Origin of the sequence: Kitasatospora brasiliensis, from assembly GCF_032654805.1 — a bacterium.
Classification (GTDB): Bacteria; Actinomycetota; Actinomycetes; order Streptomycetales; family Streptomycetaceae; genus Kitasatospora; species Kitasatospora brasiliensis.
In genome coordinates this window covers 113,131-167,053 of record NZ_JAUOOW010000006.1, presented here as the reverse complement: position 1 = coordinate 167,053, position 53,923 = coordinate 113,131, and the positions used below count along the sequence as shown (strand labels likewise).

At 73.5% G+C, this 53,923-nt stretch carries 57 protein-coding genes and 1 riboswitch (2 of these 58 running past the window's edge); of the genes, 32 read left to right on the top strand and 25 right to left on the bottom strand.

The genetic code is table 11. The annotated features are described in order from the left end of the window. Positions 1-281: the final stretch of a GTP cyclohydrolase I FolE gene (gene folE / locus QWJ13_RS23545; protein WP_316526885.1), read on the top strand. The gene continues 325 nt to the left of window position 1, outside the view; only the last 281 of its 606 coding nucleotides appear in the window; the start codon falls outside the window, past its left edge; the stop codon is at positions 279-281. A gap of 8 nt (positions 282-289) precedes the next feature. Here the strand turns inward: folE and QWJ13_RS23540 are convergent, their stop codons facing one another. Beyond that, positions 290-1,078 carry a ferritin-like domain-containing protein gene (locus QWJ13_RS23540; protein ID WP_316526884.1) on the bottom strand — a complete coding sequence of 263 codons (789 nt, stop codon included), beginning with the start codon at positions 1,076-1,078 and terminating at the stop codon, positions 290-292. A 115-nt stretch (positions 1,079-1,193) separates the two neighbouring features. Next, on the bottom strand, positions 1,194-2,345 hold the full coding sequence (locus QWJ13_RS23535; protein ID WP_316526883.1) for an alpha/beta hydrolase: 1,152 nt from the start codon (positions 2,343-2,345) through the stop codon (positions 1,194-1,196). Between the two features lie 378 nt (positions 2,346-2,723). On the opposite strand from QWJ13_RS23535, the gene QWJ13_RS23530 reads away from it, so the two are divergent. The 7 genes from QWJ13_RS23530 to QWJ13_RS23500 all read left to right on the top strand — a co-directional run bounded on the left by QWJ13_RS23530 (position 2,724) and on the right by QWJ13_RS23500 (position 9,204). Continuing rightward, positions 2,724-4,565, top strand: coding sequence for a phosphatidylglycerol lysyltransferase domain-containing protein (locus QWJ13_RS23530; RefSeq protein WP_316526882.1), 1,842 nt, complete (start codon positions 2,724-2,726; stop codon positions 4,563-4,565). A 62-nt stretch (positions 4,566-4,627) separates the two neighbouring features. Next, positions 4,628-5,509: a dihydropteroate synthase gene (folP, locus tag QWJ13_RS23525; RefSeq protein ID WP_316526881.1), complete on the top strand. Its 882-nt coding sequence runs from the start codon at positions 4,628-4,630 to the stop codon at positions 5,507-5,509. A 10-nt stretch (positions 5,510-5,519) separates the two neighbouring features. Continuing rightward, on the top strand, positions 5,520-6,017 hold the full coding sequence (locus QWJ13_RS23520; RefSeq protein WP_316526880.1) for a nuclear transport factor 2 family protein: 498 nt from the start codon (positions 5,520-5,522) through the stop codon (positions 6,015-6,017). A gap of 246 nt (positions 6,018-6,263) precedes the next feature. Next, positions 6,264-6,623: a dihydroneopterin aldolase gene (gene folB, locus QWJ13_RS23515; protein ID WP_316527377.1), complete on the top strand. Its 360-nt coding sequence runs from the start codon at positions 6,264-6,266 to the stop codon at positions 6,621-6,623. A gap of 43 nt (positions 6,624-6,666) precedes the next feature. After that, the gene (gene folK, locus QWJ13_RS23510; protein ID WP_316526879.1) at positions 6,667-7,266 is read left to right on the top strand and encodes a 2-amino-4-hydroxy-6-hydroxymethyldihydropteridine diphosphokinase; all 600 of its coding nucleotides are present in this window, start codon (positions 6,667-6,669) and stop codon (positions 7,264-7,266) included. Positions 7,267-7,461: 195 nt separating this feature from the next. Beyond that, positions 7,462-7,950, top strand: a complete 489-nt coding sequence (locus tag QWJ13_RS23505; RefSeq protein ID WP_316526878.1) for a DUF3180 domain-containing protein — start codon at positions 7,462-7,464, stop codon at positions 7,948-7,950. Between the two features lie 123 nt (positions 7,951-8,073). Beyond that, the gene (locus QWJ13_RS23500; RefSeq protein WP_316526876.1) at positions 8,074-9,204 is read left to right on the top strand and encodes a hypothetical protein; all 1,131 of its coding nucleotides are present in this window, start codon (positions 8,074-8,076) and stop codon (positions 9,202-9,204) included. A 73-nt stretch (positions 9,205-9,277) separates the two neighbouring features. On the opposite strand, the gene QWJ13_RS23495 is transcribed toward QWJ13_RS23500, so the two are convergent. Next, positions 9,278-9,853 (bottom strand): TerD family protein, encoded by a 576-nt coding sequence (locus tag QWJ13_RS23495; RefSeq protein ID WP_316526875.1) that lies wholly within the window; start codon positions 9,851-9,853, stop codon positions 9,278-9,280. A gap of 158 nt (positions 9,854-10,011) precedes the next feature. Then, complete coding sequence (locus tag QWJ13_RS23490) at positions 10,012-10,509, bottom strand: hypothetical protein (RefSeq protein WP_432277587.1); 498 nt, start codon at positions 10,507-10,509, stop codon at positions 10,012-10,014. A gap of 99 nt (positions 10,510-10,608) precedes the next feature. On the opposite strand from QWJ13_RS23490, the gene arfB reads away from it, so the two are divergent. After that, positions 10,609-11,043, top strand: coding sequence for an alternative ribosome rescue aminoacyl-tRNA hydrolase ArfB (gene arfB / locus QWJ13_RS23485; protein ID WP_316526873.1), 435 nt, complete (start codon positions 10,609-10,611; stop codon positions 11,041-11,043). Between the two features lie 3 nt (positions 11,044-11,046). Here arfB and QWJ13_RS23480 read toward each other — a convergent pair whose 3' ends face one another. After that, positions 11,047-11,574, bottom strand: coding sequence for a flavin reductase family protein (locus tag QWJ13_RS23480; RefSeq protein WP_316526872.1), 528 nt, complete (start codon positions 11,572-11,574; stop codon positions 11,047-11,049). Positions 11,575-11,945: 371 nt separating this feature from the next. On the opposite strand from QWJ13_RS23480, the gene QWJ13_RS23475 reads away from it, so the two are divergent. Together QWJ13_RS23475 and QWJ13_RS23470 are read left to right on the top strand one after the other, a co-directional pair. Continuing rightward, positions 11,946-13,721: a GGDEF domain-containing protein gene (locus tag QWJ13_RS23475; RefSeq protein ID WP_316526871.1), complete on the top strand. Its 1,776-nt coding sequence runs from the start codon at positions 11,946-11,948 to the stop codon at positions 13,719-13,721. A gap of 178 nt (positions 13,722-13,899) precedes the next feature. Further along, entirely contained in the window at positions 13,900-14,925 is a 1,026-nt protein-coding gene (locus QWJ13_RS23470; protein ID WP_316526869.1) for a carbohydrate-binding protein, read from the top strand. 61 nt (positions 14,926-14,986) lie between these two features. On the opposite strand, the gene nagA is transcribed toward QWJ13_RS23470, so the two are convergent. Together nagA and QWJ13_RS23460 are read right to left on the bottom strand one after the other, a co-directional pair. After that, positions 14,987-16,168, bottom strand: a complete 1,182-nt coding sequence (nagA, locus tag QWJ13_RS23465) for an N-acetylglucosamine-6-phosphate deacetylase (protein ID WP_316526868.1) — start codon at positions 16,166-16,168, stop codon at positions 14,987-14,989. Continuing rightward, positions 16,165-17,112, bottom strand: coding sequence for an ROK family protein (locus tag QWJ13_RS23460; protein ID WP_316526867.1), 948 nt, complete (start codon positions 17,110-17,112; stop codon positions 16,165-16,167). The genes nagA and QWJ13_RS23460 overlap by 4 nt, the downstream gene beginning before the upstream one ends. 334 nt (positions 17,113-17,446) lie before the next feature. On the opposite strand from QWJ13_RS23460, the gene QWJ13_RS23455 reads away from it, so the two are divergent. Continuing rightward, positions 17,447-18,727, top strand: a complete 1,281-nt coding sequence (locus QWJ13_RS23455; RefSeq protein WP_316526866.1) for an extracellular solute-binding protein — start codon at positions 17,447-17,449, stop codon at positions 18,725-18,727. A gap of 35 nt (positions 18,728-18,762) precedes the next feature. On the opposite strand, the gene QWJ13_RS23450 is transcribed toward QWJ13_RS23455, so the two are convergent. Then, positions 18,763-19,113 (bottom strand): cupin domain-containing protein, encoded by a 351-nt coding sequence (locus QWJ13_RS23450; RefSeq protein ID WP_316526865.1) that lies wholly within the window; start codon positions 19,111-19,113, stop codon positions 18,763-18,765. Positions 19,114-19,285: 172 nt separating this feature from the next. Between QWJ13_RS23450 and QWJ13_RS23445 the strand changes: the two genes are divergently transcribed. Together QWJ13_RS23445 and otsB are read left to right on the top strand one after the other, a co-directional pair. Then, on the top strand, positions 19,286-19,522 hold the full coding sequence (locus tag QWJ13_RS23445; RefSeq protein ID WP_316526864.1) for a DUF3263 domain-containing protein: 237 nt from the start codon (positions 19,286-19,288) through the stop codon (positions 19,520-19,522). A 48-nt stretch (positions 19,523-19,570) separates the two neighbouring features. Next, positions 19,571-20,410 (top strand): trehalose-phosphatase, encoded by an 840-nt coding sequence (otsB, locus tag QWJ13_RS23440; RefSeq protein ID WP_316526863.1) that lies wholly within the window; start codon positions 19,571-19,573, stop codon positions 20,408-20,410. Between the two features lie 3 nt (positions 20,411-20,413). Here otsB and QWJ13_RS23435 read toward each other — a convergent pair whose 3' ends face one another. Beyond that, positions 20,414-21,880 (bottom strand): alpha,alpha-trehalose-phosphate synthase (UDP-forming), encoded by a 1,467-nt coding sequence (locus QWJ13_RS23435; RefSeq protein WP_316526862.1) that lies wholly within the window; start codon positions 21,878-21,880, stop codon positions 20,414-20,416. A 38-nt stretch (positions 21,881-21,918) separates the two neighbouring features. Then, positions 21,919-22,920, bottom strand: a complete 1,002-nt coding sequence (locus tag QWJ13_RS23430) for a glucosyl-3-phosphoglycerate synthase (protein WP_316526861.1) — start codon at positions 22,918-22,920, stop codon at positions 21,919-21,921. A gap of 148 nt (positions 22,921-23,068) precedes the next feature. After that, positions 23,069-23,203, top strand: a riboswitch (SAM riboswitch). 16 nt (positions 23,204-23,219) lie between these two features. On the opposite strand from QWJ13_RS23430, the gene thrC reads away from it, so the two are divergent. From thrC to QWJ13_RS23400, 6 genes are all read left to right on the top strand, one after another. Beyond that, positions 23,220-24,500 (top strand): threonine synthase, encoded by a 1,281-nt coding sequence (gene thrC / locus QWJ13_RS23425; RefSeq protein WP_316526860.1) that lies wholly within the window; start codon positions 23,220-23,222, stop codon positions 24,498-24,500. 31 nt (positions 24,501-24,531) lie between these two features. Beyond that, positions 24,532-24,810 (top strand): ubiquitin-like small modifier protein 1, encoded by a 279-nt coding sequence (locus QWJ13_RS23420; RefSeq protein WP_316526859.1) that lies wholly within the window; start codon positions 24,532-24,534, stop codon positions 24,808-24,810. A gap of 560 nt (positions 24,811-25,370) precedes the next feature. After that, positions 25,371-25,574 carry a cold-shock protein gene (locus QWJ13_RS23415; RefSeq protein ID WP_030289665.1) on the top strand — a complete coding sequence of 68 codons (204 nt, stop codon included), beginning with the start codon at positions 25,371-25,373 and terminating at the stop codon, positions 25,572-25,574. 345 nt (positions 25,575-25,919) lie between these two features. Continuing rightward, a complete protein-coding gene (gene groL / locus QWJ13_RS23410) occupies positions 25,920-27,542 on the top strand; it encodes a chaperonin GroEL (RefSeq protein WP_316526858.1) in 1,623 nt (540 codons plus the stop codon). Positions 27,543-27,637: 95 nt separating this feature from the next. Then, positions 27,638-27,994 (top strand): DUF8819 family protein, encoded by a 357-nt coding sequence (locus tag QWJ13_RS23405; protein ID WP_316526857.1) that lies wholly within the window; start codon positions 27,638-27,640, stop codon positions 27,992-27,994. A gap of 21 nt (positions 27,995-28,015) precedes the next feature. Continuing rightward, positions 28,016-28,237, top strand: coding sequence for a hypothetical protein (locus QWJ13_RS23400; protein ID WP_316526856.1), 222 nt, complete (start codon positions 28,016-28,018; stop codon positions 28,235-28,237). A 15-nt stretch (positions 28,238-28,252) separates the two neighbouring features. Here the strand turns inward: QWJ13_RS23400 and QWJ13_RS23395 are convergent, their stop codons facing one another. Then, positions 28,253-28,885, bottom strand: a complete 633-nt coding sequence (locus QWJ13_RS23395) for an HD domain-containing protein (protein ID WP_316526855.1) — start codon at positions 28,883-28,885, stop codon at positions 28,253-28,255. Between the two features lie 101 nt (positions 28,886-28,986). On the opposite strand from QWJ13_RS23395, the gene QWJ13_RS23390 reads away from it, so the two are divergent. The 3 genes from QWJ13_RS23390 (at position 28,987) to QWJ13_RS23380 (ending at position 31,097) form a co-directional block, all read left to right on the top strand. Beyond that, positions 28,987-29,340 (top strand): PadR family transcriptional regulator, encoded by a 354-nt coding sequence (locus tag QWJ13_RS23390; protein WP_316526854.1) that lies wholly within the window; start codon positions 28,987-28,989, stop codon positions 29,338-29,340. Then, positions 29,337-30,263: a hypothetical protein gene (locus QWJ13_RS23385; RefSeq protein ID WP_316526853.1), complete on the top strand. Its 927-nt coding sequence runs from the start codon at positions 29,337-29,339 to the stop codon at positions 30,261-30,263. The genes QWJ13_RS23390 and QWJ13_RS23385 overlap by 4 nt, the downstream gene beginning before the upstream one ends. A 147-nt stretch (positions 30,264-30,410) precedes the next feature. Next, the gene (locus QWJ13_RS23380; RefSeq protein ID WP_316526852.1) at positions 30,411-31,097 is read left to right on the top strand and encodes a copper homeostasis protein CutC; all 687 of its coding nucleotides are present in this window, start codon (positions 30,411-30,413) and stop codon (positions 31,095-31,097) included. A gap of 46 nt (positions 31,098-31,143) precedes the next feature. Here the strand turns inward: QWJ13_RS23380 and QWJ13_RS23375 are convergent, their stop codons facing one another. Continuing rightward, positions 31,144-33,195 carry a HelD family protein gene (locus QWJ13_RS23375; RefSeq protein WP_316526851.1) on the bottom strand — a complete coding sequence of 684 codons (2,052 nt, stop codon included), beginning with the start codon at positions 33,193-33,195 and terminating at the stop codon, positions 31,144-31,146. A 311-nt stretch (positions 33,196-33,506) separates the two neighbouring features. On the opposite strand from QWJ13_RS23375, the gene QWJ13_RS23370 reads away from it, so the two are divergent. After that, on the top strand, positions 33,507-33,668 hold the full coding sequence (locus tag QWJ13_RS23370) for a hypothetical protein (protein ID WP_316526849.1): 162 nt from the start codon (positions 33,507-33,509) through the stop codon (positions 33,666-33,668). 81 nt (positions 33,669-33,749) lie between these two features. Here the strand turns inward: QWJ13_RS23370 and QWJ13_RS23365 are convergent, their stop codons facing one another. Beyond that, complete coding sequence (locus QWJ13_RS23365; protein ID WP_316526848.1) at positions 33,750-35,387, bottom strand: DNA repair helicase XPB; 1,638 nt, start codon at positions 35,385-35,387, stop codon at positions 33,750-33,752. A gap of 135 nt (positions 35,388-35,522) precedes the next feature. Between QWJ13_RS23365 and QWJ13_RS23360 the strand changes: the two genes are divergently transcribed. Beyond that, positions 35,523-35,783 (top strand): hypothetical protein, encoded by a 261-nt coding sequence (locus QWJ13_RS23360; RefSeq protein WP_316526847.1) that lies wholly within the window; start codon positions 35,523-35,525, stop codon positions 35,781-35,783. Between the two features lie 13 nt (positions 35,784-35,796). Here the strand turns inward: QWJ13_RS23360 and QWJ13_RS23355 are convergent, their stop codons facing one another. Next, on the bottom strand, positions 35,797-38,298 hold the full coding sequence (locus QWJ13_RS23355; protein ID WP_316526846.1) for a helicase-associated domain-containing protein: 2,502 nt from the start codon (positions 38,296-38,298) through the stop codon (positions 35,797-35,799). A gap of 183 nt (positions 38,299-38,481) precedes the next feature. Here QWJ13_RS23355 and QWJ13_RS23350 point away from each other — a divergent pair, with 183 nt between their 5' ends. Both QWJ13_RS23350 and QWJ13_RS23345 read left to right on the top strand, forming a co-directional pair. Beyond that, complete coding sequence (locus QWJ13_RS23350) at positions 38,482-39,375, top strand: hypothetical protein (protein ID WP_316526845.1); 894 nt, start codon at positions 38,482-38,484, stop codon at positions 39,373-39,375. A 220-nt stretch (positions 39,376-39,595) separates the two neighbouring features. Continuing rightward, a complete protein-coding gene (locus tag QWJ13_RS23345) occupies positions 39,596-40,654 on the top strand; it encodes a fatty acid desaturase family protein (RefSeq protein WP_316526844.1) in 1,059 nt (352 codons plus the stop codon). Positions 40,655-40,683: 29 nt separating this feature from the next. Here QWJ13_RS23345 and QWJ13_RS23340 read toward each other — a convergent pair whose 3' ends face one another. Further along, a complete protein-coding gene (locus tag QWJ13_RS23340; protein ID WP_316526843.1) occupies positions 40,684-41,052 on the bottom strand; it encodes a nuclear transport factor 2 family protein in 369 nt (122 codons plus the stop codon). A gap of 198 nt (positions 41,053-41,250) precedes the next feature. Here QWJ13_RS23340 and QWJ13_RS23335 point away from each other — a divergent pair, with 198 nt between their 5' ends. Together QWJ13_RS23335 and QWJ13_RS23330 are read left to right on the top strand one after the other, a co-directional pair. Next, positions 41,251-42,186, top strand: coding sequence for a PRC and DUF2382 domain-containing protein (locus tag QWJ13_RS23335; RefSeq protein WP_316526842.1), 936 nt, complete (start codon positions 41,251-41,253; stop codon positions 42,184-42,186). Positions 42,187-42,286: 100 nt separating this feature from the next. Then, on the top strand, positions 42,287-43,183 hold the full coding sequence (locus tag QWJ13_RS23330) for a LysR family transcriptional regulator (RefSeq protein WP_316526841.1): 897 nt from the start codon (positions 42,287-42,289) through the stop codon (positions 43,181-43,183). Between the two features lie 19 nt (positions 43,184-43,202). Here QWJ13_RS23330 and QWJ13_RS23325 read toward each other — a convergent pair whose 3' ends face one another. The 5 genes from QWJ13_RS23325 to QWJ13_RS23305 all read right to left on the bottom strand — a co-directional run bounded on the left by QWJ13_RS23325 (position 43,203) and on the right by QWJ13_RS23305 (position 47,477). After that, the gene (locus QWJ13_RS23325; protein WP_432277586.1) at positions 43,203-43,391 is read right to left on the bottom strand and encodes a DinB family protein; all 189 of its coding nucleotides are present in this window, start codon (positions 43,389-43,391) and stop codon (positions 43,203-43,205) included. 72 nt (positions 43,392-43,463) lie between these two features. After that, on the bottom strand, positions 43,464-44,450 hold the full coding sequence (locus QWJ13_RS23320; protein WP_316526840.1) for an ABC transporter substrate-binding protein: 987 nt from the start codon (positions 44,448-44,450) through the stop codon (positions 43,464-43,466). A gap of 101 nt (positions 44,451-44,551) precedes the next feature. Next, positions 44,552-45,373 carry an ABC transporter ATP-binding protein gene (locus QWJ13_RS23315; protein ID WP_316526839.1) on the bottom strand — a complete coding sequence of 274 codons (822 nt, stop codon included), beginning with the start codon at positions 45,371-45,373 and terminating at the stop codon, positions 44,552-44,554. Further along, on the bottom strand, positions 45,373-46,437 hold the full coding sequence (locus tag QWJ13_RS23310) for a FecCD family ABC transporter permease (RefSeq protein ID WP_316526838.1): 1,065 nt from the start codon (positions 46,435-46,437) through the stop codon (positions 45,373-45,375). Before QWJ13_RS23310 ends, QWJ13_RS23315 begins: the two co-directional genes overlap by 1 nt. After that, entirely contained in the window at positions 46,434-47,477 is a 1,044-nt protein-coding gene (locus QWJ13_RS23305) for a FecCD family ABC transporter permease (protein ID WP_316526837.1), read from the bottom strand. Before QWJ13_RS23305 ends, QWJ13_RS23310 begins: the two co-directional genes overlap by 4 nt. A gap of 99 nt (positions 47,478-47,576) precedes the next feature. On the opposite strand from QWJ13_RS23305, the gene QWJ13_RS23300 reads away from it, so the two are divergent. Further along, positions 47,577-48,206, top strand: coding sequence for an HAD family hydrolase (locus tag QWJ13_RS23300; protein ID WP_316526836.1), 630 nt, complete (start codon positions 47,577-47,579; stop codon positions 48,204-48,206). Here the strand turns inward: QWJ13_RS23300 and QWJ13_RS23295 are convergent. Next, the gene (locus QWJ13_RS23295; RefSeq protein WP_316526835.1) at positions 48,203-48,430 is read right to left on the bottom strand and encodes a hypothetical protein; all 228 of its coding nucleotides are present in this window, start codon (positions 48,428-48,430) and stop codon (positions 48,203-48,205) included. The genes QWJ13_RS23300 and QWJ13_RS23295 overlap by 4 nt on opposite strands. Positions 48,431-48,901: 471 nt before the next feature. Between QWJ13_RS23295 and QWJ13_RS23290 the strand changes: the two genes are divergently transcribed. Further along, a complete protein-coding gene (locus QWJ13_RS23290) occupies positions 48,902-49,285 on the top strand; it encodes a cold-shock protein (protein ID WP_030289703.1) in 384 nt (127 codons plus the stop codon). Between the two features lie 7 nt (positions 49,286-49,292). Here QWJ13_RS23290 and QWJ13_RS23285 read toward each other — a convergent pair whose 3' ends face one another. The 4 genes from QWJ13_RS23285 to QWJ13_RS23270 all read right to left on the bottom strand — a co-directional run bounded on the left by QWJ13_RS23285 (position 49,293) and on the right by QWJ13_RS23270 (position 52,906). Next, positions 49,293-50,144, bottom strand: coding sequence for a 1,4-dihydroxy-6-naphtoate synthase (locus QWJ13_RS23285; RefSeq protein ID WP_316526834.1), 852 nt, complete (start codon positions 50,142-50,144; stop codon positions 49,293-49,295). Then, positions 50,137-50,913, bottom strand: coding sequence for a futalosine hydrolase (locus QWJ13_RS23280; protein WP_316526833.1), 777 nt, complete (start codon positions 50,911-50,913; stop codon positions 50,137-50,139). Before QWJ13_RS23280 ends, QWJ13_RS23285 begins: the two co-directional genes overlap by 8 nt. A 10-nt stretch (positions 50,914-50,923) precedes the next feature. Next, positions 50,924-51,466: a hypothetical protein gene (locus QWJ13_RS23275; RefSeq protein ID WP_316526832.1), complete on the bottom strand. Its 543-nt coding sequence runs from the start codon at positions 51,464-51,466 to the stop codon at positions 50,924-50,926. A gap of 72 nt (positions 51,467-51,538) precedes the next feature. Continuing rightward, on the bottom strand, positions 51,539-52,906 hold the full coding sequence (locus QWJ13_RS23270) for an MFS transporter (RefSeq protein WP_432277602.1): 1,368 nt from the start codon (positions 52,904-52,906) through the stop codon (positions 51,539-51,541). A gap of 632 nt (positions 52,907-53,538) precedes the next feature. Here QWJ13_RS23270 and QWJ13_RS23265 point away from each other — a divergent pair. Then, positions 53,539-53,923, top strand: the beginning of a protein-coding gene (locus QWJ13_RS23265) for a DUF3027 domain-containing protein (RefSeq protein WP_316527374.1). The gene runs 497 nt beyond the window's last position; only the first 385 of its 882 coding nucleotides appear in the window; its start codon is at positions 53,539-53,541; its stop codon lies beyond the right edge, outside the window.

The following is a 53,923-nucleotide window of genomic DNA, read 5'->3' as shown; positions in this document are numbered from 1 at the left end:
CCGACGGCAAGATCACCGGGCTGTCCAAGCTCGCCCGGCTGGTCGACGTCTACGCCCGCCGGCCGCAGGTGCAGGAGCGGCTGACCAGCCAGGTGGCCGACGCGCTGATGCGGATCCTGGAGCCTCGCGGGGCGATCGTCGTGGTCGAGTGCGAGCACATGTGCATGTCGATGCGCGGCATCCGCAAGCCCGGCGCCAAGACCATCACCTCCTGCGTGCGCGGCCAGCTGCGCGACCCGGCCACCCGGGCCGAGGCGATGAGCCTCATCATCGGTCGCTGAGGACGTCCTCAGAGCACCTCGCGCTCCGCGTGCGGCGGAGCCGGGGTGCCCAGGGCGTTGCGGCGCTCCGGCATCCGCAGGGCGACCATCCGGCGCCAGCCGTAGGCGCGGTCGTACAGGTAGAGCGCGTGGACCCCGAGGGTGACCAGGGCGAGCTGCCAGCGCGGCCAGCGCAGGATCCGGGCCATCCGGGAGGCGACCGCCAGGCCGACGTCCCGGTGGGTGCGGATCTCGCCGCGGGCGCTGGTCTCCAGGGCGTGCCGGATGTACGGGCCGTGCCCGGCGGCGTGCAGCCGCAGCAGCTCCTCGTGGCAGTAGGCGAGGTGGTTGTCCTCGTCGGCGGAGATCATCCGCATCGCCCGGCCCAGCTCGGGGTTGTCCCCGTAGACCCGGACCAGCTGGCGCATCTGCTCGGCGGCGCGCTGCTCGGTGACCCGGCTGTGCGCCAGGTAGGTGATGATCTCGCGGTCGCTCAGCGGGACGTCGCTGTTCAGCCGCTCGTGCGAGAGGCCGACGCCCTGGCGCTCCAGCAGCATGCAGTAGTCGGCCTCGCCCGGCACCGGCAGCTTGGGCAGGCCGCGCTTGTGCAGCAGCTGGGTGAAGATCCGGCCGTGCTTGCGCTCGTCGGCACCGTGCCGGGCGACTTTGGGGGCGAGGACCGGGTCCCGGGTGAGCGTGGTGATCCGCTCGTTCTCCCAGCCGCCCTGGTCCTCGCCGCCGGCCGCGATGCTACAGAACAGCTGGTACGCCTGGTCGTTCCGGTAGATCTCGTTGAAGAGCGAGCGGGTGCTCAGCACGGTGCCTCCTGCACGGATCCGGGGCGGCGCCCGTCGGGGGCCGAGGGGCGGTCGCGATACGTTCCCCCGGGCCGCCGGCCGTCCGGAGCGACCGGCGGGTAATCACCCGCTCTACCTAGCCGAGGTGCGAGCCCAGCCATTCGAGCGAGGCCGGCAGCTCCCTGGTCCAGCTGTCGAAGTTGTGCCCGCCGTCGTCCAGGTAGAGCGAGTCGATCCTGAACTGCGGGTTGGCCGCCGCGACCTGGGTGGCCTGCTCGACGAACTGGACGGTCTGCGGGTAGTCGCTCTCGGTGCGGGTGGAGACCGCCAGCAGGTTGAGCGTCGGGACCGGCAGGTTCTGGAGCCGCCAGCCGAGGTCGTGCTGCTGGGTCAGCGCCTTGTCGCCGTTGAAGAGGTCGCCGCCGGTGTAGTTGTCCTGGCGGACGTTGAAGTCGCCGTGCAGGCTCGCCGCGCTGCCGAAGACGTCCGGGAAGCGCATCGCCAGGCGCAGCGCGCAGCTGCCGCCGGTGGAGTAGCCGATGGTCGCCCAGGAGCCGGCCGTACGGCCGACCCGGTAGCTGCCGCGGATGGCCTCGGGGACGTCCTTGACGAACCAGGTCTCGGTGCGCGGCCCGCCGGGGACGTCCACGCACTCGGTGTCCCGGGACGGCACGACGGCCGGGCGGGCCATCACCACGACGGTCGGCGGCATCTTGCCGGTGCGCTGGAGCTCGATCGCGGTCTGGGCGAGGGGGAGCTCGTGGAGCAGGTTCAGCGTGGTGCCCGGGTAGCCGGCGATGGCCAGCAGGACGGGGAAGCGGACCAGGGCGAGCTTCTGGTCGAAGTACGCGGGCGGCAGGTAGACGAACATCTGGTCGGAGAAGCCCGTCGCCTTGCCGCTGACCCGGACCGACTCGACCTTGCCGACCTCCTCGGGCGTGCCCTTCGGCAGGTTGGTGATGGTCTCCAGGCCGCCCTCGGTGGTGGGCTGGACCAGCGCGTCGCCGACCGGGGCGCCCTTGTGGTTCTCGTTGCTCGTCAGCGCGAGCTTGGCGCCGCCCGGATCGAGCAGGTCGTGCCAGGAGGTGTAGAACCCGAAGGAGTTGTTCACCGACAGCGCGAGCACCGCCAGGACCGAGACTTGAACGGCCGTCAGCAGCCCGATCCGGCCGAGCACCGGCAGCGGGCGCTGCGGTGCCAGCCGGGGCCAGACCCAGAGGGTCGTCAGGAGTGCCGCAGCGCCGAGTGCGAGCAGCGAGACCACCAGCGCTTCGCTGGTCAGTTCCATACCGTGTGCCTTCCGGTGGGACACTGTCGGTGTGAGCTTCATCGTCTGGCGGGCCGTCGGGCCTGGCCACCGCGGCTAGGCTGTCCGGACGCCCGGGTGGGCCGGTAGGGGCGGGGAAATTCGCAGGCAACCGGCGCCCTAGAATGCGGCGTCCACCGTACGTAACGCGTCCCGGAGGGTCCTGCCGCGCCACGCGGCGGCGGACCTCCGGCTCCCACCGCCGGCTCAACCCGCAGCGCCACCACGGCCCCGGTTTACCCACGGTTTCCCGGTCCTTGGTATGCGCATTGCCTGATGAAGGAATAGGCATGAAGGTCCATCACGCGTCCTCCCCCGGAGTGACCGGACACCGCACCGCAGCCCCTACGCTGAGCTTCCATGAGTGTTCCCGTGTCCGTTGAGCCGAGCCCCGAGCAGCCGCCGCGCCGTCGTCGCGGCCTCCAGACGCTGCGCAACCAGGCGGCGGCCGTACCGAGGGCCTGGCTCCCGGGCGCGGTCGGCTACGCCTGTCTGCTGATCGGGCTCGTGGACATCGCCAGCGCGGTGTTCCCCAAGCTCAGGCACACCAAGGTGCACACCGTCGCCGGGCAGCTGCCGGGGGGCACCACGAGCCTGGCGGCGGTCGGCACGCTGATGGTCGGCATCCTGCTGGTGCCGCTGGCGCACGCGCTGCGCCGGCGCAAGCGGCGGGCCTGGCGGGCGGTCTGCGTGCTGCTGCCGGTCAGCATCGCCCTGCACGTGGTGCGCTGGCACCAGATCGGCCCGGCGGTCGTCTCGCTGGTGGTCCTGGTCGTGATGCTGCTCCACCAGCGCGAGTTCTACGCCAAGGCGGACCCGCGCACCCGGTGGCGGGCGGTGGCCAACCTGGTCGTCATGGGCCTGCTCAGCGTGCTGCTCGGCCTGCTGATCGTGAGCACCCGGACCAAGTACGAGATCGGCCACCCGGGCCTGACCGGGCGCCTGGAGCACGTCGCGTACGGGCTGTTCGGCTTCGAGGGTCCGGTCCGGTACGACAACGACCGGGTGTCCGACCTGGTCGCCTACCTGCTCGGCGGGCTCGGCCTGCTGACCGCCTTCACCACCGCCTACCTGGCGCTGCGTCCGGGCAAGCCGAAGCCCGAGCTGACCGCGGAGGACGAGGACAAGGTCCGCGAGCTGCTCAAGCGGCACGGCGAGCGCGACTCGCTCGGCTACTTCGCGCTGCGCCGCGACAAGAGCGTGCTGTTCTCGCCCACCGGCAAGGCCGCGATCTCCTACCGGGTGGTCTCCGGCGTGATGCTGGCCTCCGGCGACCCGGTCGGCGACGTCGAGGCCTGGCCGGGCGCGATCAAGGTGTTCATGGCCGAGGCCCGCGAGCACGCCTGGGTGCCGGCCGTGATGGGGTGCAGCGAGGTCGGCGGCGAGGTCTGGACCCGTGAGGCGGGCCTGGACGCGCTGGAGCTGGGCGACGAGGCGATCGTCGACACCGCGGCCTTCTCGCTCGCCGGCCGGGCCATGCGCAACGTGCGCCAGATGGTCAAGCGGATCGAGCGCAACGGCTACTCCTGCAAGGTGCGCCGGGTCTCCGAGCTCACCGCGGAGGAGAAGTACCGGATCGCCGACGCCGCCGCCCGCTGGCGCGGCACCGACACCGAGCGCGGCTTCTCGATGGCCCTCGGCCGGTTCGGCGACCCGCTGGACGACGAGTGCGTGGTGGTCACCGCCCACAAGGCCCCGGAGGAGGGCGAGGAGGGCGACGACCTGAAGGCCGTGCTGCACTTCGTGCCCTGGGGGCCGGACGGCATCTCGCTGGAGCTGATGCGCCGCGACCGCGCCGCCGACCCGGGCCTGAACGAGCTGCTGATCGTCGCCGCGCTCCAGGCGGTGCCGGCGATGGGCGTGCGCCGGGTGTCGCTCAACTTCGCGATGTTCCGCTCGGCGCTGGCCCGCGGCGAGCGGATCGGCGCCGGCCCGGTGCTGCGCGCCTGGCGCGGGCTGCTGGTGTTCCTGTCGCGCTGGTTCCAGATCGAGTCGCTGTACAAGTTCAACGCCAAGTTCCAGCCCGAGTGGGAGCCGCGCTTCCTGGTCTTCCCGAACACCCGGGACCTGCCGCGGATCGGCTTCGCCGCGATGCAGGCGGAGGCCTTCATCACCCTCGGGATGCCGCGCTTCGGCCGCAAGCGCCAGCGTGAGGGGCTGATGCCCGTCCCCTCGACCCGCGAGGTCACCGAGGCCGCCTGAGGCCCGTCCGCGCAGCCCACGGGGCCCCCGCCGATCTTCTTCGGCGGGGGCCCCGTCCGATAATGGGAGACATGAACGATTCGCCGTCCTTCTCCCTGCCGGCCGGTCTGCCGCGGCTGGGCCGCTGCGCCGTGATGGGCGTGGTCAACGTCACGCCGGACTCCTTCTCGGACGGCGGGATGTGGCACGACCCAGCCAAGGCGATCGCGCACGGTCTCGCGCTGCGCGCCCGCGGCGCGGACCTGGTGGACGTCGGCGGCGAGTCCACCCGGCCGGGCTCCCAGCGGGTGCCCGAGGAGGAGGAGCTGCGCCGGGTGATCCCGGTGGTGCGGGAGCTCGCCGACGCCGGGGTGCTGGTCTCGGTGGACACCATGCGCGCCTCGGTCGCCGAGCGGGCCGTCGAGGCCGGCGCCGCGATCGTCAACGACGTCTCCGGCGGGCTGGCCGACCCGGCGATGGCCCGGGTGGTCGCCGAGACCGGCGCGCCCTTCGTGGTGATGCACTGGCGCGGGCAGTCCGTCGACATGGACCGGATGGCCGTCTACGGCGACGTGGTGCGCGACGTGGTCGCCGAGCTGGCCGAGCGGGTGGACGCGCTGCTGGCGGCCGGGGTGAAGGAGGACCAGCTGATCCTCGACCCGGGGCTCGGCTTCGCCAAGACGGCCGAGCACAACTGGGCGCTGCTCGGCCGGCTGGACGCGCTCATCGCGCTCGGCCGTCCCGTGCTCGTGGCGGCTTCGCGCAAGCGGTTCCTGGGTACGCTGCTCGCCGACCCGGCAACCGGGGAACTGCGCCCGGCCCGGGAGCGCGACGACGCGACGGCCGCGGTGTCGGTGCTGTCGGCCCGGGCCGGGGCCTGGGCGGTGCGGGTGCACGATGTGTCCGGCACGGCGGATGCCGTCCGGGTGGTCGCGGCCTGGCAGCACGCGGCGCGGCTGGGGTGAGGGAGGGTTCGTGACAGGTGACGGCAGGTTGAGCGGCGGTACGGCCGGAAAGGCCCGCGAGGCGGATCTGGAGGCGGTGCTCGCGGCGAACCGGGCGTTCTACGAGGCGCTGGAGCGGGGGGACGTCGAGGCGGTCGAGGAGGCCTGGCTGGGCGCCGAGTACGCCGACGACAAGGGCGGCGTGGTCTGCGTGCACCCGGGCTGGCCGGTGCTGCGCGGCCGGGCCCAGGTGACCCGCTCGTACATGCTGATCATGATGAACACGGAGTACATCCAGTTCTTCCTGACCGATGTCGAGGCCGAGGTGCACGGCGATGTGGCCCTTGTCACGTGTACCGAGAACATCCTGTCCGGCGGCGAGGCGGAGGAGGAGGGAGAACTCGGCCCACTGGTCGGCGGAAAGGTCGTGTCGACGAATCTGTTCCGTCGTACTCCCGCCGGGTGGAAGCTCTGGTCGCATCACGGCTCACCCGTTCTGACCAGCGGGGACGACGACGAGGAGAGCTGATTCCGGCGGTCTCGGAAATTCCGTGACGAGAAGTCATCCGGAATTTCCGAGTGGTCACCGAACGTTCACGTCAATTGCCATTTCGGCGCGCGTGGCGTCGGTTCGTGCCGGGTAGGACGGTCAGGCGTTGTCCGTGCTCGCGGGTAGATTCGAAACGGAGTGGCGGGCGTGCTGCCCGCCTTCGCCCTGCCCGTCCATGCCTTTCTCCGGGTGGGGCCCGTCCGACTGGGAGCAGTGATTCGTTTGCTGGACCGCGTCACCCTGCGGGGTCTGCGAGCCCGGGGCCACCACGGCGTCTTCGAGCGCGAGCGCATCGAGGGGCAGACCTTCGTGGTCGACCTTGTGCTGTTCCTGGACACCCGCCCCGCCGCGGCCGGAGACGATCTCACCCGCACCGCGCACTACGGTCTGGTGGCCGAGGAGGTCACCGCGATCATCGCCGGGGACCCGGTCGACCTGATCGAGACCCTGGCCCAGCGCATTGCCGACCAGTGCCTGAAGCACGAAGCGGTCGAGGAGGTCGAGGTCACCGTGCACAAGCCGGACGCCCCGATCACCGTGCCGTTCGACGACGTGACCGTGACCATCCACCGGGGCCGCGCATGACCGCCACCGCGCGCCCGGCATCCGATGCAGAGGGATTTCTTCGATGAACAGCAGTGACCCGACCGCCACGCCGAACGCGTTCGACCTGGAGAGCCGGGTGGACTCCGCGGACACCACGCTGCACAGCCAGCACCTCGCGGTGATCGCGCTCGGCAGCAACCTGGGCAACCGGCTGGACACCCTCCAGGGTGCCGTCGACGCGCTCGCCGACACGCCCGGGTTGAAGATCAAGGCCGTCTCCGCGGTGTACGAGACCGAGGCCGTCGGCGGCCCCGAGGAGCAGCCGAACTACTACAACGCGGTCGTGCTGCTGCGCACCTCGCTGCCCCCGCGGGACCTGCTGGAGCGCGGCAACGCCATCGAGGACGCCTTCGGGCGGGTGCGCACCGTCCACTGGGGCCCGCGCACCCTGGACGTCGACATCCTGGCCTACGAGGGGGTGCTGAGCGACGACCCGCAGCTGCTGCTGCCGCACCCGCGCTCGCACGAGCGGGCCTTCGTGCTCGCCCCGTGGCTGGACGCCGAGCCGGAGGCCGAGGTGCCCGGACACGGGCGGGTCGACGCGCTGCTGGCCGCGCTGGGCGGCCCGGACGCCCAGGGCGTGAAGCGCCGTGAGGACATCCGGCTGACGCTGCCGGAGTAGCCCTCGCTCCTCGGCCGGGGGCCGTCGGCCGGGGCCGTTGATCAGGGAACTCGGCCGGGGGCCCGGCCGTACGAGTAGGTGCCCGCCGTTCGCGCGGGTGCCCGCCCGGCCGGGCCCGGTACGGTGGCTTGGCGTCGACGTGCCGGGCCGCCGGGCGGCCGGCCGGTTCTGGTACCCGGGAAGGACCTCCTCCGAGTGAAGCTGCTTCGCCTGCGCCTGCTGATCGGCATCACCGCCGCCACGACGGCGCTGTCCTGGGCCGGCTCCAAGCTGTGGGCCTCGGTGGACACGCTGCCGGCGGTGCCGGCCGCGGCGCCGGTGGTGCTGGCGGCGGTGGCGGTGATCCTGCTGGCGACCGCGCTGTCGCTGCGGGCCCGGCTGAAGGCGGTGCGCGAGCGCCAGCCGGGCGCGAAGGGGGTCGACCCGCTGCTGGCGGCCCGGGCGGTGGTGCTGGGGCAGGCCAGCGCGCTGGTCTCCTCGGTGGTCACCGGCATCTACGCGGGGGCCGGGATCCACCTGCTGGGCGAGCTGGACGTGTCGGCCCGCAAGGACCAGGCCGTGACGGCCGGGCTCTCGGTGCTGGCGGGGGCCGCGGTGATCGCGGCGGCGCTCTGGATCCAGCACGTGTGCAAGTTGCCGGAGAACCACGACGATCCGGGCGGTCCGGCGGCGTCACACCGCTGAACTGGGCTTTTCCGGTGATCTTGGGTGAGATTCCGGGCACGGGCGGTAAAGCCGGCGCGCTGTCAAGGGCTGAAGGGGACCCTGGGCTGACACGCCCCCAATTCGCACGCTAGTTTCTTGGGCATGTCTCGCGGACGCCACCGTCATTCCTCCGTCCTCGGCCGGGCTTTTCCCCCCACCGCCGCCGGCGTGCTGCTGGTCGCCGCACTGGCCGCTCTGCTTTTCAGTCAGGACACCGTCCTGGTGCGCTCGGTGGGCGTCGCGGCGGTGATCGCGGTGCTCGGCACCGCGCTGCTGCTGCGCCAGCGGGACAAGGCGGCCAGGGCGGCCGCCGAGACGTCCGCGGCCCAGCGGCTGCGCGCCGAGGAGCGGTTCGAGGAGCAGCTGGCCGAGGCCGAGTACGCGGCGGAGGTCGCCGAGGAGCGGGCCACCCGGTTCGGGCGGCGGCTGACGGCGGAGAAGTCCCGGCTGGCGAAGGCCGAGACCGAGATCGCCCGGCTGCTGCGCGAGCGGGCCGTCGCGGTGGCCGAGCAGGCGCTCAAGGAGGCCGAGGCGACCCAGCGGGCCCTCGCCGCGAGCCGTCCGAAGTACCCGGCCAGCCCGGCCGCGTTCGTGCGGGCGGCGTCCGTGCTGCGGATGCTGGAGCGCCGCGCGGCGGAGCAGGAGGAGCGGCGGGCGCGTACGGCGGGCGCGGAGGTCGCGCTGCGGGCGCCCGCGAGGGAGCCGCAGGCGGCCCCGGCGGCCCCGGTGGCTCCGGCGCCCGTGCCGGTGGCCGTACCGGCTCCGGTGGCGCCTTCGGTGCCCACCCCGGGGCAGGCTCCGGCGGGTCAGGCTCCGGCGCGGTCCGAGGCGGCGCGTCCGGCGCTGACGGCGACGGTCGGTCAGCTGGGCGGGGCGCCGGCCGCTTCGGCCGCCGCCGGCGCGGCGCCCGCGCCGGTGGAGCGGCAGCGGCCGCGGCTGGCCCAGTCCGGGCAGGCGCGCGGGCAGGGCTTCAGCTTCTTCGGTCGCGGCACGGCCGCCGCGGTGCGCCCGGCGGCCCCGGCGGCGGCCGTGGGCAGCGTCGCCGAGCTGGGCGAGCGCGCCGACCTGGCCGACGTGGTGGGTGACGAGGCGGTGGCCGCGAAGGCCGAGGCCGAGGCCCGGGCGGCGGAGCCGGCCGAGCGGGCGGAGCAGGGCGAGCCGACCGTGGTGGACCTGACGCCGGAGGACGAGACCGAGCTGATCCAGCTGCCGGAGCTGCGCGCCTCGCGCTGAGGCCCGGGAGACGTGTGAAACGCCGCGGCGCGGGAAGTCGGTCCGACTTCCCGCGCCGTTCTTCGGCGCCGCGTCAGAGCTGGACGCCGAAGTCCTGGGCGATGCCGGCCAGGCCGGAGGCGTAGCCCTGGCCGACGGCGCGGAACTTCCACTCGCCGTTGCTGCGGTAGAGCTCGCCGAAGATCATCGCCGTCTCGGTGGCGGCGTCCTCGGAGAGGTCGTAGCGGGCGATCTCGGCGCCGCCGGCGGCGTTCACCACGCGGATGTAGGCGTTGCGGACCTGGCCGAAGTTCTGGCCGCGGGCGAGGCCGTCGTAGATGGTGACCGGGAAGGCGATCTTGGCGGCCTCGGCCGGCAGGCCGGCCAGGTTGACGTTGATCGACTCGTCGTCTCCCGCGCCCTCGCCGGTGCGGTTGTCGCCGGTGTGCACGACGGTGTTGTCCGGCGTGCTGGTGTTGTTGAAGAAGATGAAGTGCGCGTTCGACAGAACCTTGCCGCCCGCGTCCAGGACGAGCGCGCTGGCGTCGAGGTCGAATTCGGCACCGGTCGTGGTGCGGACGTCCCAGCCCAGGCCGACGGTGACCGCGGACAGGCCCGGGGCCTCCTTGGTCAGCGAGACGTTGCCACCCTTGGAGAGGCTCACTGGCATGGCGATTGCTGTCCCTTCGTTCGCTTCGTTCGCTTTTCCCCGGGACAACGCGGTTCTCCGGCGGCTTGGTTCCGCGCCGGCCGGTGAATTCTTCGCGGACGCGGTTCGGGCGTCGGCCGCGGCGTCAATGGGAGGGCAAAGCGCGGGCAAAGCCGGGGTCAGATCCTCCGGAACCGGCCCTGGAGCGACCAGATGGTCGGATTGTCGGCCAGGTCGGGGTGCATGTCGAAGAGATCGGCCAGGGTGTCCTGGAGGAAGTCCCGGGCCTCGCGCCGCAGGTCGCTGTGCCGGACCACCACCGGCGGCTCGTCCGGCAGCCAGGTCGCGGTGACCTCCACCCAGTTGAAGCGTCGGGCGAAGCGCAGCAGCTCGGTGTTCTGGGTGAAGTCGAGGTCGGCGGTCTGCACCCGGGCGGCGCGGCTGCCGTCCGGGTCGCGGTCCAGCTGCTCGGCGATGTCGCACAGCGCCCAGGCGAAGTCGAGCACCGGCACCCAGCCCCAGGCGGTGGACACCCCCGCGTCGTCGCCGTCCAGGTAGACGTCGCCGCAGAACAGGTCGTACCGCAGGGTCTTCACCGACGCGGTGCGGTAGTCCGTCTGCGGGGGGTCGGGGAAGCGGTTGGAGAGGGAGTAGCCGAGCTCGATCACGTAGGCCATTGTCGGGGCTCGCGGCGCGCCGGACGAACCGGGGCCGGGGAGCGGGCGGGCCGCCGATAAACGGGTGACCGCGAGGGGGCGGCGCGCGATGATGGGGGCATGTCCGAGCCCATCCGCGTACGGGGGTCGGTGGTCGTCCCCGACGCCGAGCTCGTCTGGCGCTTCTCGCGTTCCTCCGGTCCCGGCGGCCAGCACGTCAACACCTCCGACTCCAAGGCCGAGCTGCGCTTCGACCTGGCCGCGACCAGGGCGCTGCCCGAGGTGTGGCGCGAGCGCGCGCTGGAGCGGCTGGCCGGGCGGCTGGTGGACGGCCGGGTGCTGGTGGTCCACGCCTCGGAGTTCCGCTCGCAGTGGCGCAACCGGGAGGCGGCCGCGGCCCGGCTGTCGGCGATGCTCACGGAGGCGTGCGCGCCGCCGCCGAAGGCCCGGCGGGCGACCAGGCCGAGCCGGGGGATGGTCCAGCGGCGGCTGGACAACAAGCGGCGCCGCTCCGAGCTGAAGCAGGGCCGCCGGTCGCCGCGCGGTGGCGAGTAGGGCTCAGCCCAGGGCGCGGTAGCCGCCGCGGAAGTAGAGCAGCGGGCGGCCGCCGGGGTCGGGCACCACGGCCTCCAGGACGCGGCCGAGCAGCAGGGTGTGGTCGCCCGCGGGTATCCGCTGCTCGGTGCGGCACTCGACGGTGGCCAGCGCGCCGTCGATCAGCGGGGCGCCGGTGTGCGCGCCGCGGCGGTGCGCGGTGTCCGCGAACAGCAGTCGGTCGCTGAGCCGGCCCTTCATGGCGAACCGGGAGCCGATCGTCTTCTGGCCCTCGGCCAGCACCGAGACCGCCCAGGTGTCCGCCCGGCCGAGCACCTCGTCCATCCGGGAGTCCTCGCGGACCGAGATCAGCACCAGCGGCGGATCCAGCGACACGGACAGGAAGGACGTGGCGGTCATGCCGATGTCCTCCCCGTCGTCCGGGTCGTGGACGGTCACCAGGCTCACGCCGGCGGCGAGCTGGGAGAGAGCTGCCCGGAACTCGTCGGGCGTGGCGTGGGGGGCAGCTTCGGGCTGCGGGGACGGGTACACGTACCGCACGGTAGTCGGCGTACCGGAGAAACGGCATCGGGCCTTGGTCGTAGGACCGGGGGACCGGCCGAAGGGTTGCGCCCGGTGGCCGAACTCACTCTCAGGAGTGAAGCGGCCGGATCGGCGGGTGCAGTCGGCTTCAGCCTGGGGTCAATGCGGTCGACCACGAGAAATGTTCCGATGGGACCTTATGTCCCGCTATGGGACGGATGAACTGATTAAGGGCGCATTAGTGTTGTGTGATTTAAGTCACAAGTGACGGCCTATTGCTGACCGAGCGTGCCGAGCGCTGTGCTCCCTGTGATTCAGTTCTTCTGGCAATCGGACGATAACCAATCAAGAACTATCCGAAGAAGCCGGGGAGCCCCCGCATGGAAGCCGAGTCGGAGCCGTACGTCCGTCTCGCGACCCTCCGCACCTTGCACCGGGTCGTGGCGGACCTCAACGCTGCCCGCAGCCTCGCTGGCACCCTCCAGGCCGTCGTCGAGGGCGCGGTGCACGGGCTCGGCTTCGACGCCGCCGCGGTCAGCCTGGTCCGGCCGGACGGCGACCTGGTGGTGGCGGCCGTCTGGGAGCTGGAGGAGAGCCCGATGGGCGGCCCCTCCGTGCTGCTCGGCCAGGTCGGCTCCCGGGAGTCCTGGGAACGGCTGCTCGGCGTCAGCGACCACTGGGGCACCCTGCGCTTCCTGCCGTACGACCGCGGCTGGGCCGTCGCCAGCGACATCCCGCGCTGGATCGGGGACGGCCCGCTGCCGGTGTACGCCAACGACTGGCACCCCGCCGACGGGCTGCTCGCCCCGATGTACAGCGCCGGCGGCGACCTGCTCGGCGTCCTCTCGGTGGACCGCCCGCGCAGCGGCAAGCGGCCCGGCGCGTGGACCCGCGAGGCGCTGGAGATGTTCTCGCTGCAAGCCTCGATCGCGATCGGCAACGCCCGGCTGCGGGCCGAGATGCAGCGCGCGCTGGCCCGGCTGGAGAAGGAGCAGCAGGCGCTGAGAGCCAGCGAGGAGAGCTTCCGTCAGGCCTTCGAGTACGCGCCCAGCGGGATGGCGATCACCGAGCTGCACGGCGCCGGGCGCGGCCAGCTGACCAGGGTCAACGACGCGCTGTGCCGGCTGCTCGGCCGGCCCCGGGCGGTGCTGCGCCAGCAGAGCTTCGCCGATCTGGTGCACCCCGAGGATCGGGCGCTGCTGGAGCGCACCAGCGCCGAGAGCGGCCGCGCCGAGCTGCGGCTGTCCCGGCGGGACGGCGGCTACCAGTGGGTCTGCCTGCGCAACTCGATCGTCGCGGACGCGGCCGAGGGCCCGAGCTTCCTGCTCACCCACGTCGAGGACATCGAGGAGCGCAAGCGGCACGAGTTCCAGCTCGCCCACCGGGCCAGCCACGACGCGCTGACCGGGCTGCCGAACGGCGCCGAGCTCAAGGCCCGGCTGGCCCGCCGGCTCTGCCCCCAGCCGCAGCTGGTCGGCGCCGCCGGGCAGGTGGAGGCGGCCTGTCCGCAGCAGCCGTACGGCTACCCGGCCGACGCCCACGGCGCGCACCGGGCGTACGACGGGCCGGCCGGCACGGACCCGTACGCCGGGCCGGTGCACGGTTACGGGCTGTCGGAGGCGATCGGACCGGGCTACGGGGAGCATGTGCACGCGGTGGTCCCGGCCGAGTACGGGCCGGGCGGCGAGGCCTGGTCGGTGCCGTTCCGCTCCGGCGGCGGGGCGGCGGTGGAGAAGGGGCTCGCGGTGCTCTTCTGCGACCTGGACGGCTTCAAGTCGATCAACGACCGGTTCGGCCACAACGCTGGTGACGCGGTGCTGGTCGAGGTCGCCCGTCGGCTGAGCCAGGCCGTGCGGGACGGCGACACGGTGGCCCGGCTGGGCGGCGACGAGTTCGTGGTGCTGGCCGACGGGATCGGCCGCGAGGAGGCCAAGGACCTGGCCCACCGGCTGCGCGGCGCGATCATCCCGCCGATGCGGATCGACGGACGGGCGATGCGGGTGGGGGTGAGCCTCGGGGTCGGCTGGGCCGGCTGCGGGATGAGCATCGAGGAGGTGCTGCACACCGCGGACGAGCGGATGTACGACGAGAAGCGCGCCCGGGGTGGTGCGGTGCGCGGGGCGCGCGGGGACCGGTCGCACCGGCGCGCGGGTTAGTCACCCGCTGGTGAGTCCCCCGAGCGCCGGGTTCGCGCTGGTCGGGCCGGGTTACCCGTGAGTTGTCAAGGGTTCTTTTCCCGCTGTCACGTACGGCAGGTAGGGTTCCCGGTACGACAGCGTCCATGATCTGCGCCGCCCGCAGCCGGCGGCGCACCGGATGGGGGAGCAGACCACCGTGACGACCGCCGGCAGCAACGGAGTGCCCGAGGGCCAGGGGGGCGGTGCCCCGCAGGACGACGACCCGTTCGGCTACCTCTACCGCCCGGCCGACGGTTCCACCGGGCAGCCGGCCGAGCCGCAGCAGGGGGTCCCGCGCACGTCGTACAACCGCCCGATGGAGGTCGGGCGCGCCCAGTACGGCTACGGCTACCCGCCGCGGGCGCCGCAGCAGCAACAGCAGCCGCCGCAGCAGCCGTACGGCCAGCAGGGCATGCCGCCGCAGGGGTACCCGGGCGGCCAGCCGCAGGCCCCGTACGGCGGTCCGCCCGGCGCGCCGCAGCAGCAGCCCGAGTACGGTGGCGCGCCCGCCCAGCAGAACCGCTACGCCGAGCACTCCCGCCCGCAGCCGGGCGAGGAGCCGCGCAGCAGCGGCCGGAGCAAGGGCGCGGTGATCGGCGCGGTCGCCGTGATCGCGGCGATAGCGATCGGCGCCGGGATAGCGCTCTCCACCGGGGACAGCGACGGCGACAAGGACGCCAAGGGCGGCACCGCCAGCAGCGCCCCGCCGGCCCCCAGCACCGCGGCGCCGTCGACCACCGCGCCCAGTGCCTCGCCGACGGCGACCGGGGCCCCCGTATCCGGCCCGACGACCGTGGACGTGAGCCAGCTCCAGGGGCAGAACGCGCCGTCCGCCAACGCCGTGAAGGGCGCCAAGTCGACTGACGGCAGCTACCTCACCCTCCAGCCGGGCGGCACGGTGACCTGGTCCGGCGATGTCGCCACGGCCGGGACGTACAAGCTGACGGTGCACTACAACTACACGGGCAGCGGCGAGTTCAAGGGCGGCGCCACGGTGAACGGCAAGGACTGGCCGAGCGGGGTGACCTACAGGTCGTACGGTGCCCCCAAGGACCCGGCGTCCTCCTGGTTCACCACCTGGATACTGCCGCAGTTCCAGGCCGGGCCGAACTCGGTGTCCTTCACGGTGCCCGCCGGGACGTCGATCCTGGTCGACCAGATCGTCATCGAGCCGGGCGGCTGAGGCCCCCCCGGACACGACACGGCCGCCCGTCCCCGAGGGGGAGGGCGGCCGTCGGCGTCGTTCAGACGGACTTCACGCGCCCGAACTTCTCGCCGCCGAGGACCCACCGGCCGCGGCGCATCACGGCGACCAGCTCGTAGCTCCCGGAGTCGACCACGACCAGGTCGGCGAACTTGCCGGCCTCCAGCGAGCCGATCGAGTCGCTCAGGCCGAGCAGCCGCGCCGGGGTGGCGGACAGCGACTCGACGGCCTGGTTCAGGCTCAGCCCGTTGACGGTGAGCGCGCGCTTGAACGCCACGTCCAGGGTGAGGGTGGAGCCGGCGATCGCGCCGCCCTCGACCAGCCGGGCGACGCCGTCCTTGACCTCGACCTGCAGCGGGCCGAGCGGGTAGAGGCCGTCGCCCATGCCGGCCGCGCCCATCGCGTCGGTGATCAGGGCGACCCGGCTCGCGCCGGCGGTGCCGAAGGCGAGGTCCAGCACGGAGGGGTGCAGGTGCACGCCGTCGTTGATCAGCTCGACGGTGACCCGCTCGTCCTCCAGCAGCGCCACGATCGGGCCGGGGGCGCGGTGGGCGATGCCGGGCATGGCGTTGAACAGGTGGGTGGCGACGGTGGCGCCGGCCTCGATCGCCGCCAGGGTGGTGGCGTAGTCGGAGTCGGTGTGGCCGACGGCGGCGATCACGCCGAGGTCGGCGAGCATCCGCACCGAGTCCAGGCCGCCGGGCAGCTCGGGGGCCAGGGTGACCATCGTGGCGTGGCCGCGGGCGGCGTCGACCAGCTTGCGCACCAGCGCCGGGTCGGGGTCGCGCAGCAGGTCGGGGCGGTGGGCGCCGCAGCGGCCCGGCGAGATGAACGGGCCCTCGAAGTGGATGCCGGCCAGGACGCCGTCCTCGACGAGTTCGGAGAGGACGTGCGCCTGGCGGGCGACCTCGTCGATCTCGCCGGTGACGGTGGAGGCCACCGTGGTGGTGGTGCCGTGCTCCAGGTGGGTCCGGGCGGCCAGCAGCGCCTCCTCGGCGATGCCGGAGGTGTACGCGGCGCCGCCGCCGCCGTGGACGTGCAGGTCGACGAAGCCGGGCACGACGGTGTACCCGGTCAGGTCGAGGTCGCCGGGCGCGGTGTCGCCGCCGAGGCCGGCGATGCGCTCGCCCTCGACGGCGAGGCGGTCGCCCTCGACGACGCCGCCGGGCAGCACCAGTCGGGCGCCGGCCAGGGCAGTACGGTCACGGTCCGCGGTGGTCACGCGGTCACCTCCAAGGAGAGCAGATCCCAGGCGAGCAGGCCCGCGCCCAGGGACGCGGCGGTGTCTTTGAGCATGGCGGGAACGACCTTCGGGGGCATCTGGAAGGTCAGTCGCTCGGTGACCGCCGCGCGCAGCGGAGTGAAGAGCGTGTCGCCGGCCTCGGCCAGCCCGCCGCCGACGATCACGGTGGACGGGTCGAGCAGGCTCTGGGCGACGACGATGCCGTCGGCCAGGGCGTCGACGGCCCGCTGCCAGACCGCGACCGCGCGGTCGTCCCCGGCGTCCACCGCGGCGGCGCAGGATGCCGCGTCGGCGTCGGGGTCGCCGCTGGCCTCGGCCCAGGCGCGCGAGACGGCGGAGGCGGAGGCCAGGGTCTCCAGGCACCCGAGGGCGCCGCAGCCGCACCGCGGGCCGCCCTGGCGGACCTTGACGTGGCCGATCTCGCCGCCGTAGCCGTGCGCGCCGGCCTCGATCCGGCCTTCGACGCCGATGGCGCCGGCGATGCCGGTGCCGAGGGCGACGAACAGGAAGCGGTCGACGCCTCGACCGGCTCCGAGCCGGCCCTCGGCCAGGCCGCCGGAGCGCACGTCGTGGCCGAGGGCCACCGGCATCGCGCCGCCGTCGGCGCAGGCCAGCCGCTCGCCGAGGAGCTTTCGCAGCGGCAGGTCGCGCCAACCGAGGTTGGCGGAGAAGACCGCGATGCCGTTCTTCTCGTCGATCGTGCCCGGGACGGCGACACCGGCCGCGAGCGGGGCGACGCCGAAACGGCTGCGGCCCTCGTCCGCCAGGTCGGTGGCGAAGTCGAGGATGGCGGCGACGACGGCGTCCGTGCCGTGCTCCCGCCCGGTCGGTCGGCGTGCCTCGAACAGCACGGAGCCGTCCTGGGCGAGCAGCGCGGCCTTCATGCCGGTGCCGCCTACATCGAGTGCGATGACGTGCTTCACGGGGGACAGTTTCCCTTGGTCGGGTCGAAGAGGTCTAGTCCAGTTGTCGGATTGGTCTGGTCCATATTGGGTGAGCTTTGTCGCAGCTGCGGAGTCTGCGGGGCTTTGCTCCGGCAGCACCGGGAGCACGTGGGGCGCGGCCGGGGCGTGCGGGCGGCGGCCGTGTTGCGCATCGTGCAACGACTCCGGGCACTTCGGTAACTCCTCGGGCGGGCCGGGCCGCTGACGTGGACCGGCGGAGGGCGGGTTTGGCAGTGTTGCGCCGCCCCCGCCGGATTTACCCCCGTTCCGGCCGGTGTCCCCCCTCCCGCATCCCCCGAAGGCGGTACCCGCGTTGAACAGGCGCGCCCACGTTCCCACCCGTGTGCTCGGCGGTGCGCTGGCCGGAGCACTGGTGCTCATCGCGGCCAGCGCGTGCGGCGGGCAGGACGACGGGACCGTCACCCTGAAGCTGGTGGCGGCCGACTACGGGGAGAGCGTCGAGACCAGCTCCCAGCTCTACTGGGACGAGGTCGCCAGGGACTTCGAGGCGGCCAACCCCAAGATCAAGGTCAGCGTCGAGGTGGACAGCTGGACCGACATCGGCAAGAAGGTCGAGGACATGATCGCGGCCGGCAAGTCGCCGGACCTGCTCCAGACCGGCGGCTTCGCGGAGCAGGTCGCCGCGGACCGGCTGTACCCGGCGTCCGACGTGCTCTCGCTGGAGACCCAGGCCGACTTCCTGGAGACCTTCTCGCACACCGGCCAGGTGCTCGGCACCCAGTACGGGATCCCGTTCGTGTCCTCCTCGCGGGTGCTCTTCTACAACAAGGCGATGTTCCGCCAGGCCGGCATCACCCAGCCGCCGGCCACCTGGAACGAGCTGCGGCAGGACGCGGAGAAGATCAAGGCCAAGGTGCCGGGAGTGGTCCCGTACGGGCTGCCGCTGGGGCCGGAGGAGGCGCCGGCCGAGTCGATGCTGTGGTCGCTGAGCGGCGGCGGCAGCATCTCCGACGACGTCGGCAACTACACCATCGACAGCGACAAGAACCAGGCGACGTTCGGCTGGCTGAAGAACAACCTGGTGGCCACCGGCCTGACGTACCCGGACCCGGGCAAGGTGAACCGCACCCCGGTGTACCGGGACTTCGCGGCCGGGAAGGTCGCGATGCTGAACGGGCACCCGACGCTGCTGCGGATGGCCGCCGCCGGGAACATCGAGTTCGGGACGGCGCCGATCCCGAAGAAGGACGGCGTGGGGCGGACCGGGAGCCTCGGGGTCGCGGACTGGATGATGGCGTTCAAGGCGAACGGGCACAAGAACGAGATCAAGAAGTTCCTGTCCTTCGTCTACGGCAAGGACAACCAGCTGAAGTTCGACGAGCGCTACAACCTGCTGCCGGTCACCCAGGACGCCTTCGACCAGATGACGGCGGACCCGAAGCACGAGGACCTCAAGCAGTTCGCGGTCGGGCTGACCAACGCGAGCTTCTACCCGTTCGGGGACCCGGCCTGGGGCGTGGTCAGCGACCGGATCAAGGCGGGGATCGGCCAGGCGGTGACGGGCGACCCGAAGCAGGCGCTCGGCGCCCTGCAGGACGCGGCGGCCCAGGAGGCGGCGAAGGTCCGCAAGTAGGACCGGGACTGAGCCCCGGTCCGGGTGGGCGCGCGTCAGGGGAGCGTGATGGCGTAGGCCTTGCGGAGGGTCTCGTGGACCGTCCAGGTGGTGCGGTCGCCCTCGCGCAGGACCGCGCAGTCGCCGGGTCCGACCTCCAGGGTCGGGCCGCCCTCGATCTCGATGGTGGCCCGGCCGCTGAGCACCACGAACATCTCGTCGGCCTCGACGTCGGTGACCACGCCCGGGGTGATCTGCCACAGGCCGCGCAGCTGGCGGCCGTCGGCGGACTCGGACAGCACCCGGCCGGTGACCTCGGGGGTGCCGGAGACGATCTGGGACGGGTCGAGCGGGTCGGGTTCGAGGTCGGCGGTCGGGATGTGCAGGGCGAAGCTCGGCGTGGTCATGGGGCGACGTTAGTGCGGGCGCGGGCCCGGCGGGGAGAGCAGGGTGTGTCGGGCTCGCGCGGGAGAATGACACTCCGTAGCGGTGGGCGGAGGTGTTCTCGATGGGCGAGCCGGGTGTGTCGGGCTCGCGCGGGAGAATGACACTCCGTAGCGGTGGGCGGAGGTGTTCTCGATGGGCGAGCCGGGCGAGCTGAGTGAGCGGGACCGGGCGGTGCTGGCGCTGGAAGGGCGGCAGTGGCGTACGGCCGGGGCCAAGGAGCGGGCGATCCGGGAGGAGCTGGGACTCTCCCCGACCCGGTACTACCAGCTGCTGAACGCGTTGCTGGACCGGGAGGAGGCGCTGGCGCACGCGCCGGTGCTGGTCAACCGGCTGCACCGGATCCGGGAGGCACGGCGGGCGGCCCGCTGACCGGTCCGCCGGGTGCGGAGCGGCGGGCTCCGGGGTAGGGGCTTCGGTATGGGCTTTCAAGAGATGTTCGTACCGGGCACCGAGGCCGGCCGGGACGGGGTCCGGGCCGTACTGGCGGCGCCCGAGCACGCCGTCGTCGGGCTGGACTTCGACGGGACGCTGGCGCCGATCGTGGCCGATCCGGGGCAGGCGCGGGCGCACCCGGGGGTGGCCGGGGCGCTGCGGCGGCTGGCTCCGGCGGTCGGCGCCGTGGTGGTGGTGACGGGCCGGCCGGCCGCCCTGGCGGTGGAGTACGGCGGGTTCGCCGACCTGCCCGGCGTGGTGGTGCTGGGGCACTACGGCGCCGAGCGCTGGGAGGCGGGGGAGCTCACGGCGCCGCAGGCGCATCCGGGGGTGGCGCGGGTACGGGCGGAGCTGCCGGCGGCGCTGGCCCGGGTGGGGGCGCCCGAGGGGACGTGGGTGGAGGACAAGGGGCGCTCGGTGGCCGTGCACACCCGGCGCACGGCGCGGCCGCAGGAGGCGCTGGAGCTGCTGCGGGCGCCGGTGGAGGAGCTGGCCGCCTCGTACGGGCTGGTGGTGGAACCCGGACGGCTGGTCCTGGAGCTGCGGCCGCCGGGGGTGGACAAGGGCGCGGCGCTGACCGGCTTCCTGCGGGAGCGCGGAGCCCGTTCGGTGCTCTACGCGGGGGACGACCTGGGGGACGTGGCGGCCTTCGCCGCGGTGGAGAAGCTGCGCGGCGAGGGCCTGGCCGGGGTGCTGGTGTGCGCCGGCGCGGTGGGGGACGCGCCGGTGCGGGAGCTCGCCGACCGGGCGGACCTGGTGGTCGCCGGGCCGGAGGGCGTGGTGGAACTGCTGGACACCCTGGGCCGGGCGCTCACAGCGCGCTGAGGCTCACAGGGCGTTGAGCTGGTCCAGGAACCACTGCTGCGGGGGGAGCGCGGTGGCGGCGGCGGCCAGCCGCTTGGTCCGGTCGGCGCGCTCCTCGCGGCTCATGGCGAGGCCGGCGTGCAGGGCGTCGGCGGTCGCGATGACGTCGTACGGGTTGACGGTGAGGGCGTCGTCCCCGAGTTCGGCGTGGGCGCCGGCCTCGCGGGAGAGGACCAGGGCGCAGCCGTGGTCGGAGACGACCGGGACCTCCTTGGCGACCAGGTTCATGCCGTCGCGGATCGGGTTGACCAGGGCGACGTCGGCCAGCCGGTAGGCGGCGAGGGAGCGCGGGAAGTCGTCGTCGACGTGCAGGATCAGCGGCTGCCAGGTGGGGGTGGCGAACTCGGCGTTGATGGCCTCGGCGAGCTCCTGGACCTGCGCGGTGTAGTTCCGGTACTCGGCCAGGTCGGTGCGGGACGGGTAGGCGAAGGCGATGTGCACCACCCGGTCGTGCCACTCGGGGCGGGTGCGCAGCAGGTGCCGGTAGGCCTGGAGGCCGCGGACGATGTTCTTGCTGAGCTCGGTGCGGTCGACCCGGACGATGGTGCGGCGCTCGCCGACGGCCGCGCGCAGGGCGGCGAGGCGCTCGTCGACGTCGGGACGGTGGGCGCGCTCGCGCAGGAAGTCGGCGTCGGCGCCGAGGGCGTGGACGCCGAGCCGGGTGGTGCGGCCCTCGAAGGTGACGGTGAGCGCCTCGTGGTCGACGGTGGCGCCGAGCACGTCCGCGCAGCAGGCGGCGAAGGCGCGGGCCCAGCGCTCGGCGAGGAAGCCGGCCCGGTCGGCGCCCAGGATGCCGGTGAGTACGGCCCGGGCGACGTCGTCGGGCAGCAGCCGGTAGTACTCGGGCGGGGCCCACGGGGTGTGCGAGAAGTGGCCGATCCGCAGGTCGGGACGGGCTGCGCGGAGCAGGGCCGGGGCCAGCGAGAGGTGGTAGTCCTGGACGAGGACCGCGGCGTCCGGGGCGGCCTCGGCGGCCAGGGCCTCGGCGAAGGCCTCGTTGTACGCCCGGTAGGCGGCCCACTCGGTGCGGAAGTCGGCGTCGAAGGCGGGCGCGGTGGGCGTCGCGTACAGCAGGTGGTGGACGAACCAGAGGGTGGAGTTGGCGACGCCGTTGTAGGCGCGGGCGAAGGTCCGCGGGTCCAGGTCCAGCATCCGTACGGCCTGGCCGCCGACCTCGTGGCCGGCCAGGTCGAGGCGGCCGTGGGGGGCCTCGGCGGCGGCTCTGCGGTCGGAGTCGTTGAGGGCGGCGCAGACCCAGACGGCGTTCGGGTCCTCGATCGCGGAGAGGCCGGAGACCAGGCCGCCGCCGCCCCGCCGCAGGGTCAGCGTGCCGTCGTCGGCGGTACTGAAGGACACCGGTCCCCGGTTGGAAGCCACCAGGACGGGGGCGGTGCCGGTCGCGTTCGAACGGTTGGTCGTGAGATCGCCCATGGTTGGGATGTTGCCGGGGCCCCGGCGTGGCAAACCCGTCAGTGCCGGGTGGCGTACTCGGGGACGGTGTGCATCGGGGGGCGTTCCTGGGCGGTGACCGGGTGGGTGTGGGCGGTGAAGGCGCGGCTGAGCGGGTCGCGGGTGAACTGGGTGAGCTGGGGGTGGACCAGGTCGGCGGAGGCCTTGAGGCGGTGGCTGCGGTCCAGGCGTTCGAGGGCGGTCCGGTAGATGGTGGCGGCCATCCGGCCGAGGGCCTGGCCGTCCTGGTGGCGGTGGTGCCGGACGCCGACGTCCACCTGGGCCAGGGCGTCCAGGCCGGCCAGCTCCAGGGCGTCGACCAGGAGGCCGAGTTCGACGCCGTAGCCGGTGGGGAAGGGCAGTCGTTCGAGCAGCGAGCGGCGGGCCGCGTACTCGCCGCCGAGGGGCTGGACGAAACCGGCGAGTTCCGGCCAGTGGAGGTTCAGCAGCGGGCGGGCGACGAGTTCGGTGACCCGGCCGCCGCCGGCCGGCAGCACGGCGCCCTCCGACTCCAGCGGGCGGTCGTACATGGCCTTGACCAGCTGGATCGACTCGTCGGTCAGCAGCGGGCCGACGATGCCGGAGACGAAGGCCGGGTCGAATTCGCGCAGGTCGGCGTCCACGAAGCAGACGATGTCGCCGTGGGTGACCAGCAGCGAGCGCCAGAGCACCTCGCCCTTGCCGGGGACGGCGGGCAGCCGGGGCAGGATGGCGTCGCGGTGCTCGACCCGGGCGCCGGCCTCGGCGGCCTCGGCGGCGGTGGCGTCGGTGGAGCCGGAGTCCACCACGACGAGTTCGTCGACCAGTGGGAGGCGCTCCATCAGCTCGCGCCGGATGGTGCGGACGATGTCGCCGACGGTGGCCTCCTCGTCCAGGGCGGGGAGGACCACGCTGACCGTGCGGCCGGTGCGCTCCTTGGCCGCGAGGAGGGTGTCGACCGGCCGGTCGGCCGCGCTCCAGGAGCGTCGGCTCAGCCAGGACGCCGCCTGCGGGAGGAGCTCGGGGGTCGGTTCGGCGGGCACGGAAGTCTCCTCGGCGGGGTCGGGTGGAACGGGTCATCTCGCGTGGCGGACGGTCCCGTTCAGGATTGACGCCTTCGGATACAGTCTTCGTACAGCGGTCGGACCTTTGCACGTCGGGGTCGCCGTTGAGCACCACCACAATTTCACAAGCTCATCCAGAGGGACTGAGGGAACGGCCCGTTGACGTCCCGGCAACCTTCTCGCGCGGCTGTCTCGACAGGCCCCGGCGGGACAGGTGCCAATTCCGGCCTGTGGCGCGACCGCGCCGCGGGGAAGATGAGGAGAGAGGCCTCGCCATCATGGCTAGCGACACTGCCGCACCTGTTTCCGTCGACCTCGGCCCCGCCGCCGCCCTGTCCTGTCGGGAGTGCGGCACCCGGTTCCCGCTCGGTCCCAGCTTCGCCTGCCTGGAGTGCTTCGGCCCGCTGGAGATCGCCTACGAGTTCGGCAGCGAGGCCGCCGAGGAGCTGCGCAAGCGGATCGAGGCCGGTCCCGCCTCCATCTGGCGCTACGCGCCGCTGCTGCCCGTCCCGGCCGACGTGGCCTCCAAGCCCAACCTGAACCCGGGCTGGACCCCCCTGGTGAAGGCCGACAACCTGGGCCGGGAGCTCGGGTTCACCGCCCAGCTGCACATCAAGGACGACTCGGGCAACCCGACCCACTCCTTCAAGGACCGGGTGGTCGCCTGCGCGATCGAGGCGGCCCGGGCGTTCGGCTACACCACGCTGTCCTGCTCCTCCACCGGCAACCTGGCCGGCGCGGTGGGCGCCGCGGCGGCCCGCGCCGGGTTCCGGTCCTGCGTGTTCATCCCGCACGACCTGGAGCAGGGCAAGGTCGTGATGGCCGGGGTGTACGGCGGTGAGCTGGTCGGCATCGAGGGCAACTACGACGACGTGAACCGCTTCTGCTCGGAGCTGATCGGCGACACGGCCGGCGAGGGCTGGGGCTTCGTCAACGTGAACCTGCGGCCGTACTACGGCGAGGGCTCGAAGACGCTGGCGTACGAGATCTGCGAGCAGCTCGGCTGGCGGCTGCCGGAGCAGATCGTCATCCCGATCGCCTCGGGCTCGCAGCTGACGAAGATCGACAAGGGCCTCCAGGAGCTGATCAAGCTCGGCCTGGTCGAGGACCGGCCGTACAAGATCTTCGGTGCCCAGGCCGAGGGCTGCTCGCCGGTGTCGGCCGCGTTCAAGGCCGGCCGGGACGTGATCAAGCCGGTCAAGCCGGACACCATCGCCAAGTCGCTGGCGATCGGCAACCCGGCCGACGGCCCGTACGTGCTGGACATCGCCCGCCGCACCGGCGGCGCGGTGGAGGACGTCACGGACGCCGAGGTCGTGGCGGCGATCCGGCTGCTGGCGCGGACCGAGGGCATCTTCGCCGAGACCGCGGGCGGGGTGACCGTCGGCGTGCTGAAGAAGCTCGTCGAGACCGGTCAGCTGGACCCGGCCAAGGAGACCGTCGCGATCAACACCGGCGACGGCCTGAAGACCCTGGACGCCGTCTCCGACTCCGGGATGACCGCCGTCATCCGCCCGACGCTGGACGCCTTCCGCGCCGCCGGCCTCGCCTCCGCCTGAACGACTTCACGAACCACCCGATAGGAGCGTCATGAGCGCCAACGTCCGCATCCCCACCATCCTGCGCACCTACACCGGCGGCGCCGCCGAGGTGACCGCCGAGGGCGCCACCCTGGCCGAGGTCATCGCCGACCTGGAGGCGAACCACCCGGGCATCTCCGCCCGCATCCTGGACGACACCGGCAAGCTGCGCCGCTTCGTGAACGTCTACGTGAACGACGACGACGTGCGCTTCGCCGAGGGCCTGGCGACCGAGATCAAGGACGGCGCCGGCGTCTCGATCATCCCGGCGGTGGCCGGCGGCTGCTGAGCCGTCGCGTCCGTCGCGGGAATCCCGCGGCCGTCCGTGCGTACGGAATTCCGTTCTCCGTATGCGCGGACGGCCGTCGGCATTTCGGCGGGAATATTTTCGGGTCGAGTCGGAGTAGAGTGTCGCTCGACTGGGAACATGGTTTCCTTTTCGCCCGCGCTTCTTCCGGGCGTGCTGCACCGCCCCCAGGGCGTTCGGCCGGTGGCACCGGCGAGTGAAACATGTCAGGCCGATGTCAGAATTCCTGCGGTCATTTGCGTAATTCGTCCGCTATGTCCGGCGCGGAATGCCGAGATCATTCCGATTCGGCCCGTACTGTCCCTTGACACCCCGGCGGAATTACCGGCGGCTGGCCCTGTTGCAGAGGGCGTCGATCCGGATACATTCAGCGGCGGTCGACGCAATCACCCGCTCGCCGGAAGCCGCCTGGCGTCCTGCGCGGAGGACTGCGGCGTGCACGGCTGCGCCCAGGGGGGGTTCCCCGGGCCGGCCTTCAAACCAACCCGGGCCCGCGACCTGCGGGCCCGTGAAGGGCCAGCACAGCACTAGGGGAGTTCGGAATGGCTCAGGGCACCGTCAAGTGGTTCAACGCGGAGAAGGGCTACGGCTTCATCGCGGTCGACGGTGGTGCGGACGTCTTCGTCCACTACAGCGCGATCCAGATGGACGGCTACCGCACCCTCGAGGAGGGCCAGCGGGTCGAGTTCGAGATCTCTCAGGGACAGAAGGGCCCGCAGGCGGACATGGTCCGCGCGGCGGTCTGACCCCTTCCGACCCCAGGAGCTCGGCGCGGCCCCACGGCTGGTGACCAACTCGCTTCTCGACGGGCCCGGACGACTCGTGTCGTGCGGGCCCGTCGGCGTTCCCCGACGGCCTCGACGGCGTTCCCGGAGGGCTCCGGCGGCGGCTCGCGGATCGTCGGTGGGGCTTGCACTCGACCACCGTGAGTGCTAATCATTGGCGTTAGCACTCACAGTGTGAGAGTGACAGCGGACCGGGTCGGTGAGGCCCCCGGGAGCGGCAGGGAATGGACCTCCGCGCACCAGGGCCGTCCGTCGCGGGCACCCCTTGGTCCGAGCAGTCGACCGTGTCCCGGAGGACCACTTCTGATGGCCAAGATCATCGCCTTTGATGAGGAAGCTCGCCGCGGCCTTGAGCGTGGCATGAACCAGCTCGCCGACGCGGTGAAGGTCACGCTCGGCCCCAAGGGCCGCAACGTCGTGCTGGAGAAGAAGTGGGGCGCCCCCACGATCACCAACGACGGTGTCTCCATCGCCAAGGAGATCGAGCTGGAGGACCCGTACGAGAAGATCGGTGCGGAGCTCGTCAAGGAGGTCGCCAAGAAGACGGACGACGTCGCGGGTGACGGCACCACCACCGCCACCGTGCTCGCCCAGGCCCTGGTTCGCGAGGGTCTGCGCAACGTCGCCGCCGGCGCCAACCCGATGGCCCTGAAGCGCGGTATCGAGAAGGCCGTCGCCGCCGTCTCGGACCAGCTGCTGGCCCAGGCCAAGGACGTGGAGACCAAGGAGCAGATCGCCTCCACCGCCTCCATCTCCGCCGCTGACACCCAGATCGGCGAGCTGATCGCCGAGGCCATGGACAAGGTCGGCAAGGAAGGCGTCATCACCGTCGAGGAGAGCAACACCTTCGGCCTGGAGCTTGAGCTCACCGAGGGCATGCGCTTCGACAAGGGCTACATCTCCGCCTACTTCGCCACCGACCTGGAGCGCATGGAGGCGACCTTCGAGGACCCGTACATCCTCATCGCCAACTCCAAGATCGGCTCGGTCAAGGACCTGCTCCCGCTGCTGGAGAAGGTCATGCAGAGCGGCAAGCCGCTGGTCATCATCGCCGAGGACGTCGAGGGCGAGGCCCTGTCGACCCTGGTCGTGAACAAGATCCGTGGCACCTTCAAGTCCGTCGCCGTCAAGGCCCCGGGCTTCGGTGACCGCCGCAAGGCCATGCTCGGCGACATCGCCATCCTCACCGGTGGCACCGTGATCTCCGAGGAGGTCGGCCTCAAGCTGGAGAGCGCCGGCATCGACCTGCTGGGCACCGCCCGCAAGGTCGTCATCACCAAGGACGAGACCACGATCGTCGACGGTGGCGGCGACAGCGAGCAGGTCGCGGGCCGCGTGAACCAGATCCGCGCCGAGATCGAGAACAGCGACTCGGACTACGACCGCGAGAAGCTCCAGGAGCGCCTCGCCAAGCTGGCCGGCGGCGTGGCCGTCATCAAGGCCGGCGCGGCCACCGAGGTGGAGCTCAAGGAGCGCAAGCACCGCATCGAGGACGCCGTCCGCAACGCCAAGGCCGCCGTCGAGGAGGGCATCGTCGCCGGTGGTGGCGTCGCGCTGCTGCAGGCCGGTGTCGCCTTCGACAAGCTGGAGCTGGACGGCGACGAGGCCACCGGTGCCAACATCGTCAAGGTCGCGCTGGAGGCCCCGATCAAGCAGATCGCGACCAACGCCGGCCTGGAGGGTGGCGTCGTGGTGGAGAAGGTGCGCAACCTCCCCGCCGGTCACGGCCTGAACGCCGCCACCAACGAGTACGTCGACCTGGTCGCCGAGGGCATCATCGACCCGGCCAAGGTCACCCGCTCGGCGCTGCAGAACGCCGCCTCCATCGCGGCGCTGTTCCTGACCACCGAGGCCGTCATCGCCGACAAGCCGGAGAAGGCCGCCGCGGCCGCCGGCGGCGGCATGCCGGGCGGTGACATGGACTTCTGATCCTGATCGTTTCGATCGGATCGGCTGGTTCTCGTCCGCGTGGGCGGTTCCCTTCGGGGAGCCGCCCACGCGGCGTTGTGCCGGACAATGGGGGGATGGCTTCCGACGACATCGAGACCGCCCTGCACAACGCGCGGGCACTGATCCTGGCCGACCTCACCGCGCGGGACGTGGCGGACGCCGCCGTCGTCTCGTTGGTGGAGCAGGCGGTGACGCACCGCCGCTGGTGGCTGGAGCAGTGGCCGGACGGCACCGAGTACGTGCTGGGGCTGGTCGCCCAGGACGTCCAGGACGCGCTGCTGGAGGCGTACGGGCGCTGGCCGCTGTGCACCGACTGCGCGGCCGACGGGGACCCGCACGCGCTGGGCGTGGAGCCCGAGCTGGGCCCGGAGCCGCACTGGGTGTGCGGCAAGCGGGGCGTCGTGGTGGCACCGGTGGGGGAGCTGTCCTAGCCCCTGTGTACGGTGCGCCGTATGGGACGGGGAACGAGGCGTGGTGCGAGGGGCCCCGCGGGGCGCCCGATCGAGCACTGGTTCTGGGGTGTGGTGGGGGCCTGCTGCGGGATCGCCCTGTGGTGGGCCGTGGTCGAGCTGCTGGGCGGCGACCAGGACGCCTGGTGGGCCGTCATGGGGCGGGTCTTCTCGGTGACGGGGGGACTGGCCGCCGGGGACCGGCTGAGGTCGCGCTGGGGCTGACCGGCGTACGGGTCTTCAGAGGGTGTCGAGTTCGGCCGTCAGGTTGGTCCGGGCGGCCCCGGTGAAGCGCTCCCGGGCGGCCGGGCTGCGGTAGAGCGCGGGCAGCGCGAGCAAGTGGCGCAGCACGGCGGTCCGTCCGGCCCGGAAGTCCGGCTCGGGGACGAAGCCGTACTCCTCGCGGACGGCGGCCGCGTACGCCGCGTACGCCTCGGGGGTGCCGCCGAGGACGGCGAGGTCCGCGTCGCAGAGCACCTCGCCGTCGCGGTCGCCGGGGGCCGGGTCGTGGTCGACGGTGAGCAGCACCAGGCGCTCGACCTCGGTGACCCGCTCGGCGGGCAGGCCGGCGGCGGTCAGGGCGCGGACGGCCAGGGCGGCGCTGCGCTCCTCGTTCTCGGTGCGGTCGGGGCGGTAGACGGCGTCGTGGAACCAGGCGGCGAGGCGGACGGTGTCCGGGTCGGCGGCGTGCCCGGCCAGCTCGTCGACGTGGCCCAGCACCGCGCGCAGGTGCGCGACGGAGTGGTAGCGGCGCTGTGGCTCCGACCAGCGGCGCAGCAGCTCCCGGCCGTACGGCTCCGGGTCGGTGGTCGCTCCGCAGCGGTGCAGCAGGGCGGTCCAGGCGGTGAGCAGGTCTTCGGGTGCGGTGGCCATGCGGCCCATTCTGTCGGGCGGTTCCGGCGGGCGGTCCGGGTTCCGGCGGGCGGTCCGGTTCCGATGGACGGGATGTGCCGGTCGGCGATATATGTAGACGCATGACTGAACGTGCCATGCAGGAGCCCACGCTGCTGCTGCTCACCGCGCTGGCCGATGCCCCGCGGCACGGCTACGCGCTCATCCAAGAGGTCTCCGCGATCTCCGACGGCCGGGTCAAGATGCGCACCGGAACGCTCTACGGGGCGCTCGACCGGCTGCTTCAGCAGGGCCTGATCGAGGTCGCCGCCGAGGAGGTGGTCGACGGCCGGGCCCGGCGCAGCTACGCGCTGACCGACGCCGGCCGGGGCGCGCTGGCCGCCGAGGCGGAGCGGCTGCGGGCCGTCGCCACCGAGGCCGAGCGCCGGCTGTCCGTCTCCGTTGCCAGGCCGAGGGTCAGGGGGGCCTTCGCATGAGTGATGCGACCGTCGCGGTGCGGACCGCGCTGGCGCTCTACCCGGGCCGCTACCGCCGCGAGCGGGGCGACGAGCTGATCGTCGTCTTCGCCGACACCACGGACGGCGTGGGCCCGGTCGACAAGGTCCGGGAGCTGTTCGACCTGGGCGCGTACGGGCTGCGGATGCGGACCGGGCTGACCTCGACGTCCCGGGGCGGGCGGCTGGCGACGCTGGCCGCGCCACTGGTGGCCGGGGCGGCCGGCGGGCTGGCTATGGGGCAGGTGCTGCTGGGCTACCTCACGTCCGGCGCCTCGGACGAGGGGTCGGGGCTGCGGTACCTGCTGCCGCACTGGGCGCTGCTGGTGGCGGCGGTGCTCGCCGCCGGCGCGGCGCTGGCCGGGCGGTGGACGGCCGCGAAGCTGCTGGCGGTGGTGTCGGCCCTGGCGGCCGTGGTGGACCTCGCGGTGGTGGCGAGCGCTCCGGGCGCCCCCCAGCCGCTCTGGGACTTCCTCTACGCCTTCCAGTGGGACGGCCCGTTCGTGCTCTGGGCCCTGGTGCTGCTGGCCGCGCCGAAGGACGTACTGCCGGTGCCGACCTGGCGGGAGCGGGCCCTGCTGCTGGCGGCGGCGGTGCTGGCCCCGCTCGCGGCGTTCACCGACAACGTCTACACCAGCTGGTACGAGCTGGACCCGCTGTGGCGGGCGCTGATGATCGCCGTGCCGCTGCTGATGGCGCTGGCCGTGGTGCGCGACCGCTACCCGGTGGCCGTCGCGGGCCTGGCGGCGCTGCCGTGGACCTTCAGCGTCAACCTGCACGGGCTCTGGCAGCAGGAGGGCGGGGTCTGGAAGCTGCTGCCGATGGCCGTGGCGACGGTGGCGGCGGCCGTCGCGCTGGTCCTGGTGGCCCGGCGCAAGGGGCCGGGCGGGCGGCTGACGGCCTGATCCCCGGCGGGGCGGCCTGATCCCCGGTGGGGCGGTCCGATCCCCGGTGGGACGGGCGTGATCCCCGGCGGGGCGGTCCGATCCCCGGTGACCGGAACGGATCACCGGGGGTCGCCGGGGGTGGACGGATGTGGCAGGCTGTCGAATATGTCTAGACCAATTTTCGAAGTCATCGCGCTGACGCCCCAGGACGCCCAGGCCGCCGAGTCGGGCGGCGCCGACCGGCTCGAACTGGTCACCGACATGGCCGCCGACGGGCTCACCCCGTCCGTCGAGGACTTCGGCCGGATCCGGGCCGCCGTCGGCCTCCCGCTGCGGGTCATGCTGCGGATCCGGGACGGCTTCGCCCCCGGCGACGTGGACGAGCTGTGCGCCCGGGCCGCCGCACTGCGGGCCGAGGGGGCCGAGGAGTTCGTCCTCGGCTTCCTCGACGCCGAGGGCGCCGTCGACCTGGCCGCCACCACGACCGTCGCCGAGGCGATCGCCGGCTGCCGCTGGACCTTCCACCGGGCGATCGACCACAGTGCCGACCGGGCCGCGCTGCGGGCCGCCGTCGGCGAACTGCCCGGCCTGGACACCTTCCTCACCTCCGGCACGGCCGCCGGGGTGGACGCCGGGCGGAAGGTGCTGTCGGCCGAGCTGGCCCGGGCCGGCGAACCCGGCTACCGGCAGCGGATCCTGATCGGCGGCGGCCTGCGCGCCGAGCACCTGAAGGAGCTGCGGGCGGAGGGCTTCGACGCCTTCCACGTCGGCGGCGCGGTGCGGGCCGACGGCTGGCGGACGGCGGTGGACCCGGCCAAGGTCGCCGAGTGGCGGGCGCTGATCGACGGCTGACGCCCCGCCCGGAAGGGCCGGTCCGATGGGCCGGCCCTTCCTCGTACTACCGCAACTGCTCGGGCAGCGGCTCGGCGTGCAGCACCGTCAGCCCGGAGACGGCACGGGTCAGCGCCACGTACAGCCGCCGCAGGCCGGTCCGCTCGTCCGGCTCGCCGGCGATCACCGCGGCCGGCTCGTCCAGCACCACGTAGTCGTACTCCAGACCCTTGGCCAGCGAGGCCGGGACGAGGGTGAGCCGGGCCTCGGCGCTGGTCTCGGTGCCGGGGGAGAGGTGCGGCAGGCCGGCCGCCGTCAGCGCCTCGGAGAGCCCCGGAATCCGGGCGTCGGCGGCGATCAGGCCGGTCGAGCCCTCGTGCTCCAGCGCCTCCCGGCAGGCGTCCAGGACCGCCTCCGTGCCGTCCCCCTCGGCGATCTGACGAACAGTCAGCGAGCCGGGCATCTCGCGGACCGAGGAGGCCGGGGCCAGGCCCGGGGCGATCGCCGGGAGCAGCCGGGAGGCGTAGGCGATGACCTCCTCCGGCACCCGGAAGCCCTTGGTCAGCTCCTCGATGTGCGCCTCCGGCTTGCCCAGGTGGTGCAGCGCCTCCGGCCAACTCGCCGTGGCCCACGGGGTGGTGCCCTGGGCGAGGTCGCCGAGGACGGTCGCCGAGCCGGTGGTGCAGCGGCGGCCGACCGCGCGGTACTGCATCGGGGAGAGGTCCTGGGCCTCGTCCAGCACCACGTGCCCGAGCGAGGGCGTGCGCTGCACCAGGTCGGTCGCCTCGTCCACCAGGACGGCGTCGGCCGCCGTCCAGCGGGCCGTCTTCACCGAGCGGCCTGGCTTGGGCCACAGCACCGCCTGCTGCTCCTCGGCGGTGAGCACGCCCTCGGCGCACTCGGCCAGGAACGCCGGATCGGAGAGCAGTCGCAGGACCAGCTTCGCCGGGTCGACGGGCGGCCAGCACTCCTTGACCACCGCCTTGACCGCGGTGTTGCGGGCCACCGCGTCCTGCACCCGGTCGTCCGGGGCCTCGCCGCCCTGCTCCATCTTCAGCAGCACGGCGTGCGCGATGCGCTGCGGCAGGGCGTCCCTGGCGGCGCCGTAGCGGACCTCGCGGCCCTTCAACTCCTCGATGATCTCGGTCAGTTCGTACGCCGGAACGCGCCAGCGGCGGGAGCCGCGGACCACCACGCAGGGCTCGGTGGGCAGCGTGATGCCCGACCGCACCGCCCGGCGCAGCACCTCGGCCATCCGGGCGTCGCCCTTCAGCCGGGCCGCCTGCGGGCTGTCCTCGCCCCGCACCTCGACGTGCCCGACCAGCTGCTGGACGGTGGCCTGGGCGACCTCCAGCTCGCCGAGGGCCGGGAGCACCTGCTCGATGTACGAGAGGAAGGCGTTGTTCGGCCCGATGACCAGCGTGCCGGTACGGGCCAGGCGCTCGCGGTGCGCGTACAGCAGGTAGGCGACACGGTGCAGGCCGACCGCCGTCTTCCCGGTGCCCGGCGCCCCCTGGACGCAGATGGTGCCCGTGACATCGGCGCGGACGATCTCGTCCTGCTCGGGCTGGATGGTGGCGACGATGTCGCGCATCGGGCCGACGCGGGGCTTCTCGATCTCGGCGGCCAACAGGGCGGAGGCCTGCTCGGTCTCGGCCGGGTCGGTGAGGTGCTCGTCCTCGTACGCGGTGAGTTCGCCGCCGGTGTAGCCGAAGCGGCGGCGGCGCTCGACGTCCATCGGCTCGGTGCGGCTGGCCCGGTAGAACGGCTGGGAGACCGGCGCGCGCCAGTCGATCACCATCGGGTCGCCGTCGGCGTCGTGGACGTGCCGGCGGCCGATGTAGAAGCTCTCCCCGCCGCTGCCCTCGGACAGCTCCTCGCTGATCGCGTGCAGGTAGTCGAGGCGGCCGAAGAACAGCGGGGTGTGCGAGAGGTCGGCCAGAGCGGCGATCCTGGCCTCGATCTGGTTCTGGAGGATGACGGTGGTGACCCAGGAGCCGGTCACGTCGCGGATGTCCAGTGACTCGACGTCGGCGCGCATGGCGCGCAGCGCGGCCCGGGAGGCGGCCAGGTGGTCGCGTTCGCGCTGGAGGGGGTCGGTGGTGGAGGTGGCGGGCACAGCGAACCTTCCCGGCTGCCCCGGTGGTGGGCGCAGCGGATCGTAGGAGCTCACGGTGGGTACGTCCGACCGGTTGCCGACCGGCCGGCACCTCCCCCGGCTGCCTGCGGGACTTCAGCAGGTACCACGGTGCGGGAGGGGCAGACGGACGATCTTAGACCCGTCCGTCCCGGGGTTCCAGCCGTTCGGGTCTCGGGGTTCGCCCTACCCCCGCCCCGGGGTCCCCCGTACACCGGGAGGACGACCCCCGCACCTGCGGATACGGCCTTTGGAGTGATGCCGGGGGCCGTCCGGGTGCCTACCGTTGACATATGAGCACCACGAACCGCACCCCCCGATCCGGCCCGTCCGGCGCCACCGCCGTCTCCGGGCGCCACCGCAACCCGCTGAGCACCGCCGTCCGCAACGTCGGGATCGCCCTGGACACCGCCGCGCGCGTGATCTTCCTCGGGCGCGACGGTGTCCGGTACTGAGGCCTTCCGGGCCGTGTCGTCCTACAGCACGTCGTCCTACAGCACGTCGTCCTACAGCACGTCGTCCTGCAGCACGTCGTCTTACAGCACGTCGTCCGCGTCGATGATCCGGTACGCGTAGCCCTGCTCGGCCAGGAAGCGCTGCCGGTGGGCGGCGAAGTCCTGGTCCACGGTGTCCCGGGCGACCACCGAGTAGAAGTGCGCCGCGTGGCCGTCCGCCTTGGGGCGCAGCACCCGGCCGAGGCGCTGGGCCTCCTCCTGGCGGGAGCCGAAGGTCCCGGAGACCTGGATGGCGACCGTGGCCTCGGGCAGGTCGATCGAGAAGTTCGCCACCTTGGAGACCACCAGGACGCTGATCTCCTTGTTCCGGAAGGCGTCGAAGAGCTTCTCGCGCTGGGCGTTGCTGGTCTCGCCCTTGATCACCGGGGCGTCCAGGGCCTCGCCGAGCTCGTCCAGCTGGTCGATGTACTGGCCGATGATCAGCGTCTGGTCCTTCTCGTGCTTCTTGACCAGCGCCTCCACCACCCGCCGCTTGGTCGCCGTGGTGGCGCAGAAGCGGTAGCGCTCCTCCGGCTCGGCGGTCGCGTAGGCGAGCCGCTCGGAGTCGGTCAGGGTGACCCGCACCTCGCAGCAGTCGGCGGGCGCGATGTAGCCCTGGGCCTCGATCTCCTTCCACGGCGCGTCGAAGCGCTTGGGGCCGATCAGGCTGAACACGTCGCCCTCGCGGCCGTCCTCGCGCACCAGCGTCGCGGTCAGGCCGAGCCGGCGGCGGGCCTGGAGGTCGGCGGTGAACTTGAACACCGGCGCGGGCAGCAGGTGCACCTCGTCGTAGACCACCAGGCCCCAGTTGCGGGCGTCGAACAGCTCCAGGTGGGCGTAGACGCCCTTCCGCTTGGTCGTCATCACCTGGTAGGTGGCGATGGTGACCGGGCGGATCTCCTTCCTCGTCCCGCTGTACTCGCCGATCTCGTCCTCGGTCAGCGTGGTGCGCTTGACCAGCTCGTGCTTCCACTGGCGGGCCGAGACGGTGTTGGTGACCAGGATCAGCGTGGTCGACTTGGCGTGCGCCATCGCGGCCGCGCCGACCAGCGTCTTGCCGGCGCCGCAGGGCAGCACGACCACGCCCGAGCCGCCGTGCCAGAAGCCCTCGACGGCCTGGGCCTGGTACGGGCGCAGCTGCCAGCCGTCCTCGGCCAGGTCGATCGGGTGCGCCTCGCCGTCCACGTACCCGGCGAAGTCCTCGGCGGGCCAGCCGAGTTTGAGCAGCACCTGCTTGATCTGCCCGCGCTCGGAGGGGTGCACCACCACGGTGTCCGGGTCGACCCGGGCGCCGACCAGCGGGACGATCTTCTTGGAGCGCAGCACCTCCTCCAGCACCGGCCGGTCGGTGGTGGTGAGCACCAGCCCGTGGGTCGGGTGCTTGAGCAGCTGGAGCCGCCCGTACCGGCCCATGGTGTCCGCCACGTCCACCAGCAGCGCGTGCGGCACCGGGTAGCGCGAGTACGTCACCAGGGCGTCCACCACCTGCTCGGCGTCGTGCCCGGCGGCCCGCGCGTTCCACAGCCCGAGCGGCGTCACCCGGTACGTGTGCACGTGCTCGGGCGCCCGCTCCAACTCGGCGAACGGCGCGATGGCCCGACGGCAGTCGGCGGCCTTGGGGTGGTCGATCTCCAGGAGAAGAGTTTTGTCGCTCTGGACGATGAGCGGTCCGTCGTTCACGCGGGGGAGCCCTCCACTGGCTGACAGGGTGGATTGACGCAGACCCTCCAGTGTCGCGCATCGCGGGTGGTGCTCGGGAGCGGTCCGTCGGAGGCTTCGAGTGACCAGGGTGTGGGCTGGCTCGTTGAGCTGGCCATGAAGAAGTCGAAGCGTGTTCTCACCGCCCTCGCCCTGATGGGCTCGGCCTTCGCGGCCACCGCCTCCTCGGCCGGTTCGGCCCACGCCCTCGCGGGCATCGGCGAGGGGCCCGGCGGCCTGCTCGCGGCGCCCGGGTTCCTGATCGCGGAGACCGCGACCGGGGGGTCGATGCCGATCGGGCAGTCGCAGATCGGCAGCGTGGCGGACAAGGTCATCCAGGACAAGATGAAGGAGGCGCAGCAGCCGCAGGGGCACTGAGGCCCCCGCGGGACTATTCGTCGAGTTCCGCGACGCCGGTGATGCGGTGCAGGGCGAAGGTGCGGAGTTCGTCGGCATGGTGGTCGAAGGCGGTGACGAAGCCGCCTTCGACCTTGACCGGGTCGATGATGCGCTGGCTGGCGATGCCCTCGGCGTTGAGGTAGCCGATCCACATCCGCTCGCCGAGCAGGACGGCGGTCTGCAGGGCGGCCAGGGTCTCGGCGGCGGCGGTGCGGGGGAGGTGGCGGGGGTCGGGGGTGGGCTCGCGGCGGTTGGCGGTGGCGGCGCGGTCGCCGGCCCGGATGGCCTTGATGGCGGCGGCGAGCAGGGTGTCGTCGGGTGCGGGCGGGCCGTCGGGGACGGGGACGGGCGCGGCGCGGGGCGGGGTGCGGTGGCTGTCCGGGCGGGTGATCAGCACGTCGCCCTCGGCGGATTCGGCGGCCGGGGCGTAGCCCATGGTGCGCAGGGCGGCGAGCAGGACGTCCGGGGCGGCCTGGGAGGCGAGGACGGTGGGGGCGAGCAGCCGTAGCCGCAGGTCGGCGGAGCGGCGGTCGGCGAGCACTTCGCCCAGCAGGGAGGGGTCGTCGCAGCGCAGGTAGGAGGAGGCCGCGCCGACGCGCAGGATGCCGTGCCGGCGGGCGACGTCGTCGATCAGGTAGCCGAGCGGCTGGGGGACGGGCGTACGGCTGTGCTGTTCCAGGAAGGCGCGCAGGTCGGCGGCGGTGCGGCCGGCGTCGAGGGCGCGGCGCACCGAGGCCGGGGTGAAGCGGTAGACGGTGGCGCCGCCCTTGGACTCGATGTCGGCGCACAGGGCGAGGGCCTGGGCGAGCGGGGTGAGCAGCGGGCCGGGGGCGATCGCGGTGAGGTCGGGCTGGAGGATCACGTGGTCCAGCGGCTGGGGGAGCAGCGGGGCGAGCACCTCGGCCGGGTCGGACTCGGCGGTGAGCAGGGCCCGGGCGGGGGCGGCCAGGGCGCCGCGGCCGGTGATGCCGAGGAGTTCGGCCTCGTCGAGGGTCCAGGCGGTGAGGTCGTCGCGCAGCTCGCGGCCGTCCGGGCCGGTGGGGCCGCCGCGCAGCGGGCGCTGCCAGCGCAGGGTGGGGAGCAGGTCCTCGGCGGTGGCCGGGGTGCCGGGCGGGAGTTCGGCGAGCAGGGCGAGGGCGGCGCGGCGGACGGACGGGGCGAGGGTGCGGTCGAGTTCGGGGCCGAGGGCGGCGCGCGGCTTGCCCCGTCCGTCGGGGGTGCCGGTGAGGGCGGGGACGCGGGTGGCGGCGAGCCAGGCGGCGGCGAGGACGGACCAGCGTTCGGCGGTGTCCAGGTGCAGCCAGGTGTCGTATCCGGGGGTGGGCGCCCAGCGTTCGTCCACCTCGCCGTCGGGGGCCAGCAGCCCGGCGGTGTAGGCGAGTTCGAGCCAGAAAGCGGTCTGCTGCTCGGTGGTCTCCAGGGCCTGGGCGGTGCGCTTGAGGTCGCGCACGCCGAGGCCGCCGGCCCGCAGGGTCAGCGGCGGGGTGAGGCCCCAGCCGTCCAGCAGCTCTTCGACGGTCTTGACCGCGGTGTGGGCCTGGCCGGCCGCGGCGCTGTCGACCACCTGGGGGTCGCGCGGGGCGGCGGCGGGCGCGGGCTCGGGCTGGACCGGTTCGACGGTGCGGTGGGTGCGGCCGCCGCGCAGGTGCAGGGCGAGTTCGCGGGGCAGGACGACGCTGCCGGGGCTGGAGGGCAGCAGCAGGCCGCGGGCGAGCAGCCACTCGACCGGGCTCTGGGCGTCTTCGGCGGTGACCGGGCGGGCGGCGTCCGGCACGGTGCCGGTGGGCGGGCCCCAGACCAGCCGGTCCAGCAGCCGCAGCGCGGCCTCGGGCGCGGTGTCGAGCAGCGCGGCGCAGCGGGCCCGGTCGGTGAGCAGCCCGGTGAGCGCGGCGACGGCGCTGACCGGGTCCGGGGTGGGGGGCTGCCCGGCGGAGGCGAGCAGTTGCTGCAACCGGGCCGGGGACATGCCGACGGTGGCGTCGGAGAGGGTGGGGCCGAGGCCGGTGCGGCCCGGGTTGGTGGCGGTCGGGGCGAGCGCCTCGCGGACGGCGAGGATCAGCCGCAGGCCGTTGTCCGGGCCCCAGAGCAGCGCCCGGTCGCGCAGGGTGGCGATCGCCCGGGGCAGCGCGGAGGCGACGGCGGACCGGTCGGCCGGGGTGAGCGGGGTGGCGCCGGGGTGCGGCTTGACCTTCGCCGGGCCGGTCAGCAGGGTGCGGACGGTGGCCAGCGAGGCGCCGTCCGGGGCGGCCGCGAGCGCCTCGGCGACCTGGAGGGTGAACCGGTCGAGCCGCTCCAGGGCGCGCAGCGCGGAGGCCCGCGAGGAGAGCCGGGCGGACAGCTGGGTGAGGTCGCCGGGGACGGGGTTCAGCAGGTCGGGGCGGGCGCGGAGCAGGGCGGCGAGCGCGTCGTCGGGGCGGGCGCGCAGCTCCTCGGCGAGGGTGCGCGGGCCGGTGGCGGACCTGCCCCGGCGTTGGGGGCCCTGCTGTGTGGTCATTCGACCTAGGTTAGTCGGGCGCGGGGCGGCGGGGTGTCCTGCGGCCGCCGCCGCACCGCCGCGGCGCCGCGCCCGCCGACGGACTCGCGTGGGCGGGGGCGGGGTGGGTAGCGTCACGCCGAGGGCGGCTCCGTGGGTGGCCGCGTTCCGAATGGCGAGCCGGGCGAGGCGGGGTGGTCGGTGATGACGGACGGCGAGTGGTGGCGCAAGAGCGGGCCGTGGAGCGAGCGCGCGGCCGGCGGCGCCGCGGACGTCCCGTCCGTTCCGGAGGCCTCGTCCGGTCCGGAGGTCCCGCCGGCGCCTGAGCAGGCCCCGGAGCAGGCCCTGGACCCGGACAGCGTGTACGACCCGCCGGCGCCGAGCACCGCGGGCTTCCCGGCCGTGTCGCTGGACCTGCCGGACCTGGCCGCCGTGGAGGAGCGGGCGGACGCGATCCCGCCGCCGACGGTGCAGAGCACCGGTCCGTGGACGATGACGCTCTTCGACTTCTCGGACGGGCCGCAGCCCGCGCCGAAGCCGATCCCCGAGCAGCGCACCGCCGAGGAGGCCGAGGCCGCGCCCGTACCCGTGCCGGAGCCGGAACCGGTGAAGAAGCCGCGCCGGGGCCTGTTCGCGCCGCGGCCGGCTCCGACGGCGCCGCCGCAGGCCCCTGCGGGGAAGGGCGCCAAGGGCAAGGCCAGGGGCAAGGGCAAGGGCGGGGAGAAGGACGCGCCCGCCCGTAAACCGTCCCCGCTGATCCTGCTCTCCTGCGCCCTGCTGGTCGGCGGCGCGGCCACCGGCTTCTTCCCGGCCATGCTGGCCGGCTGGGGCCTGGGCTACCTGTCCCGTCAGATCTCCGATCTGATGCGCAAGTTCGTGATCCTCGGCATCCCGCTGGTCACGATGAGTGCCACCACCCTGCTCTCCATGCAGCGGGCCAAGCAGTCGGGGGGCCAGGGCGGCGGGCTCCAGTCGGGCTCCCCGCTGGGGCAGATCAGCTGGTCGGCGGCCCCGAACGTGCTGCGGCTGTCCGCCGTGCTGTCGGCGGTGGTCCTGCTGCTGCTCGCCCTGCGTCGCCGCCCGCCCCAGCGGGGCTGAGCACCGGACCGGGTCGGCCCCCGACGAGGGGAGGTCGGCCCGGTGTTGTCCGGGTGGTGCGGTTACTTGTGGATGAAGTAGCCCGAGCGGTGCCGCCGACGCGGGGTTGACGTGACGTCAAATACCAGCTGACGCCCCTCCTGATAATGGGGTTAACACCCCCTATGGGAGGGTAGTTTTCCCCGTTCCGAAGTCCCGGCGGGCGCAACAGACTCGGAGTATGCCCACGCAGCCCGTGATGACGCCCGATGCGACCGAGGCCCCCGGCCCCCGGTCGGGGAGCGGCGGCAGCGACTTCGCCCAGTTGACCCGCCGGATCACCGCCGAAGGCCTGCTCGACCGGCGCCACGGCTACTACGCCGTCCGCGCGGGCCTGGTGCTCGCCGCCTTCCTCGGCGGCTGGTACGCCCTGTTCGCGCTCGGCGACACCTGGTGGCAGCTCGGTCTGGCCGTCGCGATGTCCGTCGTCTTCGCCCAGATGGGCTTGCTCACCCATGACTTGGCGCACCGCCAGGTCTTCGACCGGAAACTGCCGAGCGAGGTCGGCGGCCGGATCACCGCCAACCTGCTGATGGGCATGAGCTACGGCTGGTGGATGAACAAGCACACCCGCCACCACGCCAACCCCAACCACGAGGAGCGGGATCCGGACGTCGCCCCCGAGCTCCTGGTGTGGTCCCAGCGGCAGGCCCGGCAGGCGAGCGGCGTCGCCCGGTTCATCGGCGCCCGGCAGGCGTTCCTGTTCCTCCCGCTGCTCACGCTGGAGGGCCTCAACCTCAGCTACAACAGCTTCCGCGCGCTGCGCAGTCCGATGATGAAGCGCCCGGTGCTGGAGGGCGTCCTGCTGGTCGTCCACTTCGTGGCCTACTTCGGCCTGGTGTTCGCCGCCCTCCCCGTCGGCAAGGCGTTCGTCTTCATCGCCGTGCACCAGGCGCTGTTCGGCGTCTACCTGGGCTGCGTCTTCGCCCCGAACCACAAGGGCATGATGATGGTGACCCCGGACATGGAACTCGACTTCCTGCGCCGCCAGGTGCTCACCTCGCGCAACGTCCGCGGCGGGCCGGCCATCGACTCGCTGATGGGCGGCCTCAACTACCAGGTGGAGCACCACCTCTTCCCCAGCATGCCGACCCCGGCGCTGCGCCGGGCGGCCGAGATCACCCGGGAGTTCTGCGCGGAGAAGGGCGTCCCGTACTGCGAGACGGGCCTGTTCCGCTCCTACCGGGAGGCCTTCGCCCACATGCACCGGACGGGCGAGCCGATCCGCTCCGGCGGCTGACCGGTCCGCACCGCCCGTACGGCCCCGCGTCAGGCCTGCTGTCCGAACCCGGACAGCAGGCCGCGCGGGTCGAAGGTCACCCGGATCCGGGTGATCCGTCCGTTCTCGACGTGCATCCAGTTCGCCGTCGGCGCCGGCGGGGCGATGCTGGTGCACAGCTGGAACCAGGTGATCACCTCGTCGCCCTCGGCCACCCGGACCTTCACGTCGATCTTCTCCAGCACCTGCCCGAGGCCCTTCAGCCCGGCCAGTGCCTCTTCCGCTCCCGAGGCCGTGCCCAGCGGCCCGACGAAGTCGACGTCCTCGGCCAGCAGCCCGCGCAGGGTGTCGAAGTCGCCCGCCTCCCAGGCGGAGAAGTAGGTCTCGGCAAGCTCACGCGCGGTGTTCGTCGTCGTCATGCGTCCATCCTCCGACCGCCCGCATCATCCGTCCAACAGATGAATCCGATGCCATCGATCACTGCTGGTGATGGGTTGGGTGTGCGCTGGGTGACCGGCCCGCAGGTTCATCACTCTGAGTGAATGTCAGGTGAACCGGTTTCGGGTTGCCCGTCCCGGCAAGGCGCTCAACGCTGGAAGGTGAAGGAGGCGTGAATCGTGATCACTGAACAGCAGGCCCGTTCGATGCTGCACCACCCCGTCCATGACGCAGAGGGCAACAAGATCGGCAAAGCGGACCACATGTTCCTCGACGATGTCACCGGCAAACCGGAGTGGGTCAGCGTCAAGACGGGTTGGTTCGGTGCGAGCGAGTCGTTCGTGCCGATCCGCGACGCCCGGGTCGTCGGCGACCATCTGGAGGTGCCGTACCCCAAGGAAAAGGTCAAGGACGCGCCGCTGGTGGACGTGGACAGCAGCGGACACCTCTCCAAGATCGAGGAACGCCGGCTCCGCGAGCACTACGGCATCGCCTGGGACGAAGCCTGGAAGAGCGCCAACCAGCCCGGCGAGGGCGGCTGGGCCCACCGGGACGCCGGCGCGGCCGGCAAGACCGGCACCACCGGCCTGACCGGTACCGCCGCGGCCGCCGGTGCCACCACCGGTGCCACCACCCGCGCCGCCGCCACTCCGGGCGCGACCGCCTCCGCCACCGGGCGGACCGGCCTCCACCGGGGCCAGAGCGACACGATGACCCGCTCCGAGGAGCGGATGAGCGTCGGCGTCGAGCGGTACGAGACCGGCCACGCGAAGCTGCACAAGTACGTCGTCACCGAGGAGGAGCGGCAGACCGTGCCGGTGCGGCACGAGGAGGTCCACATCGAGCGCGAGCCGATCAACGAGGCCGACCGGCGGGCGATGTCCGGCGATCCGATCGCGGAGGCCGAGTACGAGGTCACCCTGCACGCGGAGCGGCCGGTCGTGCGCACCGAGGCCGTCCCGGTCGAGCGGGTGCGGCTGGTGACCGAGGAGCGCGTCGAGGAGCAGACCGTCACCGGGCGGCTGCGCAAGGAGCGGATCGAGGCCGAGCTGCCCGACGGCAAGACGGGGCAGCTGCGCGGCAAGGAGTTCCGGGGCACCGAGGGCCGTCGGTGACACCCGCGGGGCCGTGACCGCCCGTGCGGTCACGGCCCTTCCCGGACGGGGGCGGGGTGGCCGGTCGCCCCTCGTCACCGGTCGCCTATCGTCACCGGTCATGGAGATGCACCAGCTGCGCTACTTCGCCGCCGTGGTCGACGAGGGCACCTTCACCGCCGCGGCCGCCCGGCTGCACGTGAGCCAGTCCGGCGTCAGCACCCAGGTCGCCAAGCTGGAGCAGGAGTTGGGGCAGCAGCTCCTCGAACGCTCCGGCCGGCAGGTTCGGCTGACCCCCGTCGGGGAGGCCGTCCTCCCGCTCGCCAAGAGCGCCCTGGCCACCCTCGACGCCATCCGGCACACCGCCGCCGAGTTCGCCGACGCCGTGCGCGGGCGGGTCCGGCTCGGCATGATCACCGGCTGCTCGATCCCGCCGTTCCTGGACACCGTCGCCGACCTCGGCCGCAGCCACCCCGGCATCGAGCTGAGCCTGCACGAGGGGCCCTCCGAGGACCTCCAGGCGCAGGTCCTGGCCGGCTCCCTGGACCTGGCCCTGATCGGCTACGCGGGCGAGGCGGCCCCGGGCCTGGCGGTCACCGTCGTCGTCGACGAGCCGATCGCCGCCGTCGTCCCGGCCGGGCACCCGCTGGACCGGGCGGGGCTGCGGCTCGCCGACCTCCGGGGCCTGCCGGGCCTTCCCGGGGAGAAGATCCTCTGCCTCTCCCCGGGCACCGGCATCCGCGCCGCCTACGCGGACTCCTGCCACCGGCTCGGCCTGGACCCGAGGGTGGACATCGAGGCCGGCTCCCCGGCCGCCCTGCTCCGCCTCGCCGAGCGCGGCGCCGGGGTCGCCGTGCTCAGCGCCTCCTCGGCCGAGGGCGCCGGCCTGCGGGCCGTCCCGCTGGCCGACGCCGTCACCCACGCCCGGCTCGGCCTGGTCGCCCGCCCCGACCAGCGGTCCCCGGCGGTACGGCTGCTGCGGGCCAGGCTGCGGGCGGCGCTCACCGCCGGTTCGTGACCGCCGCTCCGAGCGGCGGTCAGGCCTTCCAGCCGACCGGCAGGGCGAGTTCCTCGTCGACCTCGATCCGCCCGCCGGTCGCCGGGGCCACATCCCAGCCGTGCAGCAGCTCCAGGAACAGCATCCGGGCGATCCCCACCGCCGGCACCGGGGCACCGCCGAGGTCGACGTCCCTCTCCCAGGCCGCCGGGTCCGCCCAGGCTGCCACCGCGCGCTCCAGCCGGGCCGCGTAGTCGGAGCGCCAGTCGGCGTCGGCGGTGACGTCCCGCGCGACCGACTCCTAGGCCCCGAGGAAGCGCTGGAGCTCGTCCAGCAGGTAGTTGGCCCCGGTGTAGCCGATCCCCTGGAACCACAGCTGGTCGTCCACCGGGAACGCCCGGTGCCCCTTGACCGCCCCCAGCGCCTGCCAACCGGGGCTCGCCAGCGTGGCGTTGGCGCCGGACAGCTCCGGGTCGCCGTACGTCGCGTACAGCAGCAGGTCGCCGTCCGCCTTGGCGAGCTGGTCCGGCGGGACCTCGAAGTCCGACTGGTCGACGTTCTGGGCGTCCGGCCGGCCCACCTGGGCGTCGGTGAGCACCGTCCCGGGGAAGCTCTGCCGGCCGTACACCCGGATGCCGCCGCCCTCCACGAACCGCACCAGGCTCACCTTGCGGCCCGAGACCTTGGCCGCCGACAGCGCCTGCGCCACCTGCCCGGCGTGCCTCTGGTACGCGCCCGCGAAGGCCGCCGCGGCCGCCTCCCGGCTCAACGCCTGGGCGTGCAGCTGGACGTTCGCCTTCCACGGCGCGCCGGTGGTCTGGGTGAGCACGGTCGGGGCGATCTCCCGCAGCTGTTCGTAGCGGTCGCCGTCGCGGGTCTGGTTGGAGAGGATCAGGTCCGGCCGCAGTGCCCGGACGGTCGGCAGGTCGGGCGCGCCGGCCGGGCCGACCAGCCGGATCCCGGCCGTCCTGGTGGCCGGCCAGTACTCGGGGTAGCTGGTGTCGCGGGCCGGGAGAGCGGCGCCGACCGGGGTGATGCCGAGGGTCAGCGCGGAGTCGAGCACATCGGTGTCCAGCACGACCACCCGCATCGGCGCGCCCGGTACCACCACCGGGCCGTTGGCGGCGTTCACCGTCACCGAGGGCACTGCGGCGGGGGGCGGCGAGGCGCCGGCGTCGAGGCTGTCGGAGGCCACGGCGGACGGCTGCCGGGCGGTGCAGCCCGTGGCCGCCGCGAGCGCGGCGCCGCCGAGACCGGTGAGGAGGGTGCGGCGGGAGATCCGGGGCATCGGCGGTCCTCTGGCGGCGGGGTCGGGGCGCCGTCGATTATGTCCGAAATGGTGGCTAAAGTGCCGTTAAGCGGCCTGTCGGCCGGTGCGCGCGTGCGCGGTCAGGCCTCCACCGCCGCCGCCCACGGGGCGCCCGGTACGACCAGCGGCGTGCCGGTCACCGGGTCCGGCACCACCACCGAGTCCAGCCCGAACACCTCCCGCACCAGCTCGGCCGTCACCACCTCCCCGGGCGCGCCCTGCGCCACCACCCGGCCGTCCCGCATCGCGACCAGGTGGTCGGCGTACCGGGCGGCCTGGTTGAGGTCGTGCAGCACCGCGACGACGGTCCGGTCGCGTTCCACGTTCAGCCGGCGCACCAGGTCCAGCACCTCGACCTGGTGGGCGATGTCCAGGTAGGTGGTCGGCTCGTCCAGCAGCAGGATGTCGGTGCCCTGGGCGAGGGCCATCGCGATCCAGGCGCGCTGGCGCTGGCCGCCGGACAGCTCGTCCATGCTCCGCTCGGCCAGCTCGGCGGTGGAGGTGCGCTCCAGCGCCTCCGCGACCGCCGCCTCGTCCTCCGGCGACCACTGCTGCCACCAGCTCTGGTGCGGCTGGCGGCCGCGCGCCACCAGGTCCGCCACCGAGATGCCCTCCGGGGCGGTCGGCGACTGCGGCAGCAGGCCCAGGCGCTGGGCGATCCGCTTGGTCGGGATCCGCGCCAGCTCCTCGCCGTCCAGCAGCACCGAGCCCCGGACGGGCTTCAGCAGCCGGCCGAGCGCCCGCAGCAGGGTCGATTTGCCGCAGGCGTTCGGGCCGACGATCACCGTCACCCGCCCGTCCGGGATGGCGACGTCCAGGCCCTCGACGACCGTGCGCGCCTCGTAGGCCAGGGTGAGGCCCCGGGCCTCCAGGCGCTGGGTGGATGGCTGGTGGGCGGACATCAGGAACCTCCACGGCGGGATCGGATCAGCAGCCACATCAGGTACGGCGCGCCGACCATGCCGGTCACCACGCCCACCGGCAGCTCGGTCGGGGCGAGCAGCCGCCGGGCGATCAGGTCGGCGAGGACCACCACCAGCGCGCCGGTCAGCGCCGAGCAGAACAGCGGGACCTGCGCCGAGCGGGCCAGCCGCAGCGCGATCTGCGGGGCCATCAGCGCGACGAAGTCCACCGGCCCGGCGGCCCCGGCCGCGCACGAGGCCAGCACGATGCCCAGCAGCGCCATGCCGAGGCGGATCCGGTCCAGCCGCAGACCGAGGCCGACGGCGGTGGCGTCGTCGAAGGAGATCGACCGCTGGGCGCGGGCCGCCCACAGCGCGACCGGCAGGGCGGCGAGCAGCACCCGGGCCAGCCATCCGGCCTGGTCGAAGCCGACGCCGTTCAGGCTGCCGGTCATCCACACCTTGGCGGCCTGGGCCTGGAAGCCGTCGCCCTTGGTCAGGAAGACGGAGGTCAGCGAGGACAGCGCGACGCTGATCCCGATGCCGATCAGCACGAAGCGCTGCGCGTGCAGGCCGCGGCGCCAGGCCAGCGCGTACACCAGCAGCCCGGCCGCCACTCCGCCGGCCACCGCCGCGTACGGCGCCTGACCGGTCGAGCCGACCACGCCGTACGCCGTCAGGCCGACCACGGTGGCCGTCGCGCCCCAGGTCACGCCCACCACGTCGGGGCTGGCCAGCGGATTGCGGGCGACCGTCTGGATCAGCGCCCCGGCCAGCCCGAGCGCGGTGCCGACCAGCAGCCCGACCACCACCCGGGGCAGCCGGAACTCCCCGACCACCAACTCGTGCGCGCTCGGCCGCCCGAGCACCACCTTGACCACCTCGCCCGGCGGGACGGTCGACTCGCCCAGGCACAGCGAGGCCACCACGGCCGCCGCCAGCACCACCACCAGCCCGAGGGCCACCGCCCCGGACCGCCGGTGCACCAGGAACGACGCCCGCCCCGCCCGTACGACGGAGTACCCGCGCAGGGTCACCGAACCCGTGCCGGGAGCGCCGCTCATGCCGCCACCACCTTGCGGCGGCGGACCAAGGCGACCAGGACGGGGACCCCGACCAAGGCCGTCATCACGCCGGCCGGGACCTCGGACGGGGGGAACAGGACGCGGCCGAGGGTGTCGGCGAGCAGCAGCAGGGCCGGGCCGAGGACGGCGGAGAAGGCGAGGATCCAGCGGTGGTCGGCGCCCGCCGCCGCGCGGGCCGCGTGCGGGACGGCCAGGCCGATGAAGGCGATCGGGCCGGCCGCCGCGACGGCCGAACCGGTCAGGACGGTCGCCCCGAGCGCGCCGACCGCGCGGACCAGGCCGGTCCGCGCGCCCAGCCCCTTCGCGGTGTCGTCGCCGAGCGCCAGCGCGTCCAGCCCGCGTGCCACCGCGACCACCAGCACCGTGCCGACGGCCAGGAACGGCAGCAGCTGCCAGGCCACGTCCGAGGTCCGCCCGGAGAGCGAGCCGACGTGCCAGAAGCGGAACCGGTCCATGGTGGCCGCGTCCGTGGTCAGCACCAGGGTGTTGAGCGAGGCGATGAACGCGGACATCGCCGAGCCGGCCAGCGCGAGCTTGATCGGCGTCGCCCCGCCCCGGCCGCGCCCGGCGAGCCCGTACACCAGCACGGTGGCGATCACCGCGCCCGCGAAGCCGAACCAGACGTACCCGGTGAGGGTGGAGACGCCGAAACCGGAGATGGCGACCACCACGCCGGCCGCCGCGCCCTGGGAGACGCCGAGGATGCCGGGGTCGGCGATCGGGTTGCGGGTCAGGCCCTGCATGACGGCCCCGGCCAGGCCGAGCGCCGCGCCGACGGCCAGGCCGACGACCGTCCGCGGCACCCGCAGCTCGCGGACCACCACGGCGTTGGCGCTGTCGCCGCCGTGCAGCAGGGCGTCCAGCGTGTCGCCGAGCGGGATGGTGCGGCTGCCGACCGCCAGGCTCAGCAGCACCGCGCCGGCCAGGACGGCCAGGGCGGCGGCGAGCAGTGGTATTCGGCGCCGGGCGGCGCGGTGCGGCGCGGGGGCCGCACCGGATGGCGCGCTGGTGTCGGTCATGAGGCCCCTCCCGCAGACAACTGAGGTAAACCTAAGTTCCGCCGTGAAGGCTGGGCAAATCGCCTCGTGGTCCGTGCCGCCGTTGGGTAGCCTGGCGCCATGCCCCCGACCTCACCCGCTCCGCTCACCGTCGGCTTCGACCTCGACATGACGCTGCTGGACACCCGGCCGGGTATCCGCGCCACCTATCTGGCGCTCTCCGCCGAGACCGGCACGTTCATCGACGCCGACCTGGTGGTCACCCGGCTCGGCCCGCCGCTGGTGGACGAGATCCGCAACTGGTTCCCGGAGGACGAGGTGGCGCGGGCGACCGACCGCTACCGCGAGCTCTACCGCGACCACGCCTTCGCCCCGACCGTGGCCCTGCCCGGCGCGCACGCCGCCGTCGAGGCGGTCCGCGCCCACGGCGGCCGGGTCGCCGTGATCACCGGCAAGTACGAGCCGAACGCCCGCCTCCACCTGGAGCACGCCGAGCTGGTCGCGGACACCGTGATCGGCGACCTGTGGGCGGAGACCAAGGGCGACGCGCTGCGCGAGCACGGTGCGAGCGTCTACGTCGGCGACCACCTCGGCGACATCCGGGGCGCCCGGCACGCCGACGCGATCGCGGTCTGCGTGCCCACCGGCCCGTACAGCGCGCGGGAGCTGCGCGAGGCCGGCGCGGACGTGGTGCTGGCGGACCTGACCGGCTTCCCGGACTGGCTGGCCCAGCACCTCGCGGAGTGTTAGGCGGCCCGGCGGCGCTGGGCCCGCGCGTTGCGCAGCAGCCCGGTCAGCGCGGCCAGGAAGCCGGCCGGCATCAGCATGCTCAGCCAGTACGCGGCCGTCGGCAGCGGCGTCAGGTGCAGGAACAGCGGGACGAAGGTGACCAGGGTGGCGAGCGCGCCGAGCCCGAAGACGATCACCCCGGCCTTGACGTACACGTCGCCGGGTTCGGCGCTCTGGCTGCTCACGTCTGCTCACTCCTCCGGGCCGGTCGGGACTGCCTCCAGTCTGGCAGAGCGCCCGCCGGGCCCGCCCACCGGAGCGAGCCGGTCACGTTGCGCAGTTTCCCGGCAGCTGAACGTTTTGATCCCTGCTGGGCGGGGGTATGCACGGGGTGCCGAGGGGCGCTACAGGTGCGTCCCGTGTCCGCAGACCCGGGGGTGTGAGCCGATGGACAGCGTGGAGCCGCGTCCTGGCCGTGCCAGTTCCGGGTTGCCCGTGACCGCGAGATCCCGCGTTCGCCGTCGCCCCGATCGGGCCTCGCAGCGCGTACCCCTCGCGGAACGCGGATGAGGCAGTGACGGACCGTTAGTCTGCTCCTGACAGCGTGCTGACCATGAGCGCCCACGGGCGCCGAGCCGAGGTCGGCCGCCTTCTTTCCACCCAGTGATCCCCGGCCAGGGCCGGGATCCCTCACACCCATTCGAGGACTGTTCGAGATGCCCACCGGCCAGGTCAAGTGGTTCAACGAGACGAAGGGCTTCGGCTTCCTGTCGCGCGACGACGGCGGCGACGTCTTCGTCCACACCAAGGCGCTGCCCGCCGGTGTCACCGTGCTGAAGCCGGGCCAGCGGGTCGAGTTCGGCGTGGTCGCCGGCCACCGCGGGGACCAGGCGATGGCCGTGCAGCTGCTGGACGCGCTGCCCTCGGTGGCCGCCGCCCAGCGCCGCAGCGCCGACGACATGGCGCCGATCGTCCAGGACCTGATCACCACGCTGGACGCGGTGCTGCCCGGTCTCCAGCGCGGGCGCTACCCGGCCAAGCCGACCGGCCAGAAGCTGGCCGGCCTGCTGCGCGCGGTGGCCGACCAGTTCGACGTCTGACCAGGCGCTAGAACGCGAGCGCACCCGGGTCGAGCGGGGGCACTAGCCCCTCCGCGGCGGCCCGGGTGAGCAGCGCGCGGACGGCCGCGTAGCCCTCCTCGCCGAGGTCCTCGGTGAACTCGGTGACGTACAGCCCGATGTGCTGCTCGGCCACGTCCAGGTCCATCTCCTGGGCGTGCGCCAGCACGTAGTCACGGCTGGCCGCCGGGTCCGCCCAGGCCTGCCGCACGGAGGCGCGCACGGCGTCGGTGAGCTCCCGCAGCCGCTCGGCGCCGAGCGAGCGCTTGGCGACGATCGCGCCCAGCGGGATCGGCAGGCCGGTCTCCTGCTCCCAGGCCTCGCCCATGTCGGCCAGGCTGTGCAGGCCGTACTGCCCGTACGTGAAGCGGGCCTCGTGGATCACCAGGCCGGCGTCCACCCGGCCGTCCCGGACGGCGGGCATGATCTCGTGGAACGGCAGGACGACGATCTCGCCGAAGCCGCCCGGCACCGCCCGTGCCGCCCAGAGCCGGAACAGCAGGTACGCGGTGGAGCGCTCGGAGGGCACCGCGACGGTCTTCCCGGCCAGGTCGGCGGGGGAGGCCACGCCCGGCAGGGTGAGCACCAGCGGGCCGCAGCCGCGGCCCAGCGCGCCGCCGCAGGGCAGCAGGGTGTACTCGTCCAGGACCCAGGGCAGCGCGCCGTAGCTGATCTTCAGCACGTCCAGCTCGCCGCGCTCGGCCAGGCCGTTGGTGACGTCGATGTCGGCGAAGGTCACCTCGGGGGCGTCCGCGCCGGGCACCAGGCCGTGCGCCCAGGCGTGGAAGACGAAGGTGTCGTTCGGGCAGGGCGAGTACGCGATGCTCAGCCGTTCAGCCACGGCCGGCCTCCTCGATCGTTCGTGGGCGGGCAGCCAGTTCGTGGACGGGCAGCGCGGCGAAGGCTCGCTCCAGCGCGGCCAGCGCCTCGCCGATCCGCCAGGCGGACCGGTCGCGCGGGCCCACCGGGTTGGACACGGTGCGCAGTTCGAGGGCCGGCACCCCGTACCGGACGGCGGCCTCGGCCACCCCGAAGCCCTCCATCGCCTCGGCGACGGCGCCCGGGTGGCGGGTGGTCAGCTCGGCGGCCCGTCCGGCGCTGCCGGTGACGGTGGAGACGGTCAGCACCGGGCCGACCGCGAGGTCCGGGCCGGCCAGCGCCCGCGCGGCCAGCGCGACGACGTCCGCCGGAGGGGTGTGCCGGACGGTGCCGAAGCCCAGCTCGGTGACGTCGGCGAAGCCCTCGGGGGTCTCGGCGCCGAGGTCCGCGGCCACGATCGCGTCGGCCAGCACGGTGGCGCCGACCGGGGCGAGCGGGGTGAAGCCGCCGGCGATCCCGGCCGAGACGGCCAGGGCGTACGGATGGGCCGCCAGCGCGGTGGCGGCGGCGGCAGCGGCGGCGGCCGGGCCGACGCCGGCGGCCAGCACGTCCACCGGCACCCGCTCGGCCCGGTGCAGGGTGCCGCCGGGCAGCGGCAGCCCGACGGACCCGCCGGGCAGGCCGCGCAGCACCGCCGCGGCCTCGGCCTCCACCGCGACGACGACGAGCAGCCGGGCCCGCGCGGGGCCCGACTGCTCGCCTCGGCCGTCGGTGACGGCGTGCGCGGTCATCGCGGGACCGTCAGCCGTTGTCCTTGCTGTCCTTGCTGTTCAGCTGGAAGTACCAGACGGCGATCGGGGCCTCCGCGTTCGGGTCGCCCTCGACCACGGTGACCACGGTCTTGCCGCTGGAGTTCAGCAGCTTGCCGGCGGCCTGGGCGCCGGACCAGGTCTGGCCCTTGGAGGCCGAGAACAGGCTGTAGCGGCCGCCCTGCTGGGCGGAACCGCCGTTGGTGAAGGCCCACCAGCCCGTGTCGCCCACGTTCGGCGAGACGCCGACGCCGACCCGGTCGCTGCCCGCGACGTCCGAGGAGGGCAGCGTGCCCTCCTTCAGCGCCGTGGTCGCGTCGGTCTGGCATTTCTCCTGCTGGTCGTCGGTGAGCGGGCTGCCGCCGTTCCAGCACAGCGGGTCCGCGACGATCGAGGAGTTGCCGACCGTGAGGGTGGCACGGTGGGAGTTGTGCTCGGTCTGACCGGCGGCGATGGCGACGGAGGTGCCCACCGTGGCGGCGCCGACCACGACGACGGCGCCGAGGGCGGCGATGGCACGGGCATTGAGGCTCATGCGTCAGAATCTACCGGGCCTGGCCGATCACGCGACGCGGGGGTCGGCCGCCGCGTGTTGTCCGGCGGCCGGTCAGGCGACCCGGGCCGCCGCCGGGTGCCGCCGCAGGCCCACCCGGAAGAGCGAGCGCAGCGTCCACAGCAGCATCAGGGCCACCACCGCGGCGGCGATCGACAGGCCCAGCTTGCCGTTCAGCGGCAGCAGGATGCCGACCGCGCCACCCGCCACCCAGGACAGCTGCATCAGGGTCTCCGAACGGGCGAACGCCGAGGTCCGCACCGCCTCCGGGACGTCCCGCTGGATCAGCGCGTCCAGCGCCAGCTTGGCCAGCGAGGCCGCCATCCCGGCCGCCAGGGCGACCAGAACCACCGTCACCACGCCGTACCAGAGCGCCGCCGCGGCCGTCGCACAGGTCGCCAGCAGCAGCATCGCGGCGACCGTCGCCTCCGGCCCCCGGGTGCGCAGCCAGGAGCCGAGCACCGACCCCAGCGCGTTGCCCGTCCCGGCCGCCAGCGCCACCAGGCCCAGCGCCGCCGTCGGCTCCAGCCCGCCGACCGGCTCCTCGCGCAGCAGGAAGGCCAGGAACATCACCAGGAAGCCGACCAGCCACTTCATCGCCGACATCGCCCGCAGCGCCAGGACCACCGACGGCCCGACCGCCCGCAGCGGGGCCTTCACCGGCGGCGGCCGGTGGATCAGATGGGAGCCCTCGATCAGGTGCGGGCCCTCGCCGGGCACCTCGGCGTGCAGGACGGCGCGCTGCTCGCCCTTGGCCGAGTCCACCGCGGGCGGCAGGTGGAACGCCATCAGGGTGCCGATCACGAACACCAGGAAGGCGCCGCGCAGCGGCCAGCCCGGCCCGAGCAGGTGCAGCAGCCCGCCCACCCCGGCCGCCACACCGGTGGCCAGCAGCCCGGCCAGGGTGACCCGGGAATTCGCCTTCACCAGGGACAGCCGGCTCGGCAGCAGCCGGGGCACCACCACGCTGCGCACCACGCCGTACGCCTTGGACGCCACCAGTACGCCGAGCGCCTCCGGGTAGAGCGCGATGCCGCCGCCGGCGATCACCCCGGCCATCGTCCAGGCCAGCACCGCCCGGGCCAGCATCGCCATCGCCATGGCCGCCCGGCGGCCGTGCGGCAGGCGATCCAGCAGCGGGCCGACCACCGGGGCCAGGACGGCGAACGGGGCCATTGTGATCAGCAGGTAGAGCGCGACCCGGCCGCGGGCCTCGCCGGTGGGCACCGAGAAGAAGATGGTGGAGGCCAGCGCGACGGTGATCAGCATGTCGCCGAAGGAGTTGAGCGCGTGCAGCTCGATCAGTTTCGCCAGGCCGGACTCACCCGCGCCCTCGGCGGAGGTGGCCCGGCGGATCCGGCGGCCGGTGCCGTGCACCACCTTGCCGGTGCGGGAGCCGGCGGCGGAGGCGGTGCGGACCAGGAAGTGGCGGCGCGGCTCGGGGGCCTCGGGCCCGTCCTCCTCGCCCTGCGGGTCCAGCGCGTACTCGGCGTCCTTCGCGTGCTCCTCGTGCTCCTCGTGTTCCTCGTGTTCCTCGTGCTCCTCGTGTTCCTCGTGTTCCTCGTGCTCCTCGTGTTCCTCGTGCTCCGAGTACGGCGGCGCGGCCTCGGGCAGGTCCACGGAAGCGTCGTCCGCCGGCGGCGGTTCGTCCGCGCCGGGGACCGGAGGCTGCTGTCGCGGCACGGCGTCCGCCTGGTCGGGGCCGCCGGCCTGCGAGGCGCGCAGTGCGTGCTGCGACGGGTCGTGGTCCGCCACAAGCCCATCCTGCCCCAGAAACGGCGAGCCGACGCGGGATCGGACTCCGCTCGGCGCGGCCCCGGGAACAGGCCGTGTCCGCCCCGGACTGTGCCGGGGCACCGAGCGGCGGGTAGCCTGCCCAAGGTCGACCCGCCGGGGCGCCGGGGCACCGGCAGGCCGGTCGAGCGGCGCGGCCGGTACCCGAGGGGGCTCCCGGTCGCGCAGAATGGACGAGGGACTATCAAGCCGCGACGGAACAGGCAACACGCCGTGGGCGACAGAAGAACTGGGAGAGAATCGACGCCGTGAGCGCTGCGATGCGAAGCCGTACCCCCGACCGGCTCTGTGCCGAGGCCGTCGAACTCGCCCGTCAGGCAGCCGAGGAGGCCGTCGGAGCGGAGGCCGTCGGTCCGCACCTCGGTGTCCAGGCGGACGCCGACCGCGTCGTCACCCACACCTTCGAATGCCTGGACGCGGCCTACCGCGGCTGGCACTGGGCGGTCACCGTCGCCCGTGCGCCGCGCGCCAAGAACGTCACCCTGGACGAGGTCGTGCTGCTGCCCGGCGCCGACGCGATCCTCGCCCCGCAGTGGGTGCCGTGGAGCGAGCGGCTGCGCCCCGGCGACATGGGCCCCGGCGACCTGCTGCCCACCGGCGCCGACGACCTGCGGCTGGAGCCCGGCTGGACCGGCGAGGACGAGC

Excerpts from the sequence above, each read along its gene's own strand:
- QWJ13_RS23535 (WP_316526883.1), bottom strand. The coding sequence starts at position 2,345 with ATGGAACTGACCAGCGAAGCGCTGGTGGTCTCGCTGCTCGCACTCGGC.
- QWJ13_RS23530 (WP_316526882.1), top strand. The coding sequence starts at position 2,724 with ATGAGTGTTCCCGTGTCCGTTGAGCCGAGCCCCGAGCAGCCGCCGCGC.
- folP (WP_316526881.1), top strand. The coding sequence starts at position 4,628 with ATGGGAGACATGAACGATTCGCCGTCCTTCTCCCTGCCGGCCGGTCTG.
- folK (WP_316526879.1), top strand. The coding sequence starts at position 6,667 with ATGAACAGCAGTGACCCGACCGCCACGCCGAACGCGTTCGACCTGGAG.
- QWJ13_RS23500 (WP_316526876.1), top strand. The coding sequence starts at position 8,074 with ATGTCTCGCGGACGCCACCGTCATTCCTCCGTCCTCGGCCGGGCTTTT.
- QWJ13_RS23495 (WP_316526875.1), bottom strand. The coding sequence starts at position 9,853 with ATGCCAGTGAGCCTCTCCAAGGGTGGCAACGTCTCGCTGACCAAGGAG.
- QWJ13_RS23490 (WP_432277587.1), bottom strand. The coding sequence starts at position 10,509 with ATGGCCTACGTGATCGAGCTCGGCTACTCCCTCTCCAACCGCTTCCCC.
- arfB (WP_316526873.1), top strand. The coding sequence starts at position 10,609 with ATGTCCGAGCCCATCCGCGTACGGGGGTCGGTGGTCGTCCCCGACGCC.
- QWJ13_RS23475 (WP_316526871.1), top strand. The coding sequence starts at position 11,946 with ATGGAAGCCGAGTCGGAGCCGTACGTCCGTCTCGCGACCCTCCGCACC.
- QWJ13_RS23450 (WP_316526865.1), bottom strand. The coding sequence starts at position 19,113 with ATGACCACGCCGAGCTTCGCCCTGCACATCCCGACCGCCGACCTCGAA.
- QWJ13_RS23445 (WP_316526864.1), top strand. The coding sequence starts at position 19,286 with ATGGGCGAGCCGGGCGAGCTGAGTGAGCGGGACCGGGCGGTGCTGGCG.
- otsB (WP_316526863.1), top strand. The coding sequence starts at position 19,571 with ATGGGCTTTCAAGAGATGTTCGTACCGGGCACCGAGGCCGGCCGGGAC.
- QWJ13_RS23435 (WP_316526862.1), bottom strand. The coding sequence starts at position 21,880 with ATGGGCGATCTCACGACCAACCGTTCGAACGCGACCGGCACCGCCCCC.
- thrC (WP_316526860.1), top strand. The coding sequence starts at position 23,220 with ATGGCTAGCGACACTGCCGCACCTGTTTCCGTCGACCTCGGCCCCGCC.
- QWJ13_RS23420 (WP_316526859.1), top strand. The coding sequence starts at position 24,532 with ATGAGCGCCAACGTCCGCATCCCCACCATCCTGCGCACCTACACCGGC.
- QWJ13_RS23415 (WP_030289665.1), top strand. The coding sequence starts at position 25,371 with ATGGCTCAGGGCACCGTCAAGTGGTTCAACGCGGAGAAGGGCTACGGC.
- groL (WP_316526858.1), top strand. The coding sequence starts at position 25,920 with ATGGCCAAGATCATCGCCTTTGATGAGGAAGCTCGCCGCGGCCTTGAG.
- QWJ13_RS23405 (WP_316526857.1), top strand. The coding sequence starts at position 27,638 with ATGGCTTCCGACGACATCGAGACCGCCCTGCACAACGCGCGGGCACTG.
- QWJ13_RS23400 (WP_316526856.1), top strand. The coding sequence starts at position 28,016 with ATGGGACGGGGAACGAGGCGTGGTGCGAGGGGCCCCGCGGGGCGCCCG.
- QWJ13_RS23395 (WP_316526855.1), bottom strand. The coding sequence starts at position 28,885 with ATGGCCACCGCACCCGAAGACCTGCTCACCGCCTGGACCGCCCTGCTG.
- QWJ13_RS23390 (WP_316526854.1), top strand. The coding sequence starts at position 28,987 with ATGACTGAACGTGCCATGCAGGAGCCCACGCTGCTGCTGCTCACCGCG.
- QWJ13_RS23385 (WP_316526853.1), top strand. The coding sequence starts at position 29,337 with ATGAGTGATGCGACCGTCGCGGTGCGGACCGCGCTGGCGCTCTACCCG.
- QWJ13_RS23380 (WP_316526852.1), top strand. The coding sequence starts at position 30,411 with ATGTCTAGACCAATTTTCGAAGTCATCGCGCTGACGCCCCAGGACGCC.
- QWJ13_RS23370 (WP_316526849.1), top strand. The coding sequence starts at position 33,507 with ATGAGCACCACGAACCGCACCCCCCGATCCGGCCCGTCCGGCGCCACC.
- QWJ13_RS23360 (WP_316526847.1), top strand. The coding sequence starts at position 35,523 with ATGAAGAAGTCGAAGCGTGTTCTCACCGCCCTCGCCCTGATGGGCTCG.
- QWJ13_RS23355 (WP_316526846.1), bottom strand. The coding sequence starts at position 38,298 with ATGACCACACAGCAGGGCCCCCAACGCCGGGGCAGGTCCGCCACCGGC.
- QWJ13_RS23350 (WP_316526845.1), top strand. The coding sequence starts at position 38,482 with ATGACGGACGGCGAGTGGTGGCGCAAGAGCGGGCCGTGGAGCGAGCGC.
- QWJ13_RS23345 (WP_316526844.1), top strand. The coding sequence starts at position 39,596 with ATGCCCACGCAGCCCGTGATGACGCCCGATGCGACCGAGGCCCCCGGC.
- QWJ13_RS23340 (WP_316526843.1), bottom strand. The coding sequence starts at position 41,052 with ATGACGACGACGAACACCGCGCGTGAGCTTGCCGAGACCTACTTCTCC.
- QWJ13_RS23330 (WP_316526841.1), top strand. The coding sequence starts at position 42,287 with ATGGAGATGCACCAGCTGCGCTACTTCGCCGCCGTGGTCGACGAGGGC.
- QWJ13_RS23320 (WP_316526840.1), bottom strand. The coding sequence starts at position 44,450 with ATGCCCCGGATCTCCCGCCGCACCCTCCTCACCGGTCTCGGCGGCGCC.
- QWJ13_RS23315 (WP_316526839.1), bottom strand. The coding sequence starts at position 45,373 with ATGTCCGCCCACCAGCCATCCACCCAGCGCCTGGAGGCCCGGGGCCTC.
- QWJ13_RS23310 (WP_316526838.1), bottom strand. The coding sequence starts at position 46,437 with ATGAGCGGCGCTCCCGGCACGGGTTCGGTGACCCTGCGCGGGTACTCC.
- QWJ13_RS23305 (WP_316526837.1), bottom strand. The coding sequence starts at position 47,477 with ATGACCGACACCAGCGCGCCATCCGGTGCGGCCCCCGCGCCGCACCGC.
- QWJ13_RS23300 (WP_316526836.1), top strand. The coding sequence starts at position 47,577 with ATGCCCCCGACCTCACCCGCTCCGCTCACCGTCGGCTTCGACCTCGAC.
- QWJ13_RS23290 (WP_030289703.1), top strand. The coding sequence starts at position 48,902 with ATGCCCACCGGCCAGGTCAAGTGGTTCAACGAGACGAAGGGCTTCGGC.
- QWJ13_RS23280 (WP_316526833.1), bottom strand. The coding sequence starts at position 50,913 with ATGACCGCGCACGCCGTCACCGACGGCCGAGGCGAGCAGTCGGGCCCC.
- QWJ13_RS23275 (WP_316526832.1), bottom strand. The coding sequence starts at position 51,466 with ATGAGCCTCAATGCCCGTGCCATCGCCGCCCTCGGCGCCGTCGTCGTG.